Origin of the sequence: Pseudomonas sp. FW305-25 (assembly GCF_017351415.1) — a bacterium.
Classification (GTDB): domain Bacteria; phylum Pseudomonadota; class Gammaproteobacteria; order Pseudomonadales; family Pseudomonadaceae; genus Aquipseudomonas; species Aquipseudomonas chlororaphis.
In genome coordinates this window covers 111,606-167,204 of record NZ_JACNDE010000003.1, presented here as the reverse complement: position 1 = coordinate 167,204, position 55,599 = coordinate 111,606, and the positions used below count along the sequence as shown (strand labels likewise).

At 62.4% G+C, this 55,599-nt stretch carries 57 protein-coding genes (2 of these 57 running past the window's edge); 35 read left to right on the top strand and 22 right to left on the bottom strand.

The genetic code is table 11. The features are described 5' to 3' along the window. Positions 1–737 carry the 5' end (the start) of a phospholipase gene (locus J4E58_RS04770; RefSeq protein ID WP_087091244.1) on the bottom strand. 901 nt of this gene lie to the left of the window's left edge, so only the first 737 of its 1,638 coding nucleotides appear in the window; its start codon is at positions 735–737; its stop codon lies beyond the left edge, outside the window. A gap of 235 nt (positions 738–972) precedes the next feature. Between J4E58_RS04770 and kdgD the strand changes: the two genes are divergently transcribed. The 5 genes from kdgD to J4E58_RS04745 all read left to right on the top strand — a co-directional run bounded on the left by kdgD (position 973) and on the right by J4E58_RS04745 (position 7,708). After that, positions 973–1,884: a 5-dehydro-4-deoxyglucarate dehydratase gene (gene kdgD, locus J4E58_RS04765; protein ID WP_025806406.1), complete on the top strand. Its 912-nt coding sequence runs from the start codon at positions 973–975 to the stop codon at positions 1,882–1,884. Between the two features lie 67 nt (positions 1,885–1,951). Beyond that, the gene (locus tag J4E58_RS04760) at positions 1,952–3,397 is read left to right on the top strand and encodes an aldehyde dehydrogenase family protein (RefSeq protein ID WP_087091245.1); all 1,446 of its coding nucleotides are present in this window, start codon (positions 1,952–1,954) and stop codon (positions 3,395–3,397) included. A 97-nt stretch (positions 3,398–3,494) separates the two neighbouring features. After that, positions 3,495–4,856: an MFS transporter gene (locus J4E58_RS04755; RefSeq protein ID WP_087091246.1), complete on the top strand. Its 1,362-nt coding sequence runs from the start codon at positions 3,495–3,497 to the stop codon at positions 4,854–4,856. Between the two features lie 12 nt (positions 4,857–4,868). Next, on the top strand, positions 4,869–6,422 hold the full coding sequence (gene garD / locus J4E58_RS04750) for a galactarate dehydratase (RefSeq protein ID WP_087091247.1): 1,554 nt from the start codon (positions 4,869–4,871) through the stop codon (positions 6,420–6,422). 344 nt (positions 6,423–6,766) lie between these two features. After that, entirely contained in the window at positions 6,767–7,708 is a 942-nt protein-coding gene (locus J4E58_RS04745) for an AEC family transporter (protein WP_087091248.1), read from the top strand. A gap of 106 nt (positions 7,709–7,814) precedes the next feature. Here the strand turns inward: J4E58_RS04745 and J4E58_RS04740 are convergent, their stop codons facing one another. From J4E58_RS04740 to gatC, 6 genes are all read right to left on the bottom strand, one after another. After that, entirely contained in the window at positions 7,815–8,195 is a 381-nt protein-coding gene (locus tag J4E58_RS04740) for a carboxymuconolactone decarboxylase family protein (protein ID WP_038582098.1), read from the bottom strand. Beyond that, on the bottom strand, positions 8,192–9,247 hold the full coding sequence (locus J4E58_RS04735; protein WP_087091249.1) for a calcium/sodium antiporter: 1,056 nt from the start codon (positions 9,245–9,247) through the stop codon (positions 8,192–8,194). The genes J4E58_RS04740 and J4E58_RS04735 overlap by 4 nt, the downstream gene beginning before the upstream one ends. A 59-nt stretch (positions 9,248–9,306) precedes the next feature. Then, complete coding sequence (locus J4E58_RS04730; protein WP_087091250.1) at positions 9,307–9,678, bottom strand: septal ring lytic transglycosylase RlpA family protein; 372 nt, start codon at positions 9,676–9,678, stop codon at positions 9,307–9,309. 131 nt (positions 9,679–9,809) lie between these two features. Further along, positions 9,810–11,255 carry an Asp-tRNA(Asn)/Glu-tRNA(Gln) amidotransferase subunit GatB gene (gatB, locus tag J4E58_RS04725; protein WP_087091251.1) on the bottom strand — a complete coding sequence of 482 codons (1,446 nt, stop codon included), beginning with the start codon at positions 11,253–11,255 and terminating at the stop codon, positions 9,810–9,812. A gap of 10 nt (positions 11,256–11,265) precedes the next feature. Then, complete coding sequence (gatA, locus tag J4E58_RS04720) at positions 11,266–12,717, bottom strand: Asp-tRNA(Asn)/Glu-tRNA(Gln) amidotransferase subunit GatA (protein ID WP_087091252.1); 1,452 nt, start codon at positions 12,715–12,717, stop codon at positions 11,266–11,268. 16 nt (positions 12,718–12,733) lie between these two features. Continuing rightward, positions 12,734–13,021 (bottom strand): Asp-tRNA(Asn)/Glu-tRNA(Gln) amidotransferase subunit GatC, encoded by a 288-nt coding sequence (gatC, locus tag J4E58_RS04715; protein ID WP_007929913.1) that lies wholly within the window; start codon positions 13,019–13,021, stop codon positions 12,734–12,736. A 210-nt stretch (positions 13,022–13,231) separates the two neighbouring features. On the opposite strand from gatC, the gene mreB reads away from it, so the two are divergent. From mreB to tldD, 8 genes are all read left to right on the top strand, one after another. Further along, positions 13,232–14,269, top strand: a complete 1,038-nt coding sequence (gene mreB, locus J4E58_RS04710; RefSeq protein WP_002555108.1) for a rod shape-determining protein MreB — start codon at positions 13,232–13,234, stop codon at positions 14,267–14,269. Positions 14,270–14,410: 141 nt separating this feature from the next. Continuing rightward, positions 14,411–15,520, top strand: a complete 1,110-nt coding sequence (gene mreC / locus J4E58_RS04705; protein WP_087091253.1) for a rod shape-determining protein MreC — start codon at positions 14,411–14,413, stop codon at positions 15,518–15,520. Further along, positions 15,520–15,996 carry a rod shape-determining protein MreD gene (gene mreD / locus J4E58_RS04700; protein ID WP_009042183.1) on the top strand — a complete coding sequence of 159 codons (477 nt, stop codon included), beginning with the start codon at positions 15,520–15,522 and terminating at the stop codon, positions 15,994–15,996. The genes mreC and mreD overlap by 1 nt, the downstream gene beginning before the upstream one ends. Before the next feature lie 43 nt (positions 15,997–16,039). Further along, entirely contained in the window at positions 16,040–16,639 is a 600-nt protein-coding gene (locus tag J4E58_RS04695; protein WP_087091254.1) for a nucleoside triphosphate pyrophosphatase, read from the top strand. Positions 16,640–16,696: 57 nt separating this feature from the next. After that, complete coding sequence (gene rng / locus J4E58_RS04690) at positions 16,697–18,154, top strand: ribonuclease G (RefSeq protein WP_007929907.1); 1,458 nt, start codon at positions 16,697–16,699, stop codon at positions 18,152–18,154. A 75-nt stretch (positions 18,155–18,229) separates the two neighbouring features. Next, positions 18,230–22,033 (top strand): YhdP family protein, encoded by a 3,804-nt coding sequence (locus J4E58_RS04685; protein ID WP_087091255.1) that lies wholly within the window; start codon positions 18,230–18,232, stop codon positions 22,031–22,033. 58 nt (positions 22,034–22,091) lie between these two features. Beyond that, positions 22,092–22,931, top strand: a complete 840-nt coding sequence (locus J4E58_RS04680) for a carbon-nitrogen hydrolase family protein (RefSeq protein ID WP_087091256.1) — start codon at positions 22,092–22,094, stop codon at positions 22,929–22,931. A gap of 27 nt (positions 22,932–22,958) precedes the next feature. Then, positions 22,959–24,401, top strand: a complete 1,443-nt coding sequence (gene tldD / locus J4E58_RS04675) for a metalloprotease TldD (protein ID WP_087091257.1) — start codon at positions 22,959–22,961, stop codon at positions 24,399–24,401. A gap of 48 nt (positions 24,402–24,449) precedes the next feature. Here tldD and yjgA read toward each other — a convergent pair whose 3' ends face one another. Further along, complete coding sequence (yjgA, locus tag J4E58_RS04670; protein ID WP_025806420.1) at positions 24,450–24,971, bottom strand: ribosome biogenesis factor YjgA; 522 nt, start codon at positions 24,969–24,971, stop codon at positions 24,450–24,452. A 108-nt stretch (positions 24,972–25,079) separates the two neighbouring features. On the opposite strand from yjgA, the gene pmbA reads away from it, so the two are divergent. The 6 genes from pmbA to J4E58_RS04640 all read left to right on the top strand — a co-directional run bounded on the left by pmbA (position 25,080) and on the right by J4E58_RS04640 (position 30,457). Continuing rightward, positions 25,080–26,426 (top strand): metalloprotease PmbA, encoded by a 1,347-nt coding sequence (pmbA, locus tag J4E58_RS04665; RefSeq protein WP_007929896.1) that lies wholly within the window; start codon positions 25,080–25,082, stop codon positions 26,424–26,426. Between the two features lie 250 nt (positions 26,427–26,676). Next, positions 26,677–27,072 (top strand): hypothetical protein, encoded by a 396-nt coding sequence (locus J4E58_RS04660; RefSeq protein WP_007929895.1) that lies wholly within the window; start codon positions 26,677–26,679, stop codon positions 27,070–27,072. Then, positions 27,065–28,441 (top strand): aspartate ammonia-lyase, encoded by a 1,377-nt coding sequence (locus tag J4E58_RS04655; RefSeq protein ID WP_007929894.1) that lies wholly within the window; start codon positions 27,065–27,067, stop codon positions 28,439–28,441. Before J4E58_RS04660 ends, J4E58_RS04655 begins: the two co-directional genes overlap by 8 nt. A 27-nt stretch (positions 28,442–28,468) precedes the next feature. Beyond that, entirely contained in the window at positions 28,469–28,918 is a 450-nt protein-coding gene (locus J4E58_RS04650) for a hypothetical protein (RefSeq protein ID WP_062823663.1), read from the top strand. Position 28,919: 1 nt separating this feature from the next. After that, positions 28,920–29,531, top strand: coding sequence for a superoxide dismutase (locus tag J4E58_RS04645; protein ID WP_009042191.1), 612 nt, complete (start codon positions 28,920–28,922; stop codon positions 29,529–29,531). 32 nt (positions 29,532–29,563) lie between these two features. Beyond that, complete coding sequence (locus tag J4E58_RS04640) at positions 29,564–30,457, top strand: ZIP family metal transporter (protein WP_063428373.1); 894 nt, start codon at positions 29,564–29,566, stop codon at positions 30,455–30,457. A 31-nt stretch (positions 30,458–30,488) separates the two neighbouring features. On the opposite strand, the gene J4E58_RS04635 is transcribed toward J4E58_RS04640, so the two are convergent. From J4E58_RS04635 to J4E58_RS04590, 10 genes are all read right to left on the bottom strand, one after another. Next, positions 30,489–30,761, bottom strand: coding sequence for an HPr family phosphocarrier protein (locus J4E58_RS04635; RefSeq protein WP_007929877.1), 273 nt, complete (start codon positions 30,759–30,761; stop codon positions 30,489–30,491). Positions 30,762–30,777: 16 nt separating this feature from the next. After that, complete coding sequence (gene rapZ, locus J4E58_RS04630) at positions 30,778–31,635, bottom strand: RNase adapter RapZ (protein WP_007929875.1); 858 nt, start codon at positions 31,633–31,635, stop codon at positions 30,778–30,780. A 2-nt stretch (positions 31,636–31,637) separates the two neighbouring features. Continuing rightward, positions 31,638–32,102 carry a PTS IIA-like nitrogen regulatory protein PtsN gene (gene ptsN / locus J4E58_RS04625; protein WP_007929873.1) on the bottom strand — a complete coding sequence of 155 codons (465 nt, stop codon included), beginning with the start codon at positions 32,100–32,102 and terminating at the stop codon, positions 31,638–31,640. Positions 32,103–32,114: 12 nt separating this feature from the next. After that, positions 32,115–32,420, bottom strand: a complete 306-nt coding sequence (gene hpf / locus J4E58_RS04620) for a ribosome hibernation-promoting factor, HPF/YfiA family (RefSeq protein ID WP_007929872.1) — start codon at positions 32,418–32,420, stop codon at positions 32,115–32,117. A 79-nt stretch (positions 32,421–32,499) separates the two neighbouring features. Beyond that, the gene (locus J4E58_RS04615) at positions 32,500–33,993 is read right to left on the bottom strand and encodes an RNA polymerase factor sigma-54 (RefSeq protein ID WP_009042194.1); all 1,494 of its coding nucleotides are present in this window, start codon (positions 33,991–33,993) and stop codon (positions 32,500–32,502) included. Between the two features lie 182 nt (positions 33,994–34,175). Further along, the gene (gene lptB / locus J4E58_RS04610; protein WP_007929870.1) at positions 34,176–34,901 is read right to left on the bottom strand and encodes an LPS export ABC transporter ATP-binding protein; all 726 of its coding nucleotides are present in this window, start codon (positions 34,899–34,901) and stop codon (positions 34,176–34,178) included. Beyond that, complete coding sequence (gene lptA / locus J4E58_RS04605; protein ID WP_007929869.1) at positions 34,901–35,446, bottom strand: lipopolysaccharide transport periplasmic protein LptA; 546 nt, start codon at positions 35,444–35,446, stop codon at positions 34,901–34,903. Before lptA ends, lptB begins: the two co-directional genes overlap by 1 nt. Then, positions 35,433–36,005, bottom strand: a complete 573-nt coding sequence (gene lptC / locus J4E58_RS04600; protein ID WP_007929868.1) for an LPS export ABC transporter periplasmic protein LptC — start codon at positions 36,003–36,005, stop codon at positions 35,433–35,435. Before lptC ends, lptA begins: the two co-directional genes overlap by 14 nt. Before the next feature lie 8 nt (positions 36,006–36,013). Continuing rightward, positions 36,014–36,538 carry an HAD family hydrolase gene (locus J4E58_RS04595; RefSeq protein WP_007929867.1) on the bottom strand — a complete coding sequence of 175 codons (525 nt, stop codon included), beginning with the start codon at positions 36,536–36,538 and terminating at the stop codon, positions 36,014–36,016. Beyond that, the gene (locus tag J4E58_RS04590; protein ID WP_007929866.1) at positions 36,538–37,512 is read right to left on the bottom strand and encodes a KpsF/GutQ family sugar-phosphate isomerase; all 975 of its coding nucleotides are present in this window, start codon (positions 37,510–37,512) and stop codon (positions 36,538–36,540) included. The genes J4E58_RS04595 and J4E58_RS04590 overlap by 1 nt, the downstream gene beginning before the upstream one ends. A gap of 275 nt (positions 37,513–37,787) precedes the next feature. Here J4E58_RS04590 and J4E58_RS04585 point away from each other — a divergent pair, with 275 nt between their 5' ends. From J4E58_RS04585 to hisC, 10 genes are all read left to right on the top strand, one after another. Beyond that, complete coding sequence (locus J4E58_RS04585; protein ID WP_009042197.1) at positions 37,788–38,597, top strand: ATP-binding cassette domain-containing protein; 810 nt, start codon at positions 37,788–37,790, stop codon at positions 38,595–38,597. Next, a complete protein-coding gene (gene mlaE, locus J4E58_RS04580) occupies positions 38,597–39,394 on the top strand; it encodes a lipid asymmetry maintenance ABC transporter permease subunit MlaE (RefSeq protein WP_007929864.1) in 798 nt (265 codons plus the stop codon). The genes J4E58_RS04585 and mlaE overlap by 1 nt, the downstream gene beginning before the upstream one ends. Then, complete coding sequence (gene mlaD / locus J4E58_RS04575; protein ID WP_007929863.1) at positions 39,394–39,861, top strand: outer membrane lipid asymmetry maintenance protein MlaD; 468 nt, start codon at positions 39,394–39,396, stop codon at positions 39,859–39,861. The genes mlaE and mlaD overlap by 1 nt, the downstream gene beginning before the upstream one ends. Before the next feature lie 10 nt (positions 39,862–39,871). Next, positions 39,872–40,525, top strand: a complete 654-nt coding sequence (locus J4E58_RS04570) for a phospholipid-binding protein MlaC (protein ID WP_007929862.1) — start codon at positions 39,872–39,874, stop codon at positions 40,523–40,525. Then, on the top strand, positions 40,522–40,827 hold the full coding sequence (locus tag J4E58_RS04565) for a lipid asymmetry maintenance protein MlaB (protein ID WP_007929861.1): 306 nt from the start codon (positions 40,522–40,524) through the stop codon (positions 40,825–40,827). The genes J4E58_RS04570 and J4E58_RS04565 overlap by 4 nt, the downstream gene beginning before the upstream one ends. A gap of 115 nt (positions 40,828–40,942) precedes the next feature. Then, entirely contained in the window at positions 40,943–41,194 is a 252-nt protein-coding gene (locus tag J4E58_RS04560) for a BolA family protein (RefSeq protein WP_007929860.1), read from the top strand. Between the two features lie 22 nt (positions 41,195–41,216). Continuing rightward, entirely contained in the window at positions 41,217–42,482 is a 1,266-nt protein-coding gene (gene murA, locus J4E58_RS04555) for a UDP-N-acetylglucosamine 1-carboxyvinyltransferase (RefSeq protein WP_007929859.1), read from the top strand. Positions 42,483–42,609: 127 nt separating this feature from the next. After that, positions 42,610–43,245, top strand: a complete 636-nt coding sequence (gene hisG, locus J4E58_RS04550) for an ATP phosphoribosyltransferase (RefSeq protein ID WP_007929858.1) — start codon at positions 42,610–42,612, stop codon at positions 43,243–43,245. A 123-nt stretch (positions 43,246–43,368) separates the two neighbouring features. Further along, on the top strand, positions 43,369–44,697 hold the full coding sequence (hisD, locus tag J4E58_RS04545; RefSeq protein ID WP_087091258.1) for a histidinol dehydrogenase: 1,329 nt from the start codon (positions 43,369–43,371) through the stop codon (positions 44,695–44,697). 2 nt (positions 44,698–44,699) lie between these two features. After that, entirely contained in the window at positions 44,700–45,752 is a 1,053-nt protein-coding gene (gene hisC, locus J4E58_RS04540) for a histidinol-phosphate transaminase (RefSeq protein WP_087091259.1), read from the top strand. Positions 45,753–45,805: 53 nt separating this feature from the next. Here hisC and algW read toward each other — a convergent pair whose 3' ends face one another. Then, a complete protein-coding gene (algW, locus tag J4E58_RS04535) occupies positions 45,806–46,960 on the bottom strand; it encodes a Do family serine endopeptidase AlgW (RefSeq protein ID WP_007929855.1) in 1,155 nt (384 codons plus the stop codon). A gap of 102 nt (positions 46,961–47,062) precedes the next feature. Here algW and J4E58_RS04530 point away from each other — a divergent pair, with 102 nt between their 5' ends. The 4 genes from J4E58_RS04530 (at position 47,063) to cysN (ending at position 51,386) form a co-directional block, all read left to right on the top strand. Continuing rightward, positions 47,063–47,821, top strand: a complete 759-nt coding sequence (locus J4E58_RS04530; RefSeq protein WP_009042201.1) for a Nif3-like dinuclear metal center hexameric protein — start codon at positions 47,063–47,065, stop codon at positions 47,819–47,821. Between the two features lie 249 nt (positions 47,822–48,070). Then, on the top strand, positions 48,071–48,988 hold the full coding sequence (gene cysD, locus J4E58_RS04525) for a sulfate adenylyltransferase subunit CysD (RefSeq protein ID WP_007929849.1): 918 nt from the start codon (positions 48,071–48,073) through the stop codon (positions 48,986–48,988). A 104-nt stretch (positions 48,989–49,092) separates the two neighbouring features. Next, positions 49,093–49,434: a four helix bundle protein gene (locus tag J4E58_RS04520; RefSeq protein ID WP_087091261.1), complete on the top strand. Its 342-nt coding sequence runs from the start codon at positions 49,093–49,095 to the stop codon at positions 49,432–49,434. A 53-nt stretch (positions 49,435–49,487) separates the two neighbouring features. Further along, positions 49,488–51,386, top strand: coding sequence for a sulfate adenylyltransferase subunit CysN (gene cysN / locus J4E58_RS04515; RefSeq protein ID WP_053259659.1), 1,899 nt, complete (start codon positions 49,488–49,490; stop codon positions 51,384–51,386). Positions 51,387–51,549: 163 nt separating this feature from the next. Here cysN and J4E58_RS04510 read toward each other — a convergent pair whose 3' ends face one another. From J4E58_RS04510 to J4E58_RS04500, 3 genes are all read right to left on the bottom strand, one after another. Further along, positions 51,550–52,461, bottom strand: a complete 912-nt coding sequence (locus J4E58_RS04510) for an acyltransferase (protein WP_087091262.1) — start codon at positions 52,459–52,461, stop codon at positions 51,550–51,552. Next, the gene (gene pta / locus J4E58_RS04505) at positions 52,454–54,553 is read right to left on the bottom strand and encodes a phosphate acetyltransferase (RefSeq protein ID WP_087091263.1); all 2,100 of its coding nucleotides are present in this window, start codon (positions 54,551–54,553) and stop codon (positions 52,454–52,456) included. The genes J4E58_RS04510 and pta overlap by 8 nt, the downstream gene beginning before the upstream one ends. A 62-nt stretch (positions 54,554–54,615) precedes the next feature. After that, on the bottom strand, positions 54,616–54,954 hold the full coding sequence (locus tag J4E58_RS04500; RefSeq protein ID WP_087091264.1) for a DUF3565 domain-containing protein: 339 nt from the start codon (positions 54,952–54,954) through the stop codon (positions 54,616–54,618). On the opposite strand from J4E58_RS04500, the gene J4E58_RS04495 reads away from it, so the two are divergent. Next, entirely contained in the window at positions 54,923–55,408 is a 486-nt protein-coding gene (locus tag J4E58_RS04495) for a peptidylprolyl isomerase (RefSeq protein ID WP_007929845.1), read from the top strand. The genes J4E58_RS04500 and J4E58_RS04495 overlap by 32 nt on opposite strands. Positions 55,409–55,543: 135 nt before the next feature. Beyond that, positions 55,544–55,599, top strand: the beginning of a protein-coding gene (locus tag J4E58_RS04490) for a glutathione peroxidase (protein WP_007929844.1). 427 nt of this gene lie beyond the right edge of the window; the window shows 56 of its 483 coding nt (coding positions 1–56); it begins with the start codon at positions 55,544–55,546; its stop codon lies beyond the right edge, outside the window.

Below are 55,599 nucleotides of genomic sequence, written 5' to 3'. Positions count from 1 at the left end.
GCCGCGGTGTGCCCGGCGATATAGGCCAGCAGCGCCCACTCGCCGAAATGGTCGGCATTGTTGGCCGCCAGCTTCAGGTAGCGACCCAGGGGGAACAGCGCCGAGGCGAAGCTGCCGCCGCCGGTGATCTTGTTCCACTCTTCGGACAACGTATCTCCCAGGGCGTCATAGGCTTCGTGAGGTTGCCTGCCGTCCTTGAGCGCCTGGTTGGCGGCGGCGATTTCCTTCTGCATTACCGCGAGAATCTGTTTCGCCTCGTCCTTGGCCGCCGGCAACACGGCGAGGGAGTTGAACGCGGCGGTAAAACGCTGCAAACGATCCACCGGCGTCGCGCCTTCGCAGATCGGCTGGTCGGGGATGCCGTAGAAATCGCCGCCCAGCGCCACCACCTGGCCGTAGGTCAGGGCCAGGCCATTGGGCAGGTGCAATTCGACCTGCCAGGCTGGAACGCCGGGGGCGTCCTTGACGAAACGCAGCAGGGTGGCATCGCCGATGGCGGTGTGTTCGCCACCCTCGAAACGCAGCTGGGGCAGGGCCTTGAGGTTTTTGCCCGGTACCGCGGGGAGGAGCCCGGGCTGGTGATACTTGATGGTGTGATGACCGTCGGCGATCAGCACCAGGTGGTCGCCATCACCGGAAATGGCAATGCCGCGTTCGCTGAAAAGGCTGTCCAGATCGGCAACGACCTGGCTTTTGTGTTGCAGCTGTTCCCGCTGCTGAGTGTGTAGACCTGACATTTCTAGCTCCTTGATATGTCGTAGGTATTTCAAGAAATTAACTGTATGTATATACAGTTAATTGCGAGCATAAAGCAAAATCCTGACTCGTCAAGCAGGTATTTTTTACCGCGTATTTTGGCGATGGCTGACGAATTGCTGTTGACGATTGTTTTTTAAGTTGTACGATGACTTACAACTTCAGCCAAGGCTGATGTGTTTTTCATCACAATGTGCGTCCCAGGGTGTTCGAATAATGAATCCACAAGAACTGAAGTCCATCCTCTCCTCCGGCCTGCTGTCTTTTCCGGTGACCGATTTCAACGCCCAGGGCGATTTCCATCGCGCGGGCTATATCAAGCGCCTGGAATGGCTGGCCCCATACGGCGCCTCGGCGCTGTTCGCGGCAGGTGGCACCGGTGAGTTTTTCTCCCTGGCGGCCAGCGAATATTCGGAAATCATCAAGACTGCGGTCGACACCTGTGCCAGCAGCGTGCCGATTCTGGCCGGCGTTGGCGGCTCGACCCGCCAGGCCATCGAATACGCCCAGGAGGCCGAGCGCCTGGGTGCCAAGGGCCTGTTGCTGCTGCCGCACTACCTGACCGAAGCCAGCCAGGATGGGGTCGCCGCTCATGTGGAGGCGGTGTGCAAATCGGTGAAGATCGGTGTGGTGGTCTACAACCGCAACGTCTGCCGCCTGACCGCGCCGCTGCTGGAGCGCCTGGCCGAGCGCTGTCCGAACCTGATCGGCTACAAGGACGGCCTGGGCGATATCGAGCTGATGGTGTCGATCCGTCGCCGCCTCGGCGATCGCTTCAGCTACCTGGGCGGCCTGCCGACCGCCGAAGTCTACGCCGCGGCCTACAAGGCCCTGGGCGTGCCGGTGTATTCCTCGGCGGTGTTCAACTTCATCCCGAAAACCGCGATGGATTTCTACCACGCCATTGCCCGGGAAGATCACGCCACGGTCGGCAAGATCATCGACGACTTCTTCCTGCCTTACCTGGATATCCGTAACCGCAAGGCCGGTTATGCCGTGAGCATCGTCAAGGCCGGAGCCCGCATCGTCGGCCATGACGCAGGCCCGGTGCGGGCGCCGTTGACCGACCTGTTGCCGGAAGAATATGAAGCGCTGGCGGCGTTGATCGACGCCCAGGGCGCGCAGTAATCCATCCCCGGGGCCGCTGAGCAATCAGCGGCCTTTTGCGTAAGGCTTTTGTGTAAGGAGAGGGCGCGTGGCAGAGGTAAAACGCTTCGATAACTACATCGGTGGCCAATGGCTTGCCGGTGCCGACTACTCGACCAATATCAACCCGTCCGAGTTGTCCGATGTCATTGGCGAATACGCCAAGGCCGACCTGGCTCAGGTGCATGCCGCGATCGATGCGGCGCGCGATGCATTCCCGGCCTGGTCGACTTCCGGTATCCAGGCGCGCAGCGATGCCCTGGACAAGGTCGGCAGCGAGATCCTCGCCCGTCGCGAAGAGCTCGGCACCCTGTTGGCCCGGGAGGAGGGCAAGACCCTGCCCGAAGCCATCGGCGAGGTGACCCGTGCCGGTAACATCTTCAAGTTCTTTGCCGGCGAATGCCTGCGCCTGTCGGGGGATTACCTGCCGTCGGTGCGTCCGGGGGTCAACGTCGAAGTGACCCGCGAAGCCCTGGGCGTGGTCGGCCTGATCACTCCGTGGAACTTCCCGATCGCCATCCCGGCGTGGAAGATCGCCCCGGCCCTGGCCTACGGCAACTGTGTGGTGCTCAAGCCCGCCGAGCTGGTGCCGGGCTGTGCCTGGGCCCTGGCGGAAATCATCTCCCGCGCCGGCTTCCCGGCCGGGGTGTTCAACCTGGTGATGGGCAGCGGCCGGTTGGTCGGCGATGCCCTGGTCAACAGCCCGAAAGTCGACGGCATCAGCTTCACCGGTTCCGTGGGCGTGGGCCGGCAGATCGCCGTCAGTTGCGTCTCGCGCCAAGCCAAGGTGCAGCTGGAGATGGGCGGCAAGAACCCGCAGATCATCCTCGACGATGCCGACCTCAAGCAGGCGGTGGAGCTGGCGGTACAGAGTGCCTTCTATTCCACCGGGCAGCGTTGCACCGCTTCCAGCCGGCTGATCGTCACCGCGGGCATCCACGACCGGTTCGTCGCGGCGATGGCCGAACGCATGGGTTCGATCAAGGTCGGCCATGCGCTGCGGGCCGGCACCGATATCGGTCCGGTGGTGTCCCAAGCGCAGCTCGAACAGGACTTGAAATACATCGATATCGGCCAGTCCGAAGGGGCGCGGCTGGTCAGCGGCGGTGGCCTGGTGACCTGCGATACCGAAGGTTATTTCCTCGCGCCGACCCTGTTCGCCGACAGCCAGGCCTCGATGCGCATCAGCCGCGAAGAGATCTTCGGCCCGGTGGCCAACGTGGTACGGGTGGCTGATTACGAGGCGGCGCTGGTCATGGCCAACGACACCGAGTTCGGCCTGTCGGCGGGCATCGCCACCACGTCGCTGAAATACGCCAACCACTTCAAGCGCCATTCCCAGGCCGGGATGGTCATGGTCAACCTGCCGACGGCCGGCGTCGATTACCACGTACCTTTTGGTGGCCGCAAAGGTTCATCCTATGGTTCCCGCGAGCAAGGTCGCTACGCGCAGGAGTTCTACACCGTGGTGAAGACTTCCTACATCGGATCCTAAGCCCCGCCGTACCCCCGCCGGCCGTTGCCTGAGGCTCGGCGGGGTCGATGAAACGCATGTTTACCCGCATAAAAATAACTAGTGGGAGTACATCCATATGCAAGCGACCAAGCCGACTCGCGTCCGCTACCTGATCCTGTTCATGCTGTTCCTGGTGACCACGATCAACTATGCCGACCGCGCCACCATCGCCATCGCGGGTTCCAGCCTGCAAAAAGACCTCGGCATCGACGCCGTCACCCTCGGTTATATCTTCTCCGCATTCGGTTGGGCTTATGTAGCGGGGCAGATCCCCGGCGGCTGGCTGCTCGACCGCTTCGGCTCGAAAAAAATCTATGCCCTGAGCATCTTCACCTGGTCGCTGTTCACCGTGCTGCAGGGTTATGTCGGTGAGTTCGGCGTTTCCACCGCGGTGGTGGCGCTGTTCATGCTGCGCTTCCTGGTGGGGCTGGCCGAGGCACCGTCCTTCCCCGGCAACGCGCGGATTGTCGCGGCCTGGTTCCCCACCGCTGAGCGCGGTACGGCTTCGGCGATCTTCAACTCGGCGCAGTATTTCGCCACCGTGCTGTTCGCCCCGCTGATGGGCTGGATCGTCTATCACTTCGGCTGGCAGCACGTCTTCATCGTGATGGGGGTGATCGGCATCGTCTTCTCGCTGGTCTGGCTCAAGGTGATCTACAGCCCGCGCCAGCACCCGCTGATCAACGAGGCCGAGTTCAAGCACATCGCCGACAACGGCGGCATGGTCGACATGGACCAGGACGGCAAAGGCAAGCGCAGCGACGGCCCGAAATGGGACTACCTGCGCCAGTTGCTGACCAACCGCATGATGCTCGGCGTGTACCTGGGCCAGTACTGCATCAACGGCATCACTTACTTCTTCCTGACCTGGTTCCCGGTGTACCTGGTGCAGGAGCGTGGCATGACCATTCTCAAGGCTGGCTTCATCGCCTCCTTGCCGGCCATCTGCGGCTTTATCGGTGGGGTGCTGGGCGGGGTGATTTCCGACTACCTGCTACGCAAGGGGCATTCCCTGACCTTCGCCCGCAAGGCGCCGATCATCGCCGGCCTGCTGGTCTCCAGCAGCATCGTGGCCTGCAACTATGTGGACATCGAATGGATGGTGGTGGGCTTCATGGCCCTGGCGTTCTTCGGCAAAGGCGTGGGCGCGCTCGGCTGGGCGGTGGTGTCCGACACTTCGCCGAAGCAGATCGCCGGCTTGAGCGGCGGCTTGTTCAACACCTTCGGCAACCTGGCGTCGATCACCACGCCGATCGTCATCGGCTACATCATCAGTTCCACCGGCTCGTTCAAATGGGCGTTGGTGTTCGTCGGCTGCAACGCGCTGCTGGCAGTGTTCAGCTACCTGGTGATCGTCGGCCCGATCAAGCGCGTGGTGCTCAAGGAGCCACCGAGCAACGGCCCCGAGCTGACCCAACTTTCCCAAGCGCATTCCTGAAGGGGCGGCGTCATGCAGTTGATTGAACATTCCGATTCGCCGCGCTATATCCGCCTGCACGAGCGGGACAATGTGGTGGTTGTGGTCAATGACCAGGGCGTACCGGCAGGCACGGCGTTCGCCGACGGCCTGGTGACCCTGGACTTCGTCCCCCAGAGCCACAAGGTGGCGCTGGAGGATATCGTCGAAGGTGGCCCGGTGATCCGCTACGGCCAGATCATCGGTTATGCCTTGCAGCCGATCCTGCGCGGCAGCTGGGTCAGGGAAGATCAGTTGCGCATGCCCAGCGCGCCGCCGCTGGACAGCCTGCCGCTGTCCACCGAAGTGCCGGCGGCCCAGGCGCCCCTGGACGGCTTTACCTTCGAGGGTTATCGCAATGCCGACGGCACGGTCGGCACGCGCAACATTCTGGGGATCACCACCACCGTGCAATGCGTGACCGGGGTGCTCGATCATGCGGTCAAGCGGATCAAGGACGAACTGCTGCCCAGGTATCCCCACGTCGACGATGTGGTGGCGCTGACCCACAGCTATGGCTGCGGCGTGGCGATCACCGCCACCGATGCCTATATCCCGATCCGCACCGTGCGCAACCTGGCGCGCAACCCGAACCTGGGGGGCGAAGCCCTGGTAATCAGCCTGGGCTGCGAGAAGTTGCAGGCCGGGCAGGTGATGCACGAAGGCGACAGCTCGGTGGACCTCAGCGAGCCCTGGCTGTACCGCCTGCAGGACGCCAGCCACGGTTTTACCGAGATGATCGAGCAGATCATGCAGCTGGCCGAAGTGCGTTTGCAGAAGCTCGATCAGCGGCGCCGGGAAACCGTGCCGGCCTCGGAGCTGGTCCTCGGTATGCAATGTGGTGGCAGTGATGCCTTTTCCGGGATTACCGCCAACCCGGCCCTGGGCTATGCCTCGGACCTGTTGCTGCGGGCCGGCGCGACAGTGATGTTTTCCGAAGTCACCGAGGTGCGCGATGCCATCTACCTGCTGACTTCCCGCGCCGAATCCACAGAAGTGGCCCGGGAGCTGGTGCGCGAGATGGACTGGTACGACCGCTACCTGGCCAAGGGCGAGGCCGACCGCAGCGCCAATACCACGCCGGGCAACAAGAAGGGCGGGTTGTCGAACATCGTCGAGAAGTCCCTGGGGTCCATCGTCAAGTCCGGCAGCAGCGCGATCAATGGCGTGCTGGGGCCGGGCGAGCGCTTTACCCGCAAAGGCCTGATCTTCTGCGCGACGCCGGCCAGCGACTTTGTTTGCGGCACCTTGCAGCTGGCGGCGGGGATGAACCTGCATGTGTTCACCACCGGGCGTGGCACGCCTTACGGGCTGGCGATGGCGCCGGTGGTCAAGGTCTCGACCCGCTCCGAACTGGCCCAGCGCTGGCCGGACCTGATCGACATCGACGCCGGGCGCATCGCCACCGGGCGAGCGAGTATCGAAGAGCTGGGCTGGGAGCTGTTCCACTTCTACCTGGACGTGGCCAGTGGCAAGCAGCAGACCTGGGCCGAACGGCACAAGCTGCACAACGACATCACCTTGTTCAATCCGGCGCCGATTACCTGACGGGCTACAGGGTTTGTGCTGGGCTCGGTTGAATGGCAGGTCGCAATCCGGGTAGCCGCTGCCGCAGGCTGCGATCGACCGCGGATCGGGCGTGGCTTTTGAAATCGCTGGAGGTCCTGCGGACCTATCGCAGCCTTCGGCAGCGGCTACAGGGTTGTGCTGGGCGTGGGTGGATGGTGGTGCTGTGCAGGCTGCGATCGACCGCATCGCGGGCGTGGCCTTTGATGGCCGCGAACGCCTGCGGCCCGATGGATCAGCTTGCGGTTAGGGCAAATCCATCGGGCTTAAGCGCGCGGGCTGGCTTATCATTAGCCGCCTAACGACAGGTTCAAGGTTGACCCGGCATGCTGGCCATTTTTCTCGAAACGCTGAATATCACCGCGCCGGTATTCGGCATGTTGTTTCTCGGTGTGCTGCTCAAGCGCATCGGCTGGATCAACGACGGTTTTATCCACACAGCGTCGGCCCTGGTGTTCAACGTCACCATGCCGGCGCTGCTGTTTCTCGGGATTCTGCATGCCGACCTGCATTCGGCGCTCAAGCCCGGGCTGCTGATCTATTTCGCCGTGGCCACCCTGGCCAGCTTTGCCTTCGCCTGGGGCTGGGCGATCTGGCGCTGCCCGCGGGAAGACCGTGGTATCTACACCCAGGGCGCCTTTCGCGGCAACAACGGGGTCATCGGCCTGGCGCTCGCGGCCAGCATGTATGGCGACTACGGGATTTCCCTCGGGGCGATTCTCGCGGCGCTGGTGATCCTGTTCTACAACACCCTGTCGACCATCGTCCTGGCGGTGTACAGCCCGGTGATCAAGTCCGATCCGTGGAGCATCTGCAAAAGCGTGGTCAGCAACCCGCTGATCATCAGCGTCCTGGCGGCAGCGCCTTTCGCCGTGTTCCAGATCGGCCTGCCGACCTGGCTGGAGACGTCTGGCCAGTACCTGGCGCAGATGACCCTGCCGCTGGCCTTGATCTGCATTGGTGGCACCTTGTCCCTGGCGGCGCTGCGCGAGAGCGGCGACCTGGCCTTGAGTTCGAGCCTGGTGAAAATGGTCGGCCTGCCGATCCTCGCCACCCTGGGGGCCTGGCTCTGCGGATTCCGCGGGGCGGAACTGGGGATTCTGTTCCTGTATTTCGGCAGCCCGACCGCGGCGGCGAGTTTTGTCATGGCCCGGGCGGCCAATGGCAATCATGAGCTGGCGGCGGCAATCATCGTCATCACCACGCTGATGGCGGCGGTGACCACCAATATCGGGATCTTTCTGCTGCAGTGGGGCGGGTGGATCTAGCGCACCCTTGTACTTGTAGGAGCGAGCTTGCTCGCGATAGGCCGAAGGCCGCTTGTGGATTCACTGCCGCTATCGCGAGCAAGCTCGCTCCTACAAAGGGAGGGGGTTATTCCGGCTTCTGGTAAGTGTCGATCACTTCCTGGGCGGCGCGGAACGCGTCGATCGCCGCCGGTACGCCGGCATACACCGCGCAATGCAGCAGCGCCTCGCGAATCTCTTCCACGGTGCAGCCGTTATTCAGGGCGCCGCGGACATGACCCTTGAGTTCCTGCGGGCACTTGAGCGCGGTCAGGGCGGCGAGGGTGATCAGGCTGCGGGTTTTCAGCGGCAGGCCTTCGCGGTTCCAGACGCTGCCCCAGGCATGTTCGTTGACGAAATCCTGCAGTGGCTGGCTGAACTCGGTAGCGTTGCCCAGGGCGCGATCGACGAAGGCGTCGCCCATCACCTGGCGGCGCATTTCCACGCCCTGCTTTTTATTCTCGGTCATTGCGCTTCCCCTTTTTTATGTTGGCGGCGCCAGGCCCGCAGCGAACTGAACAGCAGGAACGCCACCAGCACTGGCAGGACAAAAAACAGCATCAACTCTTCCAGCTTGCCGGCCAGCGGCATGCCGGTGGTGAAGGACACCACGTGCAGCCCATAGGCCAGGTACAGGCCGAGAAACAGCAGGCCTTCGGCGCGGGTGACCCGATAACCCGAATAGAACACCGGCAGGCACAGCACCGCGACGCCGAGCATTACTGGCAGGTCGAAGTCCACGGCATTGGGCGATACCGACAAGGGCGTTGGCGCCACCAGGGCGGTGAAACCCAGGACTCCCAGCAGATTGAACAGGTTGCTGCCGATGACGTTGCCCACGGCAATGTCGCGCTGGCCACGCAAGGCGGCGATCAGCGAGGTGGCCAGGGCCGGCAGGGAGGTGCCGACGGCGACTATGGTCAGGCCGATGATGCGCTCGGACAGCCCCAGGTCGGTGGCGACTTCCACCGCCGCCTCGACCAGCAGATGGCCGGCGAACACCAGCAGGAGCAGGCCGCCGATCATCCACAGCAGGCTGCTCAGCCAGTGCGCGCGGGGTGCGTCGGAACCTTGCTGGGACTGTGGGCGCGCCGAGTGTCGCGACTGGCGCAGCAGTAATCCCAGGTAGAGGATCAGGGTCGCCAGCAGGATCAGGCCGTCGAGGGGCGTCAGTTCTTCGTTGTAGGCCAGGGCGAACACCAGCAGGCTGGCGAGGATCATCAACGGGATGTCCAGCCGCACCAGCTGGCGCGATACCCGCAGCGGAATGATCAGGGCGGACAGGCCGAGGGTCACCAGGATGTTGAAGATGCCGCTGCCGATCACGCTGCCGACGGCGATATCGGTGTTTTCCGCCAGGGTGGCTTGCAGGCTGACGGCCATCTGCGGGGCGCTGCTGCCGAAGGCGACGATGCTCAGGCCAATGATCAGCGCTCGTACGCGCAGGCGGGCGGCGAGGCGGACCGCGCCGCGTACCAGCAACTCGGCGCCGGCGACCAGCAGGACCAGGCCACTGAACAACTGGAGAACGCTGAGCAGCGGTAAATCGGTTAATCCGAAAATGATCAGGGCTCCGTGGGTCAGTCGCTGATGGCTTGCACGCGCACCTTGGCGGTGCCGCTTCTGATCATACCCAACTGTTGCGCGGCGGCACGCGACAAATCGATCAGGCGGCCACGGATATGCGGGCCGCGGTCGTTGATCCGGACCACGACGCTCTTGTCGTTATTGAGGTTGGTGACTTTGACCCGGGTGCCGAATGGCAGCTCGCGGTGCGCGGCGGTCATGCCGTGCTGGTTGAAGGGTTCGCCGCTGGCGGTGCGTTTGCCATGGTGCTTGGCGCCGTAATAGGAAGCGACGCCGGTCTTGTCGTAACCCCGCGGGTCGATGACATGACTGGCGCAGCCGGCCAGGAGTGAGAAAAGGGCCAGGCAGCCCAGCAAGCGTTTCATCAATACGGGACCCCAGATACAAGAGTAGGAGCGAGCGTGCTCGCGATAGCGTCCTGTCTGAGACAACGCAATCGCGAGCACGCTCGCTCCTACAGGGGCGGAATATTCGAACTCCGCCATCAACACTGCAGTCAGCCTTCGAGTTTGCTTTTCAGCAATTCGTTCACTTGCTGCGGGTTGGCCTTGCCTTTGGAAGCCTTCATCGCCTGGCCGACGAAGAAGCCGAACATCTTGCCGCGCTTGGCTTCATCGGCGGCGCGATACTGTTCGACCTGCTCGGCGTTGGCCGCCAGCATTTCGTCCAGCACGGCGGAGATGGCGCCGGTGTCGGTGACCTGCTTGAGGCCGCGCTTGTCGATGATTTCGTCGGCGCTGCCTTCGCCATTGGCCATGGCTTCGAACACGGTCTTGGCGATCTTGCCGGAGATGGTGTTGTCCTTGATGCGCAGCAGCATGCCGCCCAGTTGCTCGGCCGAGACCGGCGCCTCATCGATTTCCAGGCCCTGCTTGTTCAGCAGGCTGCCCAACTCGACCATGACCCAGTTGGCGGCGAGCTTGGCATCACCGGCGATGCTCGCGACCTTCTCGAAGTAGTCCGCCTGTTCGCGGCTGGTGGCCAGCACGCTGGCGTCGTAGACCGACAGGCCGAACTGCGCCTGGAAGCGCTCGCGTTTCTGCGGTGGCAGCTCGGGCAGGGTGGCGCGTACCTGGTCGAGGAACGAGTCCTCGATGACCACTGGCAGCAGGTCCGGGTCGGGGAAGTAACGGTAGTCGTTGGCTTCTTCCTTGCTGCGCATCGGACGGGTCTCGTCCTTGTTCGGGTCGTACAGGCGGGTCTGCTGGATGACCTTGCCGCCGTCCTCGATCAGTTCGATCTGACGCTGGACTTCCGAGTTGATGGCTTTCTCGATGAAGCGGAACGAGTTGACGTTCTTGATCTCGCAGCGAGTGCCGAACTCGGCCTGGCCTTTGGGGCGTACCGAGACGTTGCAGTCGCAACGCAGGGAGCCTTCGGCCATGTTGCCGTCGCAGATTCCCAGGTAGCGCACCAGGGCGTGGATCGACTTGACGTAGGCCACGGCTTCCTTGGCGCTGCGCATGTCCGGCTCGGAAACGATTTCCAGCAGCGGGGTGCCGGCGCGGTTCAGGTCAATGCCGCTGGCGCCATTGAACTCTTCGTGCAGGCTCTTGCCAGCGTCTTCTTCCAGGTGCGCGCGGGTGATGCCGACGCGTTTGACCGTGCCGTCTTCCAGCGGGATGTCCAGGTGGCCCTTGCCGACGATCGGCAGTTCCATCTGGCTGATCTGATAGCCCTTGGGCAGGTCGGGGTAGAAGTAGTTCTTGCGGGCGAACACGTTGTGCTGGCCGATCTCGGCGTCGATGGCCAGGCCGAACATGACCGCCATGCGCACTGCTTCCTGGTTCAGCACCGGCAGTACGCCGGGCATGCCCAGGTCCACCAGGCTGGCCTGGGTGTTGGGCTCGGCACCGAAGGCGGTGGAGCTACCGGAGAAAATCTTCGATTTGGTGGTGAGCTGGGTGTGAATCTCCAGCCCGATCACGACTTCCCATTGCATGTGTTTCTCCTCAGAAGCCGGTTGGTGTGCGGGTGTGCCAGTCAGTGTTCAACTGATACTGGTGGGCAACGTTCAACAGACGGCCTTCCTGGAAATACGGGGCGAGCAGTTGCACGCCGACCGGCAAGCCGTCGACGAAGCCGGCGGGCATGGACAAGCCCGGCAGACCCGCGAGGTTGGCGGTAATGGTGTAAACGTCTTCCAGATACGCAGCGACCGGGTCGCTGCTCTTGTCGCCGATTTTCCAGGCCGGGTTCGGCGTGGTCGGGCCAAGGATGATGTCGACTTCATTAAAGGCAGCCATGAAGTCGTTCTTGATCAGGCGACGGATCTTCTGCGCCTTCAGGTAGTAGGCGTCGTAGTAACCGGCCGACAGGGCATAGGCACCGACCATGATCCGGCGCTGCACTTCGCTGCCGAAACCTTCGCCACGGGAGCGCTTGTACAGGTCTTCCAGGTTTGCCGGGTTCTCGCAGCGGTAGCCGAAGCGCACGCCGTCGAAACGCGACAGGTTGGAGGAGGCTTCCGCCGGCGCGATCACGTAGTACGCCGGGATGGCGTGCTGCATGTTCGGCAGGCTGATTTCCTTGATCACGGCGCCGAGCTTTTCCAGCTCCTTGACGCTGTTGTGGATCAGCTCGGCGATGCGTGGGTCGAGGCCGGCGCTGAAGTATTCCTTGGGTACGCCGATGCGCAGGCCCTGCAGCGAGCCGTTGAGGCTGGCGCTGTAGTCCGGTACCGGTTCGTCGATGCTGGTGGAGTCCTGCGGGTCGAAGCCGGCCATGCCTTGCAGCAGGATCGTGCAGTCCTCGGCGGTGCGCGCCAGAGGGCCGCCCTGATCGAGGCTGGAGGCGTAGGCGATCATGCCCCAGCGCGAAACGCGACCGTAGGTCGGTTTCAGGCCGGTGAGGTTGGTCAATGCAGCCGGCTGGCGGATCGAGCCGCCGGTGTCGGTGCCGGTGGCGGCAGGCAGCAGGCGCGCAGCGACCGCGGCCGCCGAACCGCCGGACGAGCCGCCCGGAACGCGTTCCAGGTTCCACGGGTTTTTCGCCGCGCCGTAATAGCTGGTCTCGTTGCCCGAGCCCATGGCGAATTCGTCCATGTTGGTCTTGCCCAGGGTCACGGTCCCGGCGGCGGCCAGCTTGGCGACCACGGTGGCGTCGTAGGGCGCCTTGAAATTGTCGAGCATCTTCGAGCCGCAGCTGGTGCGGATGCCCTGGGTGCAGAACAGGTCCTTGTGGGCGATCGGCGCGCCGAGCAGGGCGCCGCTCTCACCGTTCGCGCGACGGGCGTCAGCGGCCTTGGCCTGCTGCAGCGCGAGATCTTCGGTGAGGCTGATGAAGCTGTTGAGCTGCGGGTCGAGCTGGGTGATGCGCGCCAGCAGGGTCTTGGTCAGCTCTTCGGAGGAAAACTTCTTGTCGGCGAGTCCGCGGGCGATCTCGGCCAGGGTCATGTGATGCATTGCAGGCTCTTTCCCTTTAGTCGATGACTTTCGGAACCAGGTACAGGCCGTTTTCGACCGCTGGTGCGATGGACTGATAGGCCTCGCGATGATTGGACTCGGTCACAACGTCTGCGCGCAGGCGCTGGCTGGCTTCCAGCGGGTGGGCCAGGGGCTCGATACCGTCGGTATCGACTGCCTGCATTGCATCCACCAGCCCGAGAATGCTGTTCAGGTCGCAGGTGATATGTGGAAGATCGGCTTCATTGAGGCCAAGGCTGGCCAGATGAGCGATTTTTTCCACGTCGGAGCGTTCAAGCGCCATGGGATTCTCCAGTGGAAAACAGAACGGATCTCGTCCGTGTGTTAGATTGTCGGAACACTACCGCATTTCTACGGTCATAAGGCCGCGATTGTGGGGGTTGGTGCACAGAAAAGCGGTCAATTTAACATATTGGCGCCTTGCCCAAAATCCCTGTCGTTGTTAGAGTTTGCCGCACTTTTTTACCCACGCGTTGCCTAGGGTCCCTTTCCCATGTTCAAGAAACTGCGTGGCATGTTTTCCAGCGATCTTTCCATTGACCTGGGCACTGCCAACACCCTTATTTACGTGCGCGAGCGCGGTATTGTCCTGAATGAACCATCGGTTGTGGCCATTCGGACCCACGGTAATCAGAAAAGTGTCGTGGCTGTCGGTACCGAAGCCAAGCGCATGCTCGGTCGTACTCCGGGCAACATTGCTGCCATTCGTCCGATGAAGGACGGCGTGATCGCCGACTTCAGTGTCTGCGAAAAGATGCTGCAATACTTTATCAACAAGGTTCACGAAAACAGTTTTCTGCAGCCCAGCCCTCGTGTGCTGATCTGCGTTCCATGCAAGTCCACCCAGGTCGAGCGTCGTGCCATTCGTGAATCGGCCCTCGGTGCCGGTGCCCGTGAAGTGTTCCTGATCGAAGAGCCGATGGCGGCCGCGATCGGTGCCGGCCTGCCGGTCGAAGAAGCCCGCGGCTCGATGGTCGTGGATATCGGTGGTGGTACCACCGAGATTGCCCTGATCTCCCTGAACGGTGTGGTTTACGCCGAATCCGTACGTGTCGGCGGCGACCGTTTCGACGAAGCGATCATCACCTACGTGCGTCGCAACTACGGCAGCCTGATCGGCGAATCCACCGCCGAGCGCATCAAGCAGGAAATCGGTACTGCCTACCCGGGCGGCGAAGTCCGTGAAGTCGACGTTCGTGGCCGTAACCTGGCCGAAGGCGTGCCACGCGCATTCACCCTGAACTCCAATGAAGTGCTGGAAGCTCTGCAAGAGTCCCTGGCAACCATCGTTCAGGCGGTGAAAAGCGCGCTGGAGCAATCGCCTCCGGAACTGGCTTCGGACATCGCCGAGCGCGGTCTGGTGCTGACCGGTGGTGGCGCCCTGCTGCGTGACCTGGACAAGTTGCTGGCCCAGGAAACCGGTCTGCCGGTGATCGTCGCCGAAGACCCGCTGACCTGCGTAGCCCGCGGCGGTGGCCGTGCATTGGAAATGATGGACAAACACACCATGGACCTGCTCTCCAGCGAATAATCGCGCCGGGTGCATCCATGTGTTCCGCTCGCAGGCAGCACTTTGCAGTGCTGCCTGTTGGCGTTTATCTTCTGTCATTCTGCTCCAGGCCGGTTTGAAGCCGTATGAATAAAGAGAACATTTGCCTGGGAGGAGCGGCTTATTAAACCGCTTTTCGCCAAAGGCCCCTCATTGGGCGTACGCCTGTTGGTGCTGGTCGTGCTATCGGTCGCGCTGATGGTGGTCGATGCCCGCTTCACACTGCTCAAGCCAGTGCGTAGCCAAATGTCGCTGGTGCTGATGCAGTCCTACTGGATCACCGACCTGCCACAACGGCTATGGCAGGGTGTGGCCAGCCAGTTTGGCAGCCGCACCGAACTGGTCGCCGAAAACGAAAAACTCAAGACCGAAAACCTGTTGCTCCAGGGCCGCATGCAAAAGCTCGCCGCCTTGACTGAGCAGAACGTTCGCCTGCGCGAGTTGCTCAACTCCTCCGCGCTGGTCAACGAGAAGGTCGAAGTGGCCGAGCTGATCGGCATGGACCCCAACCCCTTCACTCATCGCATCATCATCAACAAGGGTGAGCGCGACGGCGTGGTGCTCGGGCAACCGGTACTCGATGCCCGTGGCCTGATGGGGCAGGTGGTCGAGCTGATGCCTTATACCTCCCGCGTGCTGCTGCTCACCGACACCACCCACAGCATTCCTGTCCAGGTGAACCGCAACGGTCTGCGGGCGATTGCCAGCGGTACCGGCAATCCGGAACGCCTTGAGCTGCGTCATGTGGCCGACACCGCGGACATCAAGGAAGGCGACCTGCTGGTCAGCTCCGGCCTGGGCCAGCGTTTCCCGGCGGGTTACCCGGTGGCGACGGTCAAGGAAGTGATCCATGACTCCGGCCAGCCATTTGCCATAGTGCGGGCCGTGCCGACGGCCGCCTTGAACCGCAGCCGTTACCTGTTGCTGGTGTTCAGCGATAACCGCACCGCCGAAGAGCGTGCCAACGATGCCGCCCAGGCTCAGGAAGCGCAGGACCAGCAGGGCGGCACCGCCACGCCGGTGGTCCCGGCGACCGTGCCCAAGCCTGTCGTGCCCGCGACGCCGGTCACCGCGACCGCTCCTGCCGCACCGGCCGCTGCACCCGCGACGCCAGCCGCCGCCACGCCGGTCAAACCCGTGGCCCATCCGGCTCCGGTCAAGCCCGCCGCCACCAGACCCGCCGCGCCCAAGCCGCCTGCAGCGGCCCCGGCCCCCACGGGAGGAAGAGAATAATGTCCCGAAACGGCTGGATGGTCTGGCTGACCTTCGCCATCGGCATGCTGCTCAGCGTGTCGCCTTTGCCGCAATTCATGGAGATCCTGCGCCCGCTCTGGCTGGCCTTGCTGCTGGCGTTCTGGGCCCTGGCCCTGCCGCACAAGGTCGGCATGGTCACGGCCTGGTGCCTGGGGCTGGCCGAGGATGTGCTGTACGGCACATTGCTGGGGCAGAACGCGCTGATCCTGACCCTGATCACCTTCTTGGTGCTGTCGTTGCAACAGCGCTTGCGCATGTTCCCGATGTGGCAGCAAAGCCTGGTGATCCTGGTGATCTTCGGCCTGGCGCAACTGGTCCAGCTGTGGCTCAGCGCCTTGACCGGCAACCGTCAACCGACCCTTGCACTGGTGCTGCCGGCATTGGTCAGTGCCTTGCTCTGGCCTTGGGTCAGCTTCGGTTTGCGCGGGTTGCGCCGACGTTTCAAAATCAACTGATTCGGTCAGGCATTTGCCCGTACCTCGACAGGGAGATGTCTTGATGAAATCGCTTTACCTCGCCTCAGGCTCGCCGCGTCGACGGGAACTGCTCACGCAGATCGGCGTGCCTTTTACCGCCATCAGTGCGGATATCGATGAAACCCCTCTCCCTGATGAAAACCCAGCGGCCTATGTCGAGCGCCTGGCGCGCGACAAGGCGGCGGCCGGGTATGCGCTGATCGCCGATGGCCAGTCTGCGGCCTGTGTCCTGGGCGCCGACACCGCGGTGGTCCTTGATGGGCAGATCCTGGGCAAACCGCTGGACCAGGCCGATGCGCAGTCGATGCTCATGGCCCTGTCGGGGCGCGAACATGAAGTGCTGACCGCCATTGCCGTGCTCGATGGCCAGCGCTGCAAGTCGCGGGTGGTCCGCAGCCTGGTGCGCTTCCGGGCGATCGGCGATGACGAGGCGGCCCGCTACTGGGCCAGCGGCGAGCCCCGCGACAAGGCTGGCGGCTATGGCATCCAGGGGCTTGCGGCGGTATTCGTGGCAGGGCTCAATGGCAGTTATTCCGCTGTCGTCGGCTTGCCGGTATGCGAAACCGCAGAATTACTTGGCCATTTCGGCATACCCTGTTGGCAAAACCTTGCAGTGCGCTAAGCGCCGTACCTACCGATGCGGCCATCCATAGTGAATATGCCTGAACGAGACCCTGCCATGAGTGAAGAGATTCTGATCAACATCACGCCGATGGAGTCGCGCGTGGCGGTGGTCGAAAACGGTGTGCTGCAAGAAGTCCATGTCGAGCGGACCCAGCGTCGCGGGATTGTCGGCAATATCTATAAAGGCAAGGTGGTCCGGGTTCTGCCCGGCATGCAGGCGGCGTTCGTCGATATCGGCCTGGATCGCGCGGCGTTCATTCATGCCTCGGAAATCTCCCTGCGCGAAGGGCCGGCGGTGGAAAGCATCGGCGCCCTGGTCCATGAAGGGCAGAGCCTGGTGGTGCAGGTGACCAAGGACCCGATCGGCTCCAAGGGCGCGCGCCTGACCACCCAGCTGTCGATCCCTTCGCGCTACCTGGTGTACATGCCGCGCACCGCCCATGTCGGCATCTCTTTGAAGATCGAGGACGAAGCCGAGCGCGAGCGCCTGAAACAGGTGGTCAGCGATTGCGTGGCCCAGGAAGGCATCAAGGAAGCCGGTGGTTTCATCCTGCGTACCGCCGCCGAGGGCGCGGGCGCCGACGAAATCATGATGGACATTCGTTACCTGCGCCGCTTGTGGGATCAGATCGGCGCGCAGATCAAGACCATCGGCGCCCCCAGTGTCATTTACGAAGACCTGGGCCTGGCCCTGCGTACCCTGCGTGACCTGGTCAGCCCGAAGATCGAGAAGATCCGCATCGATTCCCGGGAAACCTTCCAGAAAACCACGCAATTCGTCGCCGAACTGATGCCGGAAATCGCCGATCGCCTGGAACACTATCCGGGCGAGCGGCCGATCTTCGACCTGTATGGCGTCGAAGACGAAATCCAGAAAGCCCTGGAGCGCAAGGTACCGCTCAAGTCCGGCGGTTACCTGGTGGTCGACCCGGCGGAAGCCATGAGCACCATCGACGTCAACACCGGGGCTTTCGTCGGTCACCGCAACCTCGAAGAAACCATCTTCAAGACCAATCTCGAAGCGGCGACCGCCATTGCCCGCCAGCTGCGCCTGCGCAACCTGGGCGGGATCATCATCATCGACTTCATCGACATGGAAGATGAAGAACACCAGCGCCAGGTGCTGCGCACTCTGGAAAAACAGCTGGAGCGCGATCACGCCAAGACCAACATCATCGGCATTACCGAGTTGGGCCTGGTGCAGATGACCCGCAAGCGTACCCGGGAAAGTCTTGAGCAGGTGCTCTGCGAGCCCTGCAGCAGCTGCCAGGGCCGCGGCAAGCTGAAAACCCCGGAAACCATCTGCTACGAAATCTTCCGGGAAATCCTCCGGGAAGCGCGGGCCTATCAGGCCGAAGGTTATCGCGTCCTGGCGAACCAGAAAGTGGTCGACCGGCTGCTCGACGAAGAGTCGGGCAACGTCGCGGAGCTGGAGGCCTTTATCGGCCGGACCATCCGTTTTCAGGTCGAAACCATGTATTCCCAGGAACAATACGACGTGGTGCTGCTCTGAGTCCGCGTACCCTACATTTACCGGATACAGCTGGCCCCGGTTTTCACATGACTCTTGCCACGGGGGCCAACTGACATGGAGCGTCTGATGCGCTTTCTCGCTGCTCTGACCCGCTGGGGGCTGGGGCTTTGTGCGTTACTGCTGGTGCTGACGGCCTTGTACGTCAGCCTGGGTCGGGAGCTGACCCCGCTGGTGGCCGAATATCGGGCCGAGGTCCAGGCCAAGGCTCAGGAAGCCTTGGGCATGCCGGTGCAGATCGGTCGGCTGGAAGGCAGCTGGAGCGGTTTCTCGCCCATCCTGCTGGCCCACGATGTGACAGTCGGCGAGGGCGCCAACGCCTTGCGCCTGGATCAGGTGCGGGTGGCGCCCGACCTGCCTGGCAGTGCCCTGGCGCGTCAACTGCGGGTCAAACACCTTGAATTCAGCGGCCTCAACCTGAGCCTGAAGGAAGGTCCGGATGGGCGCTGGGTGCTCGAAGGTCTGCCGGTGCAGGATAACCAGCCTCTCGACCCCGAGCAGTTGCTCAACCGCATGCAGATGGTCAGTGAGCTGTCGGTGCTCGACAGCCAGGTGACCCTGCAACCGCTCGATCATCCCGCGATTGCCTTGACCTACGTCGGCCTCAATCTGCGTGTTGGCCCCAGCCGTCAACGCCTGGATGCGCGCCTGACCCTGCCGGACGGTCAGCCCCTGGCTGTCAGCTTGCGCACGCGAATCCGCGCCAGCGCCTGGCGCGAAGGGCAGGCCGACGCTTACCTGAGCCTGCCGCAAAGCGACTGGGCGAAATGGCTGCCGCCGCGCGTGACCCAACAGTGGACGTTCTCCGAACTCAAGGCTGGTGGCGAGTTCTGGCTCAGTTGGGGCGATGGCCTGCTGCAGAGCATGGTCGCGCGCCTGAACGCGCCGCAGGTCAGCGGGGCCTATGACGAGCGCAAACCGGTCACCGTGAAGAACCTGGCGCTCAATGCCTATTTCCAGCGCAACGAGCAGGGCCTCAGCGTCGCCTTCGACTCGCTGGCCATGAACATCGGCGAGACGCGCTGGGAGTCACGCCTGCACCTGCAACAGACCGGTACCGTCAACAGTGCCGAAGAGCTCTGGCACTTGCAGGCCGACCGCCTCGACCTGACGCCGATCACGCCGGTCCTGGATGCCTGGGCGCCGTTGCCGGAAAAGGTCGCGACCCTCATCGACAACCTCAAGGTCACGGGCGCGCTGCGCAACATCCTGTTCGACTTCCGGCCGCAGGTCAGCGGCGATCAGCGCCTGAGTTTTGCCGCCAACCTGGAGCAGGTCGGGTTCAACGCCTATCACGGCGCGCCGGCGGCCCGTAACGTCAGCGGCAGCATCAGCGGCGACCTGGGGCAGGGCGAGCTGCGCATGGACAGCAAGGACTTTGCCTTGCACCTGGACCCGATCTTCGCCAAGCCCTGGCAATACCTGCAGGCCAATGCCCGGCTGACCTGGAAGCTCGACCAGCAGGGGTTCACCCTGATCGCGCCGTACCTCAAGGTCCTGGGCGAGGAGGGCAAGATCGCCGGCGACTTCCTGATCCGCCTGCATTTCGACCACACCCAGGAAGACTATATGGACCTGCGGGTCGGTCTGGTCGATGGCGACGGTCGTTATACCGCCAAGTACCTGCCCGAGGTGCTCAGCCCGGCCCTGGACGAATGGCTGCGCACGGCAATCCTCAAGGGCGCGGTGGATGAAGGTTTCTTCCAGTACCAGGGTTCGCTGAACCATGGTGCAGCCGACACCGCGCGCAGCATCAGCCTGTTCTTCAAGGTGCACGATGCCGAGCTGGCCTTCCAGCCGGGCTGGCCGCACATCGGCAAGGTCAGCGGCGATGTGTTCATCGAGGACAGCGGCGTGCGCATCCTGGCCAGCCAGGGTCAGTTGCTCGACACCCAGGTGAAGGATGTCTACGTCAATATTCCCCATGTGCCCGCCGGGCAAAGCCCCCACATGTTTATCGACGGCGAGTTCGCCGGCGGCCTGGGCGATGGCTTGAAGATCCTTCAGGAAGCGCCGATCGGCACGGGCCCGACCTTTGCCGGCTGGCAGGGCGATGGCGACCTGCAGGGCAAGCTGAAACTGGATATCCCGCTGGTCAAGGGCGAAGAACCGAAGGTGCTGGTGGACTTCAAGACCAGCAAGGCGCGACTCAAGTTGAGCGAGCCGGAGCTGGAGTTGAGCCAGCTCAAGGGCGATTTCCGCTTCGACAGCAGCAAAGGGCTGAGCGGCCAGGGCATCAGCGCCCAGGCCTTCGAGCGCCCAGTGACCGCGCAGATTTTTGCCGACGGCCGTCCTGGCAAGCTCGATACCCGGGTCGTTGCCAAGGGCCAGGTGTCGGTCAATAAGCTCACGGAGTGGCTGAAATACAACCAGCCGCTGCCGGTTTCCGGTGACATTCCCTACCAATTGCAGCTCAACCTCGATGGCGCGGACAGCCAACTGATGGTCAGCTCCAGCCTCAAGGGGGTTGCCGTCGACTTGCCAGCGCCTTTCGGCATGACGGCCAGCCAGGGACGTGACAGCGTATTGCGCATGACCTTGCAGGGCGCCGAGCGGCGTTACTGGTTCGATTACGGCGATCTGGCCAACTTTACCTTCGCCGCGCCGAGCGGCAATTTTGCCGATGGCCGTGGCGAGTTGTTCCTCGGCGAGGGCGATGCCGTGCTGCCGGGGGCCAAGGGCCTGCGGGTACGCGGCGTGCTGTCGGAACTGGACGTGGAGCCGTGGAAGGCGCTGGTCGATCGGTATGCCGGGCAGGACGCGGGCGGTAGCGCCAAGCAGCTGCTCAGCGGCGCCGACTTCCGGGTCGGCAAGCTCAGCGGTTTCGGCACGACCCTGGACGAGGCCCGTGTGCAGTTGACGCGCAAGCCGTCCTCCTGGGCCCTGCAGCTCGACAGCCAGCAAGCCAAGGGCAACGTGGCGATTCCCGATGCCAAGGCGGCGCCGATGGCGATCAATCTGCAGTATGTGCGCCTGCCGGCCGCCGATCCGACGGTGCAGGCCGACGAGAATGCACCGGACCCGCTGGCCTCGGTCGACCCGAAGAAAGTCCCGGCGCTGGATCTCTCTATCAATCAGCTGTACCAGGGCAACGACCTGATCGGCGCCTGGTCGCTGAAAGTGCGCCCGACCGCCAAGGGCATGGCTTTCAACAGCCTTGACCTGGGCCTCAAGGGCATGGTCCTGCAAGGCTCCGGCGGCTGGGAAGGCGAACCCGGCGCGGCCACCAGCTGGTACAAAGGCCGCCTGGGTGGCAAGAACCTGGCGGACGTGCTCAAGGGCTGGGGCTTTGCGCCGACCGTGACCAGCGAAGAGTTCCACCTGGATGTGGACGGGCGCTGGCCTGGCTCGCCGGCCTGGGTCGGGCCCAAGCGGTTCTCGGGCAGCCTGGATGCGACCCTGCGCAAAGGCCAGTTCGTGGAAGTCGAAGGCGGGGCGCAGGCCTTGCGGGTATTCGGCCTGCTGAACTTCAATTCCATCGGCCGGCGCTTGCGCCTGGACTTCTCCGACCTGTTCGGCAAGGGCCTGAGCTACGACCGGGTCAAGGGTTTGCTGGTGGCCAGCAACGGTGTCTACGTGACCCGTGAGCCCATCACCCTGACCGGGCCGTCGAGCAACCTGGAGCTCAATGGCACCCTGGACCTGGTGGCCGACCAGGTGGATTCGAAGCTGCTGGTGACGCTGCCGGTGACCAACAACCTGCCGATCGCCGCGCTGATCGTCGGTGCGCCGGCGGTCGGCGGGGCGCTGTTCCTGATCGACAAGCTGATCGGCGACCGGGTATCGCGCTTCGCCAGCGTCCAGTACAGCGTCAAGGGGCCCTGGAAGGACCCGAAAATCACCTTCGACAAACCTTTTTGAAAAACCGCGGCCCGGGCCTATGGAGTAGCATGGCCACATATCCAACCTGGAGTGCGCCATGTCCCTTGCGGTGATTCAAATGGTCAGCCAGAGCGACGTTCTGGCCAATCTACAGCAGGCGCGCCAACTGCTGGAGCAGGCCGCTGCCGGCGGTGCGCGGCTGGCTGTATTGCCGGAGAACTTCGCCGCCATGGGGCGCCGCGATGCGGCGGCCATCGGTCGGGCCGAGGCCCGGGGCGAAGGCCCGATCCTGCCCTGGTTGAAACAGGCCGCCCGCGACCTCAAGTTATGGATAGTCGCCGGTACCTTGCCGCTGCCTCCGGTGGGCCAGCCGGAGACCAAGGCCCGGGCCTGCTCGCTGCTGATCGACGAGCACGGCGAGCAAGTGGCGCGCTACGACAAGCTGCATCTGTTCGACGTCGACGTGGCCGACAATCGCGGCCGTTACCGTGAGTCGGATGACTATGCTCATGGAGAGCAGGTGGTGGTGGCGGATACGCCGGTGGGCCGGGTTGGCCTGACCGTGTGCTACGACCTGCGTTTTCCGGAGCTGTACAGCGAATTGCGAGCCGCCGGGGCGGAGCTGATCAGCGCTCCTTCGGCGTTTACCGCCGTGACCGGCGCGGCGCATTGGGACGTATTGATCCGCGCCCGGGCCATCGAAACCCAGTGCTACCTGCTGGCGGCGGCGCAAGGCGGCATTCATCCGGGACCCCGGGAGACCTTCGGCCATGCGGCCATCGTCGACCCCTGGGGCCGGGTACTGGCGCAGCAGGATCAAGGCGAGGCCGTGCTGCTGGCCGAGCGCGACAGCAGCGAACAGGCGTCCATCCGGGCGCGCATGCCGGTGGCCAGTCACCGGCGCTTTTTCTCGCAAGGCGCGCAGCGACTTGCTTAAGAACGACGAATTTAAGGCGTAAAGCATATGAGCGGGTTGTTATCTTCAGTCAGTGAACACCTTCTGGCGCCCGGTGGCGTGACCCTGGAAAGCCTGCAGGGCGTGCTCGGCGATCTGGCCGGCCCGGGTATCGATGCCGCCGACCTGTATTTCCAGGGGCAGATTTCCGAGTCCTGGTCGCTGGAAGACGGCATCGTCAAGGAAGGCAGCTTCAATCTGGACCAGGGTGTTGGCGTGCGGGCGCAATCGGGTGAGAAAACCGGTTTTGCCTACAGCAATGCCATCACCCTCGAAGCGCTCGGCCTGGCTGCCCGGGCCGCGCGCTCGATTTCCCGCGCCGGGCAGAACGGCACCGTGCAGGCCTTTACCACCCAGGACGTGGTCCAGCTGTATGCGCCGGACAACCCCCTGGAAGTCATCAGCCGCGCGGAAAAGGTCGAGCTGCTCAAGCGTGTCGACGCCGCGACCCGTGCTCTCGATCCACGTATCCAGCAGGTCAGCGTCAGCATGGCCGGAGTCTGGGAGCGCATCCTCGTGGCCTCCACCGATGGCGGCCTGGCGGCGGATGTGCGGCCTTTGGTGCGCTTCAACGTCAGCGTGATCGTCGAGCAGAACGGTCGCCGCGAACGTGGCGGTCATGGCGGCGGCGGGCGTACCGACTACCGTTATTTCCTCAGTGAAGACCGTGCCATGGGGTATGCCCGTGAGGCATTGCGCCAGGCCCTGGTCAACCTGGAAGCCATCCCCGCGCCAGCCGGCACCTTGCCGGTGGTACTGGGTTCGGGCTGGTCCGGCGTGCTGTTGCACGAAGCAGTGGGGCATGGCCTGGAGGGCGATTTCAACCGCAAGGGCAGCTCGGCCTACAGTGGCCGCATGGGCGAAATGGTGGCCTCGAAACTCTGCACCATCGTCGACGACGGCACCCTGGCCGGGCGGCGCGGCTCGCTGAGCATCGATGACGAAGGCACCCCGACCGAATGCACCACCCTGATCGAGAACGGTGTGCTCAAGGGCTACATGCAGGACAAACTCAATGCCCGCCTTATGGGCGTGGCCCGCACCGGCAACGGTCGTCGCGAATCCTATGCGCACCTGCCGATGCCGCGCATGACCAACACCTACATGCTGGGTGGCGAAAGCGATCCGGCGGAAATCATTGCTTCGGTGAAAAAGGGCATCTATTGCGCCAACCTGGGTGGCGGTCAGGTGGACATCACCAGTGGCAAGTTCGTGTTCTCCACCAGCGAGGCGTATCTGATCGAAGACGGCAAGATCACCGCGCCAGTCAAGGGCGCGACCCTGATTGGCAACGGGCCGGAAGCCATGAGCCGGGTGTCGATGGTCGGTAACGACCTGGCGCTGGACAGTGGTGTGGGGACCTGTGGCAAGGATGGGCAGTCGGTGCCGGTGGGTGTCGGCCAGCCGACCTTGAAGATCGATGCGATCACCGTGGGTGGCACAGGCGCTTGAGACGTGAAGCGGCGGGTGAGTTGCCGGGCAACCCACCCGAGTCGAGGCTCAGCGCAGGCCGCGTTGAGTCTCGTCCAGCTCGCGGATGTATTTGAAGATTTTACGGCTGGAGGCAGGCGGCTTGTTATGGGCCACCTCATGCTGGGCCTGACGGATCAGGGAGCGCAGCTGCTGACGATCCGCTTCTGGATAGTCGGTGACGAACTTTTCCAGGACCGCGTCATCGCCCGCGATCAAGCGATCGCGCCAGCGCTCCAGGCCATGGAAACGTTCGTTGTACTGGCGAGTCGAGGCGTCGAGTTGGTCCAGCAGCACCAGGATCGCGCTGGTGTCCTGATCGCGCATCAGCTTGCCGATGAATTGCAGGTGGCGTTTGCGCGCGATGTGGGCGACATGCTTGGGCGCATCCGCCAGGGCCCGGCGCAGAGCGTCGGTCAACGGCAGTTTGTTCAGCAAGTCGGGCTTGAGTGTTGTAAGGCGCTCGCCGAGGTCAACCAGAGCATGCAGCTCGCGTTTGACCTGGGATTTGCTTTTCTCCCCATCGAGGGAGTCGTCGTAAGAATCAACCATGGTGGCAGTCCGCAAAGAAACGCCGCCATGATAACCAGTCGGGGGCCGCTTGTCCGGCCCGGTCGCTCGAAGGCCTTAACCGAAAGCAGAATTTGAGTGGAGAAAACCATGAGTGCAGCACAAAGCGTCGGCCCGCAGGCTTTGCCGGCACTGCAGGAACAAGTCGAGCAGATCATCGCCGAGGCCAAGCGCCAGGGTGCCAGTGCCTGCGAAGTGGCGGTTTCTCTGGAGCAGGGCCTGTCGACTTCGGTTCGCCAGCGGGAAGTGGAAACCGTCGAGTTCAATCGCGACCAGGGCTTTGGCATCACGCTCTATGTCGGCCAGCGCAAGGGCTCGGCCAGTACCTCGGCCAGTGGTCCCGAGGCGATTCGCGAAACCGTCGCCGCGGCCCTGGCCATCGCCAAACACACCTCGGAAGACGAAAGCTCGGGGTTGGCCGATGCCGCCCTGATGGCCCGGGACGTGCCGGACTTCGACCTGTTCCACGCCTGGGACATTACCCCGGAGCAAGCCATCGAGCAGGCGCTGGCCTGTGAAGCCGCGGCTTTTGCCGCCGACAGCCGGATCAAGAACGCTGACGGCACTACCCTGAGCACCCACCAGGGCTGCCGTGTGTACGGCAACAGCCACGGTTTTATCGGCGGTTATGCTTCGACTCGGCACAGCTTGAGTTGCGTGATGATCGCCGAGGCCGACGGCCAGATGCAGCGTGACTATTGGTATGACGTCAATCGCCAGGGCCATCTGTTGACGGACCCGGTGACCATCGGCCAGCGCGCCGCGCAACGTGCTGCGAGCCGCCTGGGCGCCCGCCCGGTGCCGACCTGCGAAGTGCCGGTGCTGTTTTCCGCAGAGCTGGCCGGCGGTCTGTTCGGCAGCTTCCTGGGAGCGATTTCCGGCGGCAACCTGTACCGCAAGTCGTCCTTCCTCGAGGGCGCGCTGGGGCAGCGACTGTTCCCCGAGTGGCTGACCATCGATGAGCGTCCGCACTTGATGCGTGCCCTGGGCAGTTCGGCGTTCGACGGCGATGGCCTGGCCACTTACGCCAAGCCTTTCGTCGAGAACGGCGAACTGGTGTCCTACGTGCTAGGGACTTATTCCGGGCGCAAGCTCGGCCTGCCCAGCACCGCCAACGCCGGTGGCGTGCACAACCTGTTCGTCACCCATGGCGAGGAAGACCAGGCGGCCTTGCTGCGTCGCATGGGCCGGGGCCTGCTGGTCACCGAACTGATGGGCCACGGGCTGAACATGGTCACCGGCGATTATTCCCGGGGCGCGGCCGGTTTCTGGGTGGAAAATGGCGAAATCCAGTTCGCTGTCCAGGAAGTCACCATTGCCGGCAATATGCGCGACATGTTCAAGCAGATCATCGCCGTCGGTAACGATCTGGAGTTGCGCAGCAACATCCGCACCGGTTCGGTATTGATCGAACGCATGACGGTCGCTGGCAGCTAAGTCGTAACGGCGTCAGCGAAAGCGCGCGTCCCGCCCGGGGCGCGCGCTTTTTTATTGCCCGGTTTTTTTGAACGTTGACGATCCAGGTAGGAGCGAGCTTGCTCGCGAAGCGCATTGCTTGGCGCCGCATCCTTGTCTGAAAAAACGCTATCGCGAGCAAGCTCGCTCCTACAGGGAGGGGGGGGGGTGAGCTTGTTTTGATTCTCAATATCATATAATAATAAATCTCATTATCGTATGAGCCCAGGTCATGAGTTCTGCCTTGCACGAGCAGCCTTATCTCGAAAGCTGGCGTTGGATGAGTCGCCAGATCCGTTGTGCCCTCGATCCGGACGAGCCGCGCCTGATCGAGCATTACCTGGCCGAAGGGCGCTATCTGGCGTGTTGCACCGCCACCTCGCCCTGGCTGATCGCCGAAACTTCATTCCGCCTGCTGCTCGATACCGCCACCGATACCGCGCTGCCCTGGCATTGGCGCAGCCAGTGCCTGGACCAGGCCTGGCGCCCGTTGCGTGACCTGGAACGCCTGTCTTTCTGCAAATGCCGGCTCAAACGCTGGCAAAGCCATGCCTGGCAACTGGCGACTTGCTCGTTGCTGCCATCCATTCCCCTTATCGAACTGGTGCAAGGATTTCCCGATGAGTAATACCCGTATCGAACGCGACAGCATGGGCGAACTGCATGTTCCGGAGCAGGCGCTGTATGGCGCGCAAACCCAGCGCGCGGTGGATAACTTTCCCATCAGCCACCAGCGCATGCCGGCGCAGTTCATCCGCGCGCTGATCCTGGCCAAGGCGGCCGCGGCCAAGGCCAACGTTGAACTCAAGCAACTGAGCGAATCCCAGGGCAAGGCCATAGTCGATGCTGCCCAGGGCTTGCTGGAAGGCGACTTCATGCAGCATTTCCCGGTGGATATCTTCCAGACCGGGTCCGGCACCAGTTCCAACATGAACGCCAACGAAGTCATTGCCACCCTGGCCAGCCGTTTGCTCGGCGAACCGGTCAACCCCAACGACCATGTGAACTGCGGGCAGAGCAGCAACGACATCATTCCGACCACCATCCACGTCAGCGCCGCGCTGGGCTTGCACGAACAACTGCTGCCGGCGCTGGTGCACCTGGTGCAAGTCATCGAGCGCAAGGCGGTCGAGGTCCATCCCTTCATCAAGACCGGCCGCACTCACTTGATGGACGCGATGCCAGTGCGTATGAGCCAGGTGCTGGAAGGCTGGGCGCAGCAGCTCAAGGCCAATATCGGTCACCTGCAGGATCTGCTGCCGAGCCTGCAATCCCTGGCGCAGGGTGGCACGGCCGTGGGCACCGGGATCAACGCTCACCCGCAGTTCGCCGCGGGTTTCAGCCGGCAGTTGAGCAGCCTGACCCAGGTGCAGTTCACCCCGGGCAAGAACCTGTTCGCCCTGATCGGCTCCCAGGACACCGCGGTGGCGGTCTCGGGCCAGCTCAAGGCCATTGCGGTCACCTTGATGAAGATCGCCAACGACCTGCGCTGGATGAACTCCGGGCCGTTGGCCGGCCTCGGCGAAATCGAGCTGGAAGGATTGCAGCCGGGGTCTTCGATCATGCCGGGCAAGGTCAACCCGGTGATTCCGGAGGCCACAGCGATGGTGGCGGCCCAGGTGATCGGCAACGACACCACGATCACGGTGGCGGGGCAGTCGGGCAACTTCGAGCTGAACGTCATGCTGCCGATCATCGCCCAGAACCTGTTGAGCAGCATCGAGTTGCTGGCCAATTCCAGCCGCCTGCTGGCGGACAAGGCGATTGCCAGCTTCAAGGTCAACGAGCCCAAGCTCAAGGAGGCGCTGTCGCGCAACCCGATCCTGGTCACGGCGCTCAACCCGATCATCGGCTACCAGAAGGCCGCTGAAATCGCCAAGACCGCCTACAAGCAGGGGCGCCCGGTGATCGATGTCGCCCTTGAACACACTGATCTGTCACGCAGCCAGCTGGAGATCCTGCTCGACCCGGAAAAACTCACCGCGGGCGGCGTGTAAATCCCGACATTGCTTTGGAGGTTCACCATGGAGCACTGGAAACGCACGATCGAAAGGGCAAACCGTTTCTTCATGCAGGGCGACCTGGTGGATGCCCGCGAGTATTACTTGCAGGCCCTGGCCCTGGCGCAGGTGTTGTTCGAGCGCTGGAGCGATGCCGACGAAGCGGTGGCGGCCTGTGTCATCTCCCATCACAACCTGGCGGACCTGCACCTGCGCCTGAACCAGCCGGAGGAGAGCGCGGAGTACCTCTGCGCCATCCATCAGCGGTTGTTGCAGACCATGCAGGACAGCCGCCTGGCGCCGGCGCTGCGGGAAGCCGCGCTGCGCCAGAGCAGCAAAACCTATGTCGAGTTGCTCAACTTCATCGGTGAGCACGGTGAATACCCCCGTACGCATCGCCTGCTGGAGAGCAATGTCGCGCAATCGACTGCCGGCACCGCGACCCCGAATGCCCCTCATTACGGAGCACATTGATATGTCCTTTACCTTGCCTGCATTGCCCTACGCCTACGACGCCCTGGAACCGCACATCGATGCGCAGACCATGGAAATTCACTACACCAAGCATCACCAGACCTACATCAACAACCTCAACGCGGCCGTGGAAGGCACCGAATGGGCCGACTGGTCGGTGGAAAAGCTGGTGGCCGGGGTCCAGCAATTGCCGGAGAAGTTGCGTGCAGCGGTGATCAACCAGGGCGGTGGTCACGCCAACCATTCGTTGTTCTGGGCGGTGATGGCGCCGAGCGGCGGAGGCAAGCCAAACGGTGCGCTGGGCCAGGCGATCGACGAGCAGCTGGGCGGTTTCGAGAGCTTCAAGGAGGCCTTCACCAAGGCCGCGCTCACGCGTTTCGGCAGCGGTTGGGCCTGGCTCAGCGTGACCCCGCAAAAGACCCTGGTCGTCGAGAGCAGCGGCAACCAGGACAGCCCGTTGATGAACGGCAATACCCCGATTCTCGGTCTGGACGTGTGGGAGCACGCCTATTACCTGCGTTACCAGAACCGGCGGCCGGAATACATCAATGCGTTCTACAACGTGATCAATTGGCCTGAAGTAGCCCAGCGCTATCAGGCCGCACTGGTTTGAGCCCCCTCCTATAAAAAGACCTAAGGCTGACTATGGGCACTGAAACACTGACGATCAGCAGCGGGCGGATGTTTCGTTACGCATTCGGTTCGCTGTTGCTGTTGGCGGGTACTGCATTGCTGGTTGCCCAGGGCTTGTCCTGGCTGGACCTGGAGCCGCGCTTGTTGCGTGCATTGCAGGGTGGGGCGGTCTGTGCCCTGGGAACCGCGCTGGGGGCAGTGCCAGTGTTGGTCATTCGCAAGATGCCGCTGGCGCTGAGTGACACCCTGTTGGGATTCGGCGCCGGGGTGATGCTGGCGGCTACGGCCTTTTCGTTGATCGTGCCCGGGATCGCCGCGGCGGAAAAACTCGGACTGTCGCCCTGGGCGTCGAGTGGCCTGATCAGCTTCGGCATCATGCTCGGTGCCTTGGGGTTGTTTCTGGTGGACCGCAAAGTCTCGGGGGGCAACCCGGAGAAACTGGTGGGCACCCTTGAGCATCCGGTCATCCCGCCGCGAATCTGGCTGTTTGTGTTTGCCATCATCGCCCACAACATTCCCGAAGGAATGGCCGTAGGTGTTTCCGCGGGTGGAGGCATGCCGGAGGCGGACAGCCTGGCCATGGGCATCGCCTTGCAGGATGTGCCGGAAGGGCTGGTGATTGCTTTGGTGCTGGCTGGCGCCGGCATGTCCAGGGTCAAGGCATTCCTGATCGGCGCCGCTTCAGGCCTGGTGGAGCCGGTGTTCGCGTTGCTTTGTGCGTGGCTGGTGAGCCTGGCCGAGATGCTATTGCCGCTCGGGCTGGCGTTGGCGGCGGGGGCGATGCTGCTGGTGGTGACCCACGAAGTGATTCCTGAATCACGACGCAACGGTCATGAGAAGCTGGCCAGCCTGGGCTTGTGTGTCGGCTTTTGCCTGATGATGGTCATGGATACGGCACTCGCTTGAGTGCCTTTGCGGCAGGTTTATCTTGCCGACCTTACTCGCCTTCGTCGAAGAAGTTGTTGATCAGTGCCACCAGCGCTTCCAGCGCCTCCTGCTCCTGTTCGCCTTCGGTCTTCAGATGAATTCTGGTGCCCTTGCCGGCGGCCAGCATCATCATTGCCATGATGCTCTTGCCGTCGACCATCGACTCCGGCGTTCTCCCTGCGCGGATCTGGCAAGGAAACTGACCGGCCACGCCGACGAACTTTGCCGAGGCACGGGCATGCAGGCCCAGTTTGTTGATGATTTCAATTTCCAGAGCAGGCATCGCGGGGTAGATCCTTTCAGCTAAGGTCGCGGTGGCGAACCTGGACGTTCTTCAGGGACTTTTGCAGGACTTGGCCCAAGCGTTCGGTCAGGTAGACCGAGCGATGGTGGCCGCCCGTGCAGCCAATGGCAATAGTGACGTAGGCGCGGTTGCTGGCGGCGAAACGGGGCAACCATTTCAGCAGGTAGCTGGAGATGTCCTGGAACATTTCCTCGACGTCCGGCTGGGCGGCCAGGTATTCGGCAACCGGCTGGTCGAGCCCGGACTGGGCACGCAACTCGGGTTTCCAGTACGGGTTGGGCAGGCAGCGCACATCGAACACCAGGTCGGCATCGACCGGCATGCCACGCTTGAATCCGAAAGACTCCACCAGAAAGGCGGTGCCCGGCTCCGGTTGGTTCAACAGGCGCAACTTGATGGTATCGCGCAGTTGATACAGGTTCAGGTTGGTGGTGTTGACCTTGAGATCGGCCAGGTCGGCGATCGGGCCCAGCAGATGGCTTTCGTCCTGGATCGCCTCGGCCAGCGAGCGATTGTTGCTGCTCAAGGGGTGGCGGCGGCGGGTTTCGGAAAAGCGCTTGAGCAGGGTTTCTTCGTCAGCGTCCAGGTACAGCACATCGCACTGGATATGCCGGCTGCGGACTTCCTCGAGCAGTTCGGGGAAGCGCGACAGGTGGCTGGGCAGGTTGCGGGCGTCGATCGACACGGCGACCAGGGGCTGTGTCAGTTCGGTGTGGATCAACGCCCGTTCGGCCAGCTCGGGCAACAGCCCGGCCGGCAGGTTGTCGATGCAGTAATAGCCATTGTCCTCGAGTACATCGAGGGCGGTGCTTTTACCTGAGCCGGACCGGCCGCTGACGATGATCAAGCGCATGATTACTGACCGTTCTGTTCGTCCAGGACAACCTTGTACAAGGCTTCGTTGCTGGTGGCGCTGCGCAGTTTGTCGCGCACTTCTTTGCGGTCCAGCATGCTGGCAATCTGCCGGAGCAGTTCCAGGTGCGCATCGGTGGCGGCTTCCGGGACCAGCAGTACGAACAGCAGGTCGACCGGTGCGCCGTCGATGGCGTCGAAATCGATGGGAGCGTCCAGGTGCATCAGGGCACTGATGGGCGACTCACAGCCTTTGAGGCGGCAGTGTGGAATGGCGATGCCGTTGCCAAAACCGGTAGAGCCCAGTTTTTCACGGGCAATCAGGCTTTCGAAGACATCTTGCATCTCCAGATCAGGCACTTCGCGGCTGATCAGGTTGGCAATTTGTTCGAGGGCGCGTTTTTTACTGCCGCCCGGCACGTTCACCAGGGAACGGCCGGGGGTCAGGATGCTTTCAAGTCGGATCATGGGAGGGGAGTGTTAGCGACCCGTGCCTTGGAGAAGGTGGAGTTGCTTTTCCTTATGCTTTTTCAGTTGGCGGTCAAGCTTGTCCGTGAGCAAGTCGATTGCGGCATACATGTCGTCATGTTCTGCATTGGCGACGACTTCCCCACCATGGATGTGCAGCGTGGCCTCGATTTTCTGCTTCAGTTTTTCGACGGCCAGCGTTACCTGCACATTGGTAATCTTGTCAAAGTGCCGCTCAAGTCGGTCGAGTTTTTCGCCGATGTAAGCGCGCAGAGGTTCGGTCACTTCCAGTTGGTGTCCACTGATGTTGACTTGCATACAGCTTCTCCTTCGTTGCCAGTGCATAAAGCGGCAGGTCGATTGACCTGCCACTGGAACGCTGTGGCGAGCCCGGCGGCTACATCAACCGCTTCCGTTCGCTGGAAGGCGCGATCCCCAGGGATTCACGGTACTTGGCGACGGTACGACGGGCTACCTGAATGCCTTGTGCCTCCAGTAAACCAGCGATCTTGCTGTCACTCAACGGCTTTTTCTGATTTTCCGCGGCGACCAGTTTTTTGATGATCGCGCGGATCGCCGTGGACGAGCATTCACCGCCTTCGGAGGTACTTACGTGGCTGGAGAAAAAGTATTTCAGTTCATAAATGCCCCGTGGGGTATGCATGAATTTTTGCGTGGTCACCCGTGAAATCGTCGACTCGTGCATGCCGACTGCTTCGGCGATGTCATGCAGGACCAACGGTTTCATAGCCTCATCGCCGTACTCGAGGAAGCCGCGCTGATGCTCGACGATCTGGGTGGCGACTTTCATCAGGGTTTCGTTACGGCTCTGCAGGCTCTTGATGAACCAGCGGGCTTCCTGCAACTGGTTGCGCATGAAGGTGTTGTCGGCGCTGGTGTCGGCGCGCCGCACGAAGCCGGCGTACTGTGGGTTGACGCGCAGGCGCGGCACGGACTCCTGGTTCAGCTCCACCAGCCAGCGTTCGTTGTCCTTGCGCACTATGACGTCGGGGACCACGTATTCGGCTTCGGTGGATTCGATTTGCGAGCCCGGCCGTGGGTTGAGGCTCTGTACCAGTTCGATGACTTGGCGCAGTTCGTCTTCCTTGAGCTTCATGCGCCGCATCAGCTGGCTGTAGTCGCGGCTGCCGAGCAGGTCGATGAAGTCGCTGACCAGGCGCTTGGCTTCAGTCAGCCAAGGGGTCTTGGCAGGCAGCTGGCGCAGTTGCAGCAGCAGGCACTCGCCCAGGTTGCGGGCACCGATGCCGGCGGGCTCGAATTGCTGGATACGATGCAGGACAGCCTCGATTTCGTCGAGTTCGATGTCCAGTTCCGGATCGAAGGCTTCGAGAATTTCCTCGAGGGTTTCGTCCAGATAGCCTTGATTGTTGATGCAGTCGATCAGGGTCACGGCGATCAGGCGATCGGTGTCGGACATGGGCGCCAGGTTCAACTGCCAGAGCAGATGGCTCTGCAGGCTTTCGCCGGCCGAGGTGCGGGTGGTGAAATCCCACTCGTCGTCATCGTTGCTGGGCAGGCTGCTGGCGCTGGTCTGGTAGACGTCTTCCCAGGCAGTGTCGACCGGCAGGTCGTTGGGAATGCGTTCGTTCCATTCGCCGTCCTCGAGGTTGTCCACCGTCGGGGCGGTTTCCTGGTAGGAGGGTTCCTGGATATCGGTATTGGGTTTCTGCTCGGCGTTGTCGGCCAGCGGATCGGTGTTATCGAAGTCGTCGCCTTCTTCCTGGCGCTCGAGCATCGGGTTGGACTCCAGGGCCTCCTGGATTTCCTGTTGCAGGTCCAGGGTCGACAATTGGAGCAGGCGGATGGCCTGTTGCAGCTGCGGTGTCATCGTCAGCTGCTGGCCCATTCTGAGGACTAGCGATGGTTTCATGGCAGGGGCTTAACACCTTATTCGCCGGCGCACATGCGCCATCCACTACAGGGCGCGTGAGCGCCAAACATAAGCAAATTATATGCCTGAAACTGAAGTGTTTGCCTAGAGCGCTGTAACAATAAAAACAGCAGGGTTTTATTGGGGCGGGCGCTCTGGCGACCAGCCAAACACCTCAGGGCTTACAGGCGGAACTCATGGCCCAGGTAAACCTCCTTGACCAGCTCGTTGGCGAGGATGGTTTCGGCGTCGCCTTCGGCGATCAGTTGACCGTCGTTGACGATGTAGGCGGTTTCGCAGATATCCAGGGTTTCACGGACGTTGTGGTCGGTGATGAGCACGCCGATACCCTTGGCCTTCAGGTGGTGAATGATCTGCTTGATGTCGCCTACCGAGATCGGGTCCACGCCGGCGAAAGGTTCGTCGAGCAGGATGAACTTGGGGGCGGTGGCCAGGGCGCGAGCGATTTCCACGCGGCGACGTTCACCGCCGGAAAGGCTCATGCCCAGGTTGTCGCGAATGTGGTTGATGTGGAACTCCTGCAGCAGGCTTTCCAGCTCCTGGCGGCGGCCGGCCTTGTCGAGCTCCTTGCGGGTCTCGAGGATGGCCATGATGTTGTCGGCCACCGAAAGCTTGCGGAAGATCGAGGCTTCCTGCGGCAGGTAGCCGATCCCGGCGCGGGCGCGGCCGTGCATTGGCTGGTGGCTGACATCCAGGTCGTCGATCAGGATGCGACCCTGATCGGCCTGGACCAGGCCGACGATCATGTAGAAGCAGGTGGTCTTGCCGGCGCCGTTGGGGCCGAGCAGGCCGACGATCTGGCCGCTGTCGATGGACAGGCTGACGTCACGCACGACCTGGCGGCTCTTGTAGCTCTTGGCCAGGTGCTGAGCTTTCAGAGTTGCCATTACTGGGCCTTTTCGTCAGTTTTCTTTTTCGGCTGGATGACCATGTCGATCCGTGGGCGCGACTCGGTGACCTTGCTGCCGGTGGCGCGACCGGCGCTGGCCAGCTTCTTGTTGGTGTCGTAGACGATTTTCTCGCCCTGGGTGATGTTGCCGTCCTTGTCGACGACTTTGGCGCGGTCGATCAGTACGACGCGGTTCTGCGCGGCGTGGTACTGGATGGTCACACCGTAGCCCTGGACCGGCTTGGTGTCGCCCTGGGTTTGAATCTGCTCGAAGTAGGCCAGGTTGCCCACCGAGGTCACCACGTCGATATCACCGGTCTGGGTGCGAGTGATGGTCACGGTATTGCCGGTGACCTTCATCGAGCCCTGGGTGATGATCACGTCGCCTCTGTAGGTGGCTACGCCATTCTTGTCGTCCAGTTGAGCGTCGTCGGCCTGGATGCGGATCGGTTGCTGGCTATCGTTCGGCAGAGCCCAGGCGCTCACGCTTCCCAGTGCTGCGCCCAGACCGAGCAAAATAGGGAGGGTTTTAACGAGCCTCATACTGTCCTCTTACGTTCGATAGCAGGTTCATCCTGCCGTCTTTCAAATACGCTTTCATTCCCTTGCCAGTCGTCACGCCGCCGGCGCCGTCGATTCTAACGTCTTGATCGGTCTGCGCATATTGCTTCTGCGGGAATACTGTCATGCGGGTCGTGGTGATCAGCAGGTTGCGATTTTTCTCGTCGGTGCGCGAAACCCGTACCGAATCGATCAGCTCGACCTCGGTGCCATCCGGGTTGACTTCGCCGCGCTCGCTCTGGACATGCCAGGGGAAGGCAGTGCCGCGATACATCTGCAGGTCCGGCTTGGTCAGCAGGGTCACCTCGGTGGCCTTGAGGTGCTCGACCTTGTCGGAAGTCATTTCGTACTGCAGCTTGCCGTCGGGCAGGTACTGCACGCTACGGGCGTTGATGGCGTAGTAGTCGATGGCGCTTTCGTCGACCTGCGCGACCGGCTTGTCGAGGAAGCGTTCCGGGCTGATGTTCCAGTACCCCACCGCCAGGAACAGCACGGTGATGATGCCGAAGATCAGTATGTTGCGAATCTTTTTGCTCAGCATGGGAGGCTCTATAAGTAGGCGGCGTGGGCTGCTTCAAGGCTGCCTTGGGCGCGCAGGATCAACTCGCAGAACTCGCGGGCGGCGCCTTCGCCGCCACGGGCCTGGGTGACGCCATGGGCGTGTTCACGGACAAAACTGGCGGCATTGGCGACGGCCATGCCCAGGCCGACCCGGCGGATCACTGGCAGGTCGGGCAGGTCGTCACCCAGGTAGGCGACCTGTTCATAGCTTAGGCCCAGTTGGGCAAGAAGCCCGTCCAGCACCACCAGTTTGTCTTCGCGACCCTGAAACAGGTGGGGGATCCCCAGGTTTTTCGCCCGACGCTCGACCACCGGCGTCTTGCGGCCGCTGATGATCGCCGTCTGCACGCCCGTGGCCATCAGCATCTTGATGCCCTGGCCGTCGAGGGTGTTGAAGGTTTTGAATTCGCTACCGTCTTCGAGGAAGTACAGGCGACCGTCGGTCAGTACGCCGTCGACGTCGAATACCGCCAGCTTGATGTTCTTGCCGCGTTGCAGCAGATCCGTGCTCATTACATGACTCCCGCGCGCAGCAGGTCGGACAGGTTGAAGGCGCCGATCGGGCGATCGTCCTTGTCCACCACGACCAGTGCGTTGATTCGATTGTCCTCCATGATCTTCAGGGCTTCGGCCGCGAGCATTTCGGCGCGGGCGGTCTTGCCGTGAACGGTCATGACTTCATCGATGGTGGTGTGGTGGATGTCGATGGTGCGGTCCAGGGTGCGGCGCAGGTCGCCATCGGTGAAGACCCCTGCCAGGCGCCCGTCGGCCTCGACAATGACAGTCATGCCCAGGCCCTTGCGGGTCATTTCCATCAAGGCGTCCTTGAGCAGCGTGCCACGCTGGACCTGCGGCAGTTGCTCGCCGGCATGCATGACGTTCTCGACTTTCAGCAGCAGGCGCCGGCCCAGCGCGCCGCCCGGATGGGAGAAGGCGAAGTCTTCGGCGGTAAAGCCGCGGGCTTCCAGCAGCGCCACGGCCAGGGCGTCGCCCATGACCAGGGCGGCGGTGGTCGAGGAGGTCGGAGCCAGGTTCAGCGGGCAGGCCTCTTGCTCGACCTGGACGTTGAGGTTGACCTCGGCGGCCTTGGCCAGTGGCGAATCAGGGTTGCCGGTGATGCTGATCAACTGGATGCCCAGGCGCTTGATCAGCGGCAACAGGGTCACGATTTCATTGGTCGAGCCGGAGTTGGACAGGGCCAGGATCACGTCGTCCCGGGTAATCATGCCCATGTCACCATGGCTGGCTTCGGCCGGATGGACAAAAAACGCGGTGGTGCCAGTGCTGGCCAGGGTGGCGGCGATCTTGTTGCCGATGTGCCCGGACTTGCCCATGCCGACCACTACTACGCGGCCTTTGCTGGCCAGAATCATCTCGCAAGCGCGTACGAAATCTGCGTCGATATGTGGCAGCAAGCCTTGTACGGCTTCTATCTCGAGGCGGATGGTGCGTTGTGCCGATTGAATCAGGTCGCTGGATTGGCTCATGTCAGAAATCGTATAGCCTGATGAAAAGGCGGCGATTATAGCGGTAATGATCGATTCCCTCACGCAAGTTCGTCAGCCTTTGTCCTTCTATAGGCAGGAATTGTCCTGTAAAGCCTGTTTTAGGCTGTCGTGATCCTGAACGCGGATGGCTTCGGCCTTGGGGGCTCCGTATCAGCAGTGATATAGTTCGCCGCCAGTTCGGCCTGCCCTGGGTGCATGTACTCCCGGCAGGGAGCCAAGCGTCCGAGTGAGAGGCTGCATCGCAAGGAGTTTAGATGAGTGCCGATAACGCCTACGCGGTCGAGCTGAAGGGACTGTCCTTCAAGCGCGGTGCGCGCAGCATCTTCAATAATGTCGATATCCGTATTCCGCGGGGCAAGGTCACCGGCATCATGGGGCCTTCCGGTTGCGGCAAGACCACGCTCCTGCGGTTGATGGGCGCGCAATTGCGTCCCAGCAGCGGTGAAGTCTGGGTCAATGGCCAGAACCTGCCCAAATTGTCGCGCGGCGATCTGTTCGACGCCCGCAAGCAGATGGGCGTGCTGTTCCAGAGCGGCGCGCTGTTCACCGATCTCGATGTGTTCGAGAACGTCGCCTTTCCGCTGCGCGTTCATACCCAGCTGCCGGATGAAATGATCCGCGATATCGTCCTGCTCAAGTTGCAGGCGGTCGGGTTGCGCGGTGCCATCGACTTGATGCCCGACGAGCTGTCCGGTGGCATGAAGCGTCGCGTGGCCCTGGCCCGGGCCATCGCCCTGGACCCGCAGATCCTCATGTACGACGAGCCGTTCGTAGGCCAGGACCCCATTGCCATGGGCGTGCTGGTGCGCCTGATCCGTCTGCTCAACGACGCGCTGGGTATCACCAGCATCGTGGTTTCCCATGACCTGGCGGAAACCGCGAGCATCGCCGACTACATCTATGTGGTGGGCGATGGCCAGGTGCTGGGGCAGGGCACGCCCGACGAGCTGATGGATTCCGATAACCCGCGGATCCGCCAGTTCATGAAAGGCGACCCCGACGGTCCGGTACCCTTTCACTTTCCAGCGCCGGATTACCGCGCAGATCTTCTGGGGAAGCGCTGATGCGCAAAGTATCTTTATTGGAGCGAATTCGTCTGTTCGGTCACTCGGGCATCGACGTTCTCGCGGTGCTCGGGCGTTCGAGCCTGATGCTGTTTCATGTGTTGTTCGGTCGCGGCAGTATCGGCGGCGGCTTCGGCCTGCTGGTCAAGCAGTTGCATTCGGTGGGCGTGATGTCCCTGGTGATCATCGTGGTCTCCGGGATATTCATCGGCATGGTACTGGCGCTGCAGGGCTTCAATATCCTGTCCAGCTACGGTTCGGAGCAAGCGGTGGGGCAGATGGTGGCCCTGACCTTGTTGCGTGAGTTGGGGCCGGTGGTCACGGCATTGCTCTTCGCCGGCCGGGCCGGTTCGGCGCTGACCGCGGAAATCGGCAACATGAAAGCCACCGAGCAGCTCTCCAGCCTGGAGATGATCGGTGTCGACCCGCTCAAATACATTATCGCGCCACGGCTGTGGGCCGGTTTCATTTCCTTGCCGTTGCTGGCGATCATTTTCAGCGTGGTGGGCATCTGGGGCGGTTCGTGGGTGGCCGTCGACTGGCTGGGAGTCTATGAAGGTTCCTACTGGTCGAACATGCAAAACAGCGTGACGTTCAGCGATGACGTGCTCAATGGCATCATCAAGAGCATCGTTTTCGCCTTTGTCGTGACCTGGATCGCCGTATTCCAAGGCTATGACTGCGAGCCCACTTCAGAGGGGATCAGTCGTGCCACTACCAAGACCGTTGTGTACGCCTCGTTGGCTGTACTCGGCCTGGACTTTATTCTGACCGCCTTGATGTTTGGAGATTTCTGATGCAAAACCGCACCCTGGAAATCGGTGTCGGCCTTTTCCTGCTGGCTGGCATCCTGGCTTTGTTGTTGCTTGCCTTGCGGGTCAGTGGCTTGTCCCCGACCTCGAGCACCGATACTTATAAACTTTACGCATATTTCGACAATATCGCCGGTTTGACGGTCAGAGCTAAAGTGACCATGGCCGGTGTGACCATCGGCAAGGTCACGGCTATCGATCTGGACCGCGACAGTTTCACCGGTCGGGTCACGCTGCAGTTGGAAAAGCGCGTAGATAACCTGCCGACCGACTCCACTGCATCTATCCTGACTGCTGGGTTGCTCGGCGAGAAATACATTGGTATCAGCGTCGGCGGCGAAGACACGTTGCTCAAGGATGGCGGGACCATCCACGACACCCAGTCTTCACTGGTGCTTGAGGACCTGATCGGTAAATTCCTGCTCAATACCGTTAGCAAAGACGCCAAATGAGGATTTTTTCATGATCTCTACCTTGCGACGTAGCCTGTTGGTATTACTGGCGGCGTTGCCGTTGATGGCTCACGCCGTGGCGGCGCCTTCCGCGCATGATCTGGTACAGGACACCACCAACCGTCTGCTGGCCGACCTGGCCGCCAACAAAGAAAAGTACAAGCAGGACCCGCAGGACTTTTATACGGCGCTGAACAGCATCGTGGGTCCGGTCGTGGATGCCGAAGGTATTTCCAAGAGCATCATGACGGTCAAGTACTCGCGTAAAGCCACGCCGGAACAGATGCGCACCTTTGAAGAGAACTTCAAGAAGGGCCTGTTCCAGTTCTACGGCAACGCCTTGCTGGAGTACAACAACCAGGGCATCGTCGTTGACCCTGCCAGGGACGAGTCGGGTGACCGTACCAGCGTCGGCATGACGGTCAAGGGCAGCAATGGCGCGATCTATCCCGTGTCGTACACGCTGGAGAAGATCAACGGTGAGTGGAAGCTGCGCAACGTGATCATCAACGGCATCAATATCGGCAAGCTGTTCCGCGATCAGTTCGCCGATGCCATGCAGCGCAACGGCAACGACCTGGACAAGACCATCAACAACTGGGCTGGCGAAGTGGCCAAGGCCAAGGAATCGACCGAAAACTCTCCAGAGAAGGTCGTGAAATGAGTGAGTCGGCCGTCCGTCTGGGTGAAGCCGGCGAACTGCTGATCAGCGGTGTGCTGGACTATCGTTCCGGCCCGGGCCTGCGCAAGCAGGGGCAGGCCCTGATCGCCTCCAGCACCGCCGCGGCGCTGGTGCTCGACTGTTCTGCGGTGGAGAAGTCCAGCAGCGTCGGCTTGTCGTTGCTGCTGGCCTTCATGCGCGATGCCGCGGCAGCCGGCAAGGCCGTCAGCATCCGTGCGTTACCTGAAGACATGCGCGAAATCGCCGAGGTTTCCGGTTTGACCGAGCTGCTGGCGCAGCCTTAGCAACCCATCGACAAGCAAGCCCCCCGTCAGAGTCCTGCTATGCGGGGTTCGCAGGCGCGGGGCTTTTTTGTATGATGTCCGACCCGCGCGCACAGGGCGCCGATTGAGGTTGAGCATGCAGGCCAACGAAGTGAAGAGCTTCCTTGAAGGAAAGCTGTCCGAGACTCTTTCATCCGTTCAGGTAGAAGTTGAGGGCGAAGGCTGCAACTTTCAGCTGAACGTGATCAGTGACGAACTGGTGGCCTTGAGTCCGGTCAAGCGTCAGCAGAGCATCTATGCCCATTTGAACCCGTGGATCGCCGATGGCAGCATCCATGCGGTCACTATGAAATTTTTCAGCAGCGCGGCTTGGGCCGAGCGCACCTGAGCCCAAGGGCGTCGAGATTCTTATGGATAAATTGATTATTACCGGCGGCGTTCGTCTTGATGGCGAAATCCGCATTTCCGGGGCAAAGAACTCTGCCCTGCCGATTCTGGCTGCAACCCTGCTGTGCGATGGCCCGGTCACGGTCGCCAACCTGCCGCACCTGCACGACATCACCACCATGATCGAGCTGTTCGGTCGCATGGGCATCGAGCCTGTGATCGACGAGAAACTCAGCGTCGAAATCGACCCACGCACCATCAAGACCCTGGTCGCGCCGTATGAGCTGGTCAAGACCATGCGTGCCTCGATCCTGGTGCTGGGCCCGATGGTTGCCCGTTTCGGCGAAGCCGAAGTCGCGCTGCCTGGCGGTTGCGCCATCGGTTCGCGTCCTGTCGACCTGCACATCCGCGGCCTGGAAGCCATGGGCGCGGTGATCGACGTCGAAGGCGGCTACATCAAGGCCAAGGCGCCTGAAGGCGGCCTGCGCGGCGCGCACTTCTTCTTCGATACCGTGAGTGTGACCGGTACCGAGAACATCATGATGGCAGCGGCCCTGGCCAAAGGCCGCAGCGTGCTGCAGAACGCCGCCCGCGAACCTGAAGTGGTCGACCTGGCGAACTTCCTCAACGCCATGGGCGCCAAGGTTTCCGGCGCCGGTACCGACACCATCACCATCGACGGTGTCGAGCGCCTGCACTCGGCGACCTACAAGGTCATGCCTGACCGTATCGAAACCGGCACCTACCTGGTCGCCGCCGCCGTGACCGGTGGTCGCGTGAAGGTCAAGGACACCGATCCGACCATCCTCGAGGCCGTCCTGGAAAAACTCAAGGAATCCGGCGCCGAAGTCACCACCGGCGAGGACTGGATCGAGCTGAACATGCACGGCAAGCGTCCGAAGGCGGTCAACGTGCGTACCGCGCCGTACCCGGCGTTCCCGACCGACATGCAGGCCCAGTTCATTTCCCTCAACGCCATTGCCGAAGGCACTGGCGCGGTGATCGAGACCATCTTCGAAAACCGCTTCATGCACGTTTACGAACTGCACCGCATGGGCGCGAAGATCCAGGTCGAAGGCAACACCGCCATCGTCACCGGTACCGAAATCCTCAAGGGCGCTCCTGTCATGGCCACCGACCTGCGGGCTTCGGCCAGCCTGGTGATCTCGGCCCTGATGGCCGAAGGCGACACCCTGATCGATCGCATCTACCACATCGACCGTGGTTACGAGTGCATCGAAGAGAAGCTGCAGATGCTCGGCGCCAAGATCCGCCGCGTACCGGGCTAGTTTGCGTGATGGGCACAGGGACGTGCCCCAAGGTTTCGTTCCAAGTCGAGCCTGTGTTCAGGCTCGATGCGTGTCTGGCGCCATTTGCGACCGGGCATGAGTATCCTGATAAGGACTTACGTTTCCCATGTTGACCATCGCACTGTCCAAGGGCCGCATCCTTGATGACACCTTGCCGCTTCTGGCTGAAGCCGGCATCGTGCCCACCGAGAATCCGGACAAGAGCCGCAAGCTGATCATCCCCACGACCCAGGCCGACGTGCGCTTGCTGATCGTGCGCGCCACCGACGTGCCGACTTATGTCGAACATGGTGCCGCCGACCTCGGCGTTGCCGGCAAAGATGTGCTGATGGAATACGGCGGCCAGGGCCTGTACGAGCCGCTGGACCTGCAGATCGCCCAGTGCAAGCTGATGACCGCCGGTGCCATCGGTGCGGTCGAGCCCAAGGGCCGCCTGCGCGTCGCTACCAAGTTCGTCAACGTTGCCAAGCGCTACTACGCCGAGCAGGGCCGCCAGGTCGACATCATCAAGTTGTACGGCTCGATGGAGCTGGCGCCGCTGATCGGCCTGGCGGACAAGATCATCGACGTGGTCGACACCGGCAACACCCTGCGGGCCAACGGCCTGGAGCCCCAGGAGCTGATTTCCATGATCAGTTCCCGCCTGGTGGTCAACAAGGCCTCCATGAAAATGCAGCACGCCCGCATCCAGGCACTGATCGACACCCTGCGCAAAGCAGTGGAGTCGCGACACCGCGGTTGATTCACTCGCGCGGCGTCAGCCGCGCCCGTCTATCCGTGTCATAGCCAATTTTCTCAGGTGCCCGCGCGAATGGACTGGTAGCTTAGGGTGCCTGAGCATTAGCCATTCAATGAGGCCCTCGCTATGACCGCTCCCACTGCAATTCGCCGACTCAACGCTGCTGACCCGGATTTCGCGCATCATCTGGATCATCTGCTGAGCTGGGAAAGTGTGTCTGACGACTCGGTCAATCAGCGGGTGCTGGACATCATCAAGGCGGTGCGCGAGCGCGGCGACGCGGCGCTGGTGGAATTCACCCAGCGTTTCGACGGCCTGCAAGTGGCATCCATGGCCGACCTGATCCTGCCGCGCGAGCGCTTGGAACTGGCCCTGACCCGGATCACCGTGGCCCAGCGCGAAGCCCTGGAAAAAGCCGCGGCGCGGGTGCGCAGCTACCACGAAAAACAGAAGCAGGACTCCTGGAGCTACACCGAGGCCGACGGCACGGTGCTGGGCCAGAAGGTCACGCCGCTGGACCGCGCCGGCCTGTATGTGCCGGGTGGAAAGGCGTCTTATCCCTCCTCGGTGTTGATGAATGCCATCCCGGCCAAAGTGGCGGGCGTCACCGAAGTGGTGATGGTGGTGCCGACCCCGCGTGGCGAGGTCAACGAACTGGTGCTGGCCGCGGCCTGCATCGCCGGCGTCGACCGGGTGTTCACCATCGGTGGCGCCCAGGCCGTTGCCGCCCTGGCCTACGGTACCGAGAGCGTGCCGCAGGTGGATAAGGTGGTCGGCCCGGGCAACATCTATGTGGCCACCGCCAAGCGTCACGTGTTCGGCCAGGTGGGTATCGACATGATCGCCGGCCCTTCGGAGATCCTGGTGGTGTGCGACGGCCAGACCGATCCGGACTGGATCGCCATGGACCTGTTTTCCCAGGCCGAGCACGACGAAGACGCCCAGGCGATCCTGGTCAGCCCGGACGCCGCGTTCCTCGACCAGGTCGCCGCCAGCATCGCCAAGCTGCTGCCGACCATGGAGCGCGCACAAATCATCAATACCTCGATCAACGGCCGTGGCGCGCTGATCCAGGTGCGCGACATGCAGCAGGCCATCGACGTGGCCAACCGCATTGCTCCGGAGCACCTCGAGCTGTCCGTCGCCGATCCGCAGGCCTGGCTGCCGCAGATCCGCCACGCTGGCGCGATCTTCATGGGCCGTCACACTTCCGAGGCCCTGGGCGACTACTGCGCGGGCCCGAACCACGTGTTGCCGACTTCCGGCACGGCGCGTTTTTCCTCGCCGCTGGGGGTGTACGACTTCCAGAAACGTTCGTCGATCATTTTCTGCTCGGAGCAGGGCGCCTCCGAACTGGGCAAGACTGCCTCGGTGCTGGCCCGTGGCGAGTCGCTGAGCGCCCACGCCCGCAGTGCGGAATACCGGATCATCGCTGACCAGGAACAGGGGCAATAAGCATGAGTAAATTCTGGAGTCCGTTCGTCAAGGACTTGGTGCCCTACGTGCCGGGCGAACAGCCGAAGCTGACCAAACTGGTCAAGCTCAACACCAACGAAAACCCTTACGGCCCGTCGCCCAAGGCGCTGGCCGCGATGCAGGGCGAACTGAACGACAACCTGCGCCTGTACCCGGACCCCAACAGCGACCTGCTCAAGCAGGCGGTGGCCCGCTATTACGGGGTACAGAGCAACCAGGTGTTCCTCGGCAACGGTTCCGACGAAGTGCTGGCGCACATCTTCCACGGCTTGCTGCAGCACGACCGGCCGCTGCTGTTCCCGGATATCAGCTACAGCTTCTATCCGGTGTATTGCGGCCTGTACGGCATCGACTTCGAGGCGCTGCCGCTGGATGAGCAGTTCCAGATCCGCCCAGCCGATTACGCCAGGCCGAACGGCGGGATCATCTTCCCCAACCCGAACGCGCCGACCGGTTGCCTGCTGGCCCTGGAGGCCGTCGAGCAGATCCTCAAGGCCAGCCCGGATTCGGTCGTGGTGGTGGACGAGGCGTACATCGACTTCGGCGGTGAAACCGCCATCAGCCTGGTGGACCGCTATCCCAACCTGCTGGTGACCCAGACCCTGTCCAAGTCCCGTTCGCTGGCTGGCCTGCGGGTCGGCCTGGCGGTGGGGCATCCGGACCTGATCGAAGCGCTGGAGCGGATCAAGAACAGCTTCAACTCCTACCCGCTGGATCGCCTGGCGATTGTTGGCGCCGCGGCGGCGTTCGACGATCGCGAGTACTTCGCCAAGACCTGCCAGCTGGTGATCGACAGTCGTGAGCAGGTGGTGGCGCAGTTGCGCGCCAAGGGCTTTGAAGTGCTGCCGTCGGCCGCCAACTTCATCTTTGCCCGTCATCCACAACACGATGCGGCGGGCCTGGCGGCCAAGCTGCGGGAGCAGGGGGTGATTGTCCGGCACTTCAAGCAGGAGCGGATTGCCCAGTTCCTGCGGATCAGTATCGGCACGCCGGAGCAGAACCAGGCCTTGATCGACGGCCTGGGCGAGCTGTAAGCCCTATCGCGAGCCAGCTCCCTCCTATTGGAGCGAGCTGGCTCGCGATGCCTTTACTCTTTTTCCTTGACCGGCGCCGGTGGCGGGCGCAGGCCGATTTCGGCGGTGAGCTTGAGCTCCTTGCCGTTGCGCATCACCTGGATGCTGACCTTGTCGCTGGGTTTGATCCGCGCCACCTGGTTCATCGAGCGACGGCCATCGCCGGCCGGTTCGCCATCGATGCTGAGAATCACGTCACCCAACTGCATGCCGGCCTTTTGCGCCGGACCGTCGCGGAAAATCCCCGCCACCACGATGCCCGGGCGCCCGGACAAGCCGAACGATTCGGCCAGTTCCTGGGTCAGCGGCTGCACCTCGATACCCAGCCAGCCACGAATCACCTGGCCGTGCTCGATGATCGACTTCATCACCTCCATGGCCAGCTTGATCGGGATGGCGAAGCCAATGCCCTGGGAACCGCCGGACTTGGAGAAGATCGCCGTGTTGATCCCGGTCAGGTTGCCGTTGGCATCCACCAGCGCGCCGCCGGAGTTGCCCGGGTTGATCGCCGCGTCGGTCTGGATGAAGTCTTCGTAGTTGTTCAGGCCCAGTTGATTGCGCCCGGTGGCGCTGATGATGCCCATGGTCACGGTCTGGCCGACCCCGAACGGGTTGCCGATGGCCAGGGTCACGTCGCCGATGCGGATGCTGTCGGAGCGCCCGACGGTGATCGAAGGCAGGTTCTTCAGGTCGATCTTGAGGACCGCCAGGTCGGTTTCCGGATCGCTGCCGATCACATGGGCCAGGGTTTCACGACCGTCCTTGAGCGCCACCACAATCTGTTCGGCGCCGGCGGTCACGTGGTTGTTGGTCAGCAGATAACCTTCGGGACTCATGATCACCCCGGAACCCAGGCTCGATTCCATGCGCTGCTGCTTGGGCAGGTTGTCGCCGAAGAAGCGGCGGAACTGCGGGTCCTCGAACAACGGGTGCGCCGGTTTGTTGATGACCTTGGTGGTGTACAGGTTGACCACCGCCGGCGCGGCGATTGCCACGGCATCGGCATAGGACACCGGGCCTTGTCGAAGCGCCTTGGTTTGTGGGGCTTGCTGCAGGTTGACGTCCAGGCTGGGCAGGCCGACCCATTGCGGGTAGCGCTGAATTATCAGCAACGCGATAAGCACGCCGGCCAACAGTGGCCAGCCAAAAAAACGCAGAGCCTTGAGCATTGAGCAAGTCCTGAGAGGTTGCAGGCCGCCCGGGACGGCCCATAATGTCGCGCATTATACGAGGCCGCGCGCGCCTCTGAACGGGATATTTAGGAGTCTTTTATGGCCGTTGCCCTGAGCACTCTGGTAGAGGAAGCGGACCGCTACCTGGGCAGTTCGCGAATCGCTGATTACTGCCCCAATGGCCTGCAGGTCGAAGGCCGGCCACAGGTGATGCGCATCGTCAGCGGCGTCACGGCCAGCCAGGCATTGCTCGATGCCGCGGTGGAGGCCAATGCCGATCTGGTGCTGGTGCATCACGGCTATTTCTGGAAAGGCGAGAACCCCTGTATCACCGGCATGAAGCAGCGTCGGCTGAAAACCCTGCTCAAGCACGATATCAGCCTGCTGGCCTATCACCTGCCGCTGGACCTGCACCCGGATGTCGGCAACAACGTGCAGCTGGCGCGGCAACTGGATATCACCGTGGAAGGCCCGCTGGACCCGGACAACCTGAAGATCGTCGGGCTGGTCGGCTCCCTTGCCGAGCCCATGACCGCGCGGGACTTCGCGCGCAAGGTCCAGGAGGTGATGGGGCGCGAGCCGCTGGTGGTCGAAGGCAGCAAGATGATCCGGCGTGTCGGCTGGTGCACCGGCGGTGGCCAGGGCTACATCGACCAGGCGGTGCTGGCCGGGGTCGATCTGTACCTGAGTGGCGAGGCCTCGGAGCAGACCTTCCACAGCGCCCGGGAAAACGACATCAGTTTCATCGCCGCCGGTCATCACGCCACCGAGCGTTACGGCGTGCAGGCGCTAGGGGATTACCTGGCCCGCCGCTTCGCCCTCGAACACTTGTTCATCGACTGCCCGAACCCTATATAAAGCCTTGTCCTGTAGCCGTTGCCGCAGGCTGCGACAAGGCCCGCAGGGCCTTCAAGAGCACGCCTGCTGCGCAGTCGATCGCAGCCTGCGGCAGCGGCTACAGAGAGGCGTAAACACAGCAAACAGGCGGGTATATTCATATACCGTTTCGATCTAGCTGGCGTCCTGATTAGAAGAGGTCGCTGTGCTAGCATGCCCCGCTCGAACACGGCCCGCAGGCCGTCCATAAGAAAGCTTTCGTGAGTAGCCATGGTCGACAAACTGACGCATCTGAAACAGCTGGAGGCGGAAAGCATCCACATCATCCGCGAGGTGGCCGCCGAGTTCGACAACCCGGTGATGCTGTACTCCATCGGTAAAGACTCCGCCGTGATGTTGCACCTGGCGCGCAAGGCGTTCTTCCCGGGCAAGCTGCCGTTTCCGGTGATGCACGTCGACACCCAGTGGAAATTCCAGGAGATGTACAAGTTCCGCGATCGCATGGTCGAAGAGCTGGGCCTGGAACTGATCACCCACGTCAACCCGGAAGGCGTTGCGCAGGGCATCAACCCCTTCACCCACGGCAGTGCCAAGCACACCGACATCATGAAAACCGAGGGCCTCAAGCAGGCGCTGGACAAGTACGGTTTCGATGCGGCGTTCGGCGGTGCCCGGCGTGACGAAGAGAAATCCCGGGCCAAGGAGCGTGTGTACTCGTTCCGCGACAGCAAGCATCGCTGGGACCCGAAAAACCAGCGCCCCGAGCTGTGGAACGTCTACAACGGCAAGGTCAACAAGGGCGAGTCGATCCGCGTCTTCCCGCTGTCGAACTGGACCGAGCTGGACATCTGGCAATACATCTATCTGGAAGGCATCCCGATCGTGCCGCTGTACTTCGCCGCCGAGCGCGAAGTGATCGAGAAGAACGGCACCCTGATCATGATCGACGACGAGCGTATCCTCGAGCACCTCTCCGACGAGGAGAAGGCCCGCATCGTCAAGAAGAAGGTGCGTTTCCGTACCCTTGGCTGCTACCCGTTGACGGGCGCGGTGGAGTCCGAGGCCGAAAGCCTGACGGACATCATTCAGGAAATGCTCCTGACGCGAACTTCCGAGCGCCAGGGCCGGGTCATCGATCACGATGGCGCCGGTTCCATGGAAGACAAGAAACGTCAGGGGTACTTTTAAGCTTCGAGTTACAAGCGGCAAGCTGCAAGTTAAAGGCAGTATGCGTAATTTTGCAGTTTGGTGCTTGCAGCCGGTTGTTGCGAGCCGCTATCGAGTGACTCGCAATGGACTTCGAGAAACTGGTTGTTTGGCAGAGAAGCAGATGTTTAGCAGTGGGGATTTATAGAGAGCTTGCAGGATGCGGAGACTTTGGTTTCAAGGATCAAATTACCCGGTCTGCACTTTCGGTGCCTTCCAATATCGCAGAAGGCATGGAACGTCACAGCATTAAAGAAAAAGTTCGCTTTCTTTGGATCGCGAAGGCTTCTTGCGGGGAGCTACGTACCCAGATCCTCATTGGTCGTGACATTGCTTACATAGCCGACCCACTGGCTGAAAACTGGATTACAGAAACTCGCGAGCTCTCAAAAATGCTCTGCGGCCTGATCAACAAAATTTCTGACTAGCTGTACGCCGACAAGCTTGCCGCTTGAAGCTTACAGCTTGGAGCTTGAATGCAATGAGCCATCAATCCGAATTGATCAGCGAGGACATCCTCGCCTACCTGGCCCAGCACGAACGCAAAGAACTGTTGCGCTTCTTGACCTGCGGTAACGTCGACGACGGCAAGAGCACCCTGATCGGGCGCCTGCTGCACGATTCGAAGATGATCTACGAAGACCATCTGGAAGCCATTACCCGCGACTCGAAAAAAGTCGGCACCACCGGCGACGATATTGACCTGGCGTTGCTGGTCGACGGCCTGCAGGCCGAGCGCGAGCAGGGCATCACCATCGATGTCGCCTACCGCTACTTCTCCACCGCCAAGCGCAAATTCATCATCGCCGACACCCCCGGCCATGAGCAGTACACCCGCAACATGGCCACCGGAGCTTCCACCTGTGACCTGGCGATCATCCTGGTGGATGCCCGCTACGGCGTGCAGACCCAGACCCGTCGCCACAGCTTCATCGCCTCCCTGCTGGGCATCAAGCACATAGTCGTGGCCATCAACAAGATGGACCTCAAGGACTTCGACCAGGGCGTGTTCGAGTCGATCAAGGCTGACTACCTGAAGTTCGCCGAAGGCCTGAAGATGAAGCCCACCAGCCTGCACTTCGTGCCGATGTCGGCCCTCAAGGGCGACAACGTGGTGAACAAGTCCGAGCGCTCGCCGTGGTACACCGGCCAGTCGCTGATGGAGATCCTCGAGACCGTGGAAGTGGCGGGCGACCGCAACTTCAGCGACCTGCGCTTCCCGGTGCAGTACGTCAACCGTCCGAACCTGAACTTCCGTGGTTTCGCCGGGACCCTGGCCAGCGGCATCGTGCACAAGGGCGACGAAGTCGTGGTGCTGCCGTCGGGCAAGAGCAGCCGGGTGAAATCCATCGTCACCTTCGAAGGCGAGCTGGAGCATGCCGGCCCGGGCCAGGCCGTGACCCTGACCATGGAAGACGAGATCGACATCTCCCGTGGCGACCTGCTGGTGCATGCCGACAACGTACCGCCGGTGACCGACAGCTTCGAAGCCATGCTGGTCTGGATGGCCGAAGAGCCGATGCTGCCGGGCAAGAAATACGACATCAAGCGCGCCACCAGCTACGTGCCGGGCTCCATTGCCAGCATCGTCAACAGGGTCGACGTGAACACCCTTGAAGAAGGTCCGGCCAGCGCCCTGCAGCTGAACGAGATCGGCAAGGTCAAGATCGCTCTTGACGCGCCGATCGCCCTCGACGGTTACGACAGCAACCGCACCACCGGTGCGTTCATCGTCATCGACCGCTTGACCAACGGCACTGTCGGCGCCGGCATGATCGTCGCCCAGCCTGTGGTGCATGGCAGCAGCACGCATCATGGCAAGCTGGCCCATGTCGCCACCGAGGAGCGTGCCCAGCGCTTCGGCCAGCAACCGGCCACCGTGCTGTTCAGCGGCCTGTCCGGCGCCGGCAAGAGCACCCTGGCCTACGCGGTCGAGCGCAAGCTGTTCGACCTGGGCCGCGCGGTATTCGTCCTCGACGGCCAGAACCTGCGTCACGACCTGAACAAGGGCCTGCCCCAGGATCGCGCCGGGCGTACCGAGAACTGGCGGCGTGCCGCGCACGTGGCGCGCCAGTTCAACGAAGCCGGCCTGCTGACCCTGGCGGCGTTCGTTGCGCCGAGTGCGGAAGGTCGTGAACAGGCCAGGGACCTGATCGGCAAGGAACGTCTGTTGACGGTCTACGTCCAGGCCTCGCCGGCGGCCTGCGCCGAGCGTGATCCGCAGGGCTTGTACGCCGCAGGCGGGGATAACATCCCGGGCGAGTCCTTCCCGTACGACGTGCCGCTGGATGCCGATCTGGTGATCGATACCCAGTCCGTGTCGCTGGAAGAGGGCGTCAAGCAAGTGCTGGAACTGCTGCGCAAGCGTGGCGCGATCTAAGCTTTAGCGGCCAATGAAAAGCCCGCCGTCGAGTGATCGACGGCGGGCTTTTTTGTGGCCTTGAGAAAGCTATCGCGGGCAAGCCTCGCTCCTACACAGGAGCAATACGCTTGCTTCCGTAGGAGCGAGGCTTGCCCGCGATGAGGCCCTTGCAGGCGCCCCGTTATTTGCCTGGATACTCCCGATGCATCTGTTCCAGCAGCGCATCCTTGTTCTGCCACAGCTGGTTGATCCAGCCCTGGAACTCCAGGCGGTACACGCCATCCTGGTCGTAGTTCTTGCCGATGAACTGCGGCGGGATCGGCAGCTCCTCGAAATGCACCACCACCTGGTTGACCTTGCCACACAGCAGGTCCCAATAACCCGGCTGGCCCGCCGGATAATGAATGGTGACATTGACGATGGATTCCAGCTGCTCGCCCATGGCGTCCAGCACGAAGGCGATGCCGCCGGCCTTGGGCTTGAGCAGGTAGCGGAACGGTGAGGCCTGTTGCGCGTGCTTGGCCTGGGTGAAGCGTGTGCCTTCGACGAAGTTGAAGATGCCCACCGGGTTGTCGCGGAATTTCGCGCAGGTCTTGCGAGTGGTCTCCAGGTCTTTGCCCTTTTTCTCCGGGTGTTTTTCCAGGTAGGCCTTGGAGTAGCGCTTCATGAACGGGAAGCCCAGGGCCCACCAGGCCAGGCCGATCACCGGCACCCAGATCAGTTCCTGCTTGAGGAAGAACTTCAGCGGGCGGATACGCCGGTTGAGCACGTACTGCAGGACCATGATGTCGACCCAGCTCTGGTGGTTGCTGGTGATCAGGTACGAGTGCCGGTAGTCCAGGCTGTCGAGCCCGCTGAGGTGCCAGCGGGTGTGCCCGAGCAGGCTCATCCAGGCCTTATTGTTGCTGATCCAGGCTTCATGGATGTGGCTCATCAGCCAGTCGGTGAAGCGCTGGGCCGCCGGGAAGGGCAGCAGCAACTTGAAGATCGCCACCACGAACAGCGGGGTGCAGCAGACGATGGTGTTGAGCGCCAACAACAGCGAGGCGATCACGCCTCGCAGCGGTGCAGGTAGAAAATCCAATTTACACATCCCGGGGTCGGTTGGCGGCTTGAATCGCGGTCAGGGCGATGGTGTAGACGATGTCGTCGACCTGGGCGCCGCGCGGCAGGTCGTTCACCGGCTTGCGCAGGCCTTGCAGCATTGGCCCGAGGCTGACGCAGTCGGCGCTGCGCTGCACGGCCTTGTGGGTGGTGTTGCCGGTGTTCAGGTCGGGGAACACGAACACCGTGGCCTTGCCGGCGACCAGGCTGTTGGGCGCCAGTTGCTGGGCCACGGCCTCGTTGGCCGCGGCATCGTATTGCAACGGACCGTCGATCAGCAGCGAGCTCTGGGCTTCATGGGCCAGCAAGGTGGCTTCGCGGACTTTCTCCACTTCTTCGCCACTGGCCGATTCACCACTGGAATAGCTGATCATCGCCACCCGCGGGGTGATGCCGAACGCGGCCGCCGAGTCGGCGCTTTGCAGGGCGATCTCGGCCAGCTCGCTGGCGCTTGGGTGCGGGTTCATCACGCAGTCGCCGTAGACCAGCACCTGCTCGGGAAACAGCATGAAAAACACCGACGACACCAGGGTGCAGCCCGGCGCGGTCTTGATCAGTTGCAGGGCCGGACGGATGGTATTGGCGGTGGAGTGGATCAGGCCGGACACCAGGCCATCGACTTCGTCCAGGGCCAGCATCATGGTGCCGATCACCACCGGGTCTTCCAGCTGCTGTTCGGCCATCGGCGCGTTGAGGCTCTTGCTCTTGCGCAGCGCCACCATCGGCTCGACGTAGCGTTCGCGGATCTGGTCCGGGTCGATGACTTCCAGGCCAGGCGGCAGCTCGATGCCCTGGGCCCGGGCGACCGCCTCGACATCCGCCGGCTTGGCCAGCAGCACGCAACGGGCGATGCCGCGCGCCTGGCAGATCGCCGCGGCCTGCACGGTCAGCGGCTCGCTGCCTTCGGGCAGGACGATGCGCTTGTTGGCTTCCTGGGCGCGCTGGATCAACTGGTAGCGGAACACCGCCGGCGACAGGCGCATTTCCCGCGGTGTGCCGCAGCGCTGGTGCAGCCACTTGGCGTCCAGGTGGCTGGCGACGAAGTCGGTGATGATCTCCGCGCGCTCGCGGTCGTCGATGGGGATTTCCTTGTTCAGGCCGTTCAACTGGTTGGCGGTGTCGTAGGAGCCGGTGCTCACCGACAGCACCGGCAGGCCGGCATTCAAGGCGCCGTGGCACAGCTCCATGATCCGTGGATCGGGCAGGGTGTCGCTGGTCAGCAGCAACCCGGCCAGGGGCACGCCGTTGATCGCCGCCAGGCTCACGGCGAGGATGATGTCGTCGCGGTCGCCGGGCGTCACTACCAATACGCCGGGCTTGAGTAGTTCCACTGTGTTACGCATGGTGCGCGCGCAGATGATGATCTTGGTCATGCGCCGGCTTTCGTAATCGCCGGCGTTGAGCACCTGGGCGCCCATCAGGTCGGCGACGTCGCGGGTGCGCGGCGCGTTCAGTTCCGGCTGGAAGGGGATGCAGCCGAGCAGGCGGAAGTCGCCGCTGCGCAGCAGGGGCGAGTGCTCTTTCAGGCGGGCGGAAAAGGCCTCCATGCTTTCGTCGGTCCGCACCTTGTTGAGGATCACCCCCAGCACTTTCGGATCGCGCGGGCCGCCGAACAGCTGCGCCTGCAACTCCACGCGACCGGACAGCTCGGTGAGCACTTCGTTTTCCGGGGCGGACACCAGGATCACCTCGGCATCCAGGCTTTTCGCCAGGTGCAGGTTGACCCGCGCGGCATAGCTGGCGCTGCGGGTCGGCACCATGCCTTCGACTACCAGCACGTCCTTGCCGACGGCCGCCTGCTGATACAGGGTGATGATTTCTTCCAGCAGTTCGTCCAGCTGGCCGTCGCCGAGCATCCGTTCGACATGGGCCAGGCCCAGCGGCTGCGGCGGTTTCAGGCCATGGGTGCGGGCCACCAGCTCGGTCGAGCGTTCAGGACCGGTATCGCCAGGGTGAGGCTGGGCAATGGGTTTGAAGAAGCCGACCTTGAGGCCGGCCCGTTCCAGGGTACGCACCAGCCCGAGGCTGATGGAGGTCAGACCCACACCAAAATCGGTGGGCGCGATAAAAAAAGTTTGCATGCGGATTCTCGACGGGTGCATGGCCACGGTGAGTCGCTTATGTTTACTGCTCTACCGGAAATTCAGGCGCCAAGGTTAGCGCTAACCGAGCCTTGTGCGCACCAACCGCAGGCAAAGGGCTGGCCTATTTTTTCCGCACGCTTGAGCGGATCCAGGATCCAGGCCCGGGATTGCCAGGGCGGTTGGTGGCGCAGGTGCTGGGTATGGCCACAGGACAGCTCGACGACCCAGTGGCCGTCTTCATCCTGATGAAAGCCGACGATCGTCGAGCCTGGCGTCAGGCTCCGTTTGTCCGGGTTCCGTTCGCTTTCGGGCGATTGCTTCGCTAAACTTGGACGTTCTTCATTCTTATGCAAAAGGTCTCGCCCCATGCTGATCGCCGCCAACAAGGCTGTCTCCATCGACTATACCCTCACCAACGACGCTGGTGAGGTCATCGACAGCTCCGCCGGCGGCGCACCGCTGGTCTACCTGCATGGCGCAGGAAACATCATTCCAGGCCTGGAAAAGGCCCTGGAAGGCAAGAACGTCGGCGACGAGCTGAGCGTTGCCGTTGAGCCGGAAGATGCCTACGGCGAATACGCCGCCGAACTGGTCAGCACCCTGAGCCGCAGCATGTTCGAAGGTGTCGACGAACTGGAAGTGGGCATGCAGTTCCACGCTTCCGCTCCGGACGGCCAGATGCAGATCGTCACCATCCGCGACCTGGACGGCGACGACGTGACCGTCGACGGCAACCACCCGCTGGCCGGCCAGCGCCTGAACTTCAAGGTCAAGGTTGTCGACATCCGTGACGCCAGCCAGGAAGAAATCGCCCATGGCCACGTCCATGGCGAAGGTGGCCATCACCACTGATTTCTGCGCTAAGCTCAAGTCTGACTGGAGAGGCGCCCGAGGGCGCCTTTTTAGTCGGCGGCTTTTATCGCCGGGCAACAGGCGGTACTGTCGAGTGGCTGTTTTCTGCAAGAACACGGGAATTTGGAGTTCGTCATGAGTGCTTTTCACGACCTTAAATTGAAAGCCCTGGATGGTCAGGAGCTACCGCT

Bases quoted from the DNA above. Each gene is read 5' to 3' on its own strand.
- kdgD (WP_025806406.1), top strand. From the start codon at position 973: ATGAATCCACAAGAACTGAAGTCCATCCTCTCCTCCGGCCTGCTGTCT.
- J4E58_RS04755 (WP_087091246.1), top strand. From the start codon at position 3,495: ATGCAAGCGACCAAGCCGACTCGCGTCCGCTACCTGATCCTGTTCATG.
- garD (WP_087091247.1), top strand. From the start codon at position 4,869: ATGCAGTTGATTGAACATTCCGATTCGCCGCGCTATATCCGCCTGCAC.
- J4E58_RS04745 (WP_087091248.1), top strand. From the start codon at position 6,767: ATGCTGGCCATTTTTCTCGAAACGCTGAATATCACCGCGCCGGTATTC.
- J4E58_RS04740 (WP_038582098.1), bottom strand. From the start codon at position 8,195: ATGACCGAGAATAAAAAGCAGGGCGTGGAAATGCGCCGCCAGGTGATG.
- J4E58_RS04730 (WP_087091250.1), bottom strand. From the start codon at position 9,678: ATGAAACGCTTGCTGGGCTGCCTGGCCCTTTTCTCACTCCTGGCCGGC.
- gatB (WP_087091251.1), bottom strand. From the start codon at position 11,255: ATGCAATGGGAAGTCGTGATCGGGCTGGAGATTCACACCCAGCTCACC.
- gatA (WP_087091252.1), bottom strand. From the start codon at position 12,717: ATGCATCACATGACCCTGGCCGAGATCGCCCGCGGACTCGCCGACAAG.
- gatC (WP_007929913.1), bottom strand. From the start codon at position 13,021: ATGGCGCTTGAACGCTCCGACGTGGAAAAAATCGCTCATCTGGCCAGC.
- mreB (WP_002555108.1), top strand. From the start codon at position 13,232: ATGTTCAAGAAACTGCGTGGCATGTTTTCCAGCGATCTTTCCATTGAC.
- mreD (WP_009042183.1), top strand. From the start codon at position 15,520: ATGTCCCGAAACGGCTGGATGGTCTGGCTGACCTTCGCCATCGGCATG.
- J4E58_RS04695 (WP_087091254.1), top strand. From the start codon at position 16,040: ATGAAATCGCTTTACCTCGCCTCAGGCTCGCCGCGTCGACGGGAACTG.
- rng (WP_007929907.1), top strand. From the start codon at position 16,697: ATGAGTGAAGAGATTCTGATCAACATCACGCCGATGGAGTCGCGCGTG.
- J4E58_RS04685 (WP_087091255.1), top strand. From the start codon at position 18,230: ATGGAGCGTCTGATGCGCTTTCTCGCTGCTCTGACCCGCTGGGGGCTG.
- J4E58_RS04680 (WP_087091256.1), top strand. From the start codon at position 22,092: ATGTCCCTTGCGGTGATTCAAATGGTCAGCCAGAGCGACGTTCTGGCC.
- tldD (WP_087091257.1), top strand. From the start codon at position 22,959: ATGAGCGGGTTGTTATCTTCAGTCAGTGAACACCTTCTGGCGCCCGGT.
- yjgA (WP_025806420.1), bottom strand. From the start codon at position 24,971: ATGGTTGATTCTTACGACGACTCCCTCGATGGGGAGAAAAGCAAATCC.
- pmbA (WP_007929896.1), top strand. From the start codon at position 25,080: ATGAGTGCAGCACAAAGCGTCGGCCCGCAGGCTTTGCCGGCACTGCAG.
- J4E58_RS04660 (WP_007929895.1), top strand. From the start codon at position 26,677: ATGAGTTCTGCCTTGCACGAGCAGCCTTATCTCGAAAGCTGGCGTTGG.
- J4E58_RS04655 (WP_007929894.1), top strand. From the start codon at position 27,065: ATGAGTAATACCCGTATCGAACGCGACAGCATGGGCGAACTGCATGTT.
- J4E58_RS04650 (WP_062823663.1), top strand. From the start codon at position 28,469: ATGGAGCACTGGAAACGCACGATCGAAAGGGCAAACCGTTTCTTCATG.
- J4E58_RS04645 (WP_009042191.1), top strand. From the start codon at position 28,920: ATGTCCTTTACCTTGCCTGCATTGCCCTACGCCTACGACGCCCTGGAA.
- J4E58_RS04640 (WP_063428373.1), top strand. From the start codon at position 29,564: ATGGGCACTGAAACACTGACGATCAGCAGCGGGCGGATGTTTCGTTAC.
- J4E58_RS04635 (WP_007929877.1), bottom strand. From the start codon at position 30,761: ATGCCTGCTCTGGAAATTGAAATCATCAACAAACTGGGCCTGCATGCC.
- rapZ (WP_007929875.1), bottom strand. From the start codon at position 31,635: ATGCGCTTGATCATCGTCAGCGGCCGGTCCGGCTCAGGTAAAAGCACC.
- ptsN (WP_007929873.1), bottom strand. From the start codon at position 32,102: ATGATCCGACTTGAAAGCATCCTGACCCCCGGCCGTTCCCTGGTGAAC.
- hpf (WP_007929872.1), bottom strand. From the start codon at position 32,420: ATGCAAGTCAACATCAGTGGACACCAACTGGAAGTGACCGAACCTCTG.
- J4E58_RS04615 (WP_009042194.1), bottom strand. From the start codon at position 33,993: ATGAAACCATCGCTAGTCCTCAGAATGGGCCAGCAGCTGACGATGACA.
- lptB (WP_007929870.1), bottom strand. From the start codon at position 34,901: ATGGCAACTCTGAAAGCTCAGCACCTGGCCAAGAGCTACAAGAGCCGC.
- lptA (WP_007929869.1), bottom strand. From the start codon at position 35,446: ATGAGGCTCGTTAAAACCCTCCCTATTTTGCTCGGTCTGGGCGCAGCA.
- lptC (WP_007929868.1), bottom strand. From the start codon at position 36,005: ATGCTGAGCAAAAAGATTCGCAACATACTGATCTTCGGCATCATCACC.
- J4E58_RS04595 (WP_007929867.1), bottom strand. From the start codon at position 36,538: ATGAGCACGGATCTGCTGCAACGCGGCAAGAACATCAAGCTGGCGGTA.
- J4E58_RS04590 (WP_007929866.1), bottom strand. From the start codon at position 37,512: ATGAGCCAATCCAGCGACCTGATTCAATCGGCACAACGCACCATCCGC.
- J4E58_RS04585 (WP_009042197.1), top strand. From the start codon at position 37,788: ATGAGTGCCGATAACGCCTACGCGGTCGAGCTGAAGGGACTGTCCTTC.
- mlaE (WP_007929864.1), top strand. From the start codon at position 38,597: ATGCGCAAAGTATCTTTATTGGAGCGAATTCGTCTGTTCGGTCACTCG.
- mlaD (WP_007929863.1), top strand. From the start codon at position 39,394: ATGCAAAACCGCACCCTGGAAATCGGTGTCGGCCTTTTCCTGCTGGCT.
- J4E58_RS04570 (WP_007929862.1), top strand. From the start codon at position 39,872: ATGATCTCTACCTTGCGACGTAGCCTGTTGGTATTACTGGCGGCGTTG.
- J4E58_RS04565 (WP_007929861.1), top strand. From the start codon at position 40,522: ATGAGTGAGTCGGCCGTCCGTCTGGGTGAAGCCGGCGAACTGCTGATC.
- J4E58_RS04560 (WP_007929860.1), top strand. From the start codon at position 40,943: ATGCAGGCCAACGAAGTGAAGAGCTTCCTTGAAGGAAAGCTGTCCGAG.
- murA (WP_007929859.1), top strand. From the start codon at position 41,217: ATGGATAAATTGATTATTACCGGCGGCGTTCGTCTTGATGGCGAAATC.
- hisG (WP_007929858.1), top strand. From the start codon at position 42,610: ATGTTGACCATCGCACTGTCCAAGGGCCGCATCCTTGATGACACCTTG.
- hisD (WP_087091258.1), top strand. From the start codon at position 43,369: ATGACCGCTCCCACTGCAATTCGCCGACTCAACGCTGCTGACCCGGAT.
- hisC (WP_087091259.1), top strand. From the start codon at position 44,700: ATGAGTAAATTCTGGAGTCCGTTCGTCAAGGACTTGGTGCCCTACGTG.
- algW (WP_007929855.1), bottom strand. From the start codon at position 46,960: ATGCTCAAGGCTCTGCGTTTTTTTGGCTGGCCACTGTTGGCCGGCGTG.
- J4E58_RS04530 (WP_009042201.1), top strand. From the start codon at position 47,063: ATGGCCGTTGCCCTGAGCACTCTGGTAGAGGAAGCGGACCGCTACCTG.
- cysD (WP_007929849.1), top strand. From the start codon at position 48,071: ATGGTCGACAAACTGACGCATCTGAAACAGCTGGAGGCGGAAAGCATC.
- J4E58_RS04520 (WP_087091261.1), top strand. From the start codon at position 49,093: ATGGACTTCGAGAAACTGGTTGTTTGGCAGAGAAGCAGATGTTTAGCA.
- cysN (WP_053259659.1), top strand. From the start codon at position 49,488: ATGAGCCATCAATCCGAATTGATCAGCGAGGACATCCTCGCCTACCTG.
- J4E58_RS04510 (WP_087091262.1), bottom strand. From the start codon at position 52,461: ATGTGTAAATTGGATTTTCTACCTGCACCGCTGCGAGGCGTGATCGCC.
- pta (WP_087091263.1), bottom strand. From the start codon at position 54,553: ATGCAAACTTTTTTTATCGCGCCCACCGATTTTGGTGTGGGTCTGACC.
- J4E58_RS04495 (WP_007929845.1), top strand. From the start codon at position 54,923: ATGCTGATCGCCGCCAACAAGGCTGTCTCCATCGACTATACCCTCACC.
- J4E58_RS04500 (WP_087091264.1), bottom strand. From the start codon at position 54,954: ATGGAGACAGCCTTGTTGGCGGCGATCAGCATGGGGCGAGACCTTTTG.